The following is a 43737-nucleotide window of genomic DNA, read 5'->3' as shown; positions in this document are numbered from 1 at the left end:
TCAACCGCTTCTCGTTGCGCAGCAAAGCCAAGGTGCAGGGCCAATGGCGTTTATTCTGCATGGTACACAATATCGAAAAGGTGATGCGTTACGGTGAAATGGAAAAAGAAAGAGCCCAAAAGGTGGCCTAAAGGGCAACTAATACGCGCTGACTGCGCATAATATGGCATTATGTCAAATAGATGTGGGTGGTTTCTACACAGTCTAGAATCATCCCATAAAACCAATAGAAGAGAGCTATGGACAGACGATTTTTCCCGAAACGTTTTTCTACAAGCTCGTTAGCAAGGTTGTTTGAATGTATAGCCTGGGCAGACATTATGTTTTGCCCTGCAGACATCGCGAGATAGATTGCTTTATCCATAATTAAAAGCGCCTGTTTATTAACACTACCAATGGAAAATGCAATTAGGATGCCAACAACTTTTTTATGCGGACAAATACCTATACCGCAAGCTATACCACTAAACTGATAGCAAAAATAAAAGGCCAAAATAGAAAAAGCCCGAAACAAAGCGTTCGGGCCAAGGGGATTAGCGGAAATTAAGAAGCCTATAAAAGATGCCGCGCCTGCCTGCATTGATAAAAACCAGCGGAGCCGTGTGCAAGCCGTCATGTTGTACGACATGAATAACTTGCGAAAAATGCGTGTACGAGAGAGAGTTGACAAGCATTTTAAACTGATTTCTAACGCCGCAAGACAAGCGCAACAACTTTTATAGACCTCCTAAAAACCTCTAATAAGATTATACTTACGTAAAATAATTAACGTAGATTAATAATTGCCTGAGTAACTGTATCCGCCGTTTCTATCGTTTTAGCATTCGCTTGGAAGTTACGTTGCGCAATAATCAAATGCACCAGCTCCTCTGATAAATCGACATTGGAATCCTCTAACGCTCCCGACTGTATAGTCCCTAAAGAACCCGTTAATGGTGCGCCAATTATCGGTTGCCCCGACTCAAAAGACTCACCCCAACTAGAGCTGCCTAAAGGTGTTAACCCCTGTAGGTTACCAAAAGTGGCTAACGCTAATTGCCCCAACTGCTTCGCCTCACCATTGGTAAAACGCGCAAAGATAACACCGGTTTTATCGACTTCCACACTGGACAAGCGCCCTGATGAAAAACCATCTTGGCCGACACTGGTAACGGAAAATTCACTACCGAATTGGGTAGAGCTACCCACACTAATGGTAAAGTTTGCAGGTGTAGTCGCCCCGTTATTATTGCCGTTACCATCTACAGGATTCCAAGCGTTAACACTGGCAGGCGTTAACGGCGAAGCCAAGCTACCATCAGCATTGAAATTTAACGAAATAGGCGTATCACTGGCAGTAGGCGTAATGACATTTTGATCGTCAATTTTTACATACATCTGCCATTGATTAACGGCCGGTGCTGGATCTTTAACAAAATAGTTGGTTTGCACATGGGGGTTGCCCAGGCTGTCGTACACTGTCAAAGAAGTAGAAGTATTGTAACTATCGGGGTCGGTATAATCGAAAGGACTTACCGCCGGAGCAGTCGCTCTAGAGTCCAAATTAAACTCTATATCTACTGCACTGGTTGAAGCTGGAGCGATGTTTTGCGTTTGTATTTGCAAGTCGCCGGTCACACCCGTTGAGATAGCGCCTGATGAATTAATTTGATAACCCTGCAAACGTGCGCCGTTATTAGCAACGACATAACCATCTTTATCCAAACCAAAATAACCTGCACGGCTATAGGTGGTTGCGCCAGCATCGCTGAGCACAAACATACCGGTACCATCAATGGCCAAATCCAAACTATTGTCGGTAAATGAAATATTACCTTGGTCAAATTGCTGCGCTATATCGGTTACTAATACACCGCTACCTGCGGAAGAACCACCGCCAATTAAACTGCCGGCGTAAACATCTCCAAATTCTGCACGCGACCCTTTAAAACCTGCTGTACTCGCGTTGGCAATATTATTACCCGTTACCGATAAATCTTGATTAGCAGCCCGCAAGCCACTTAATGCGGTATTAAACGACATAATTCACTCCTCTACCTTATTAGGTAATGCTGTTATCTATTGCCTATAAAATTTCTGAAACGCTGGACAAGGACATAGGCCCTATGCCGGCGATATTTAATGTTAGGGTGCCATTGCCACCTACAGTGACACTATCGACATTAGCGCTTAAATCGGTGGCTAATTGCTGCGGACCCTCAGTAGTGCTGGCTATGGCCTCAAAGCGATACTTACCGGCAGGCAAGGTAGTGCCATCATTATTTTTGCCATCCCACACAAAAGTCACATCACCACCTTCATGCGGGCCTAACAATTCCCTACCTACCAATTGATTGGCCGAGTTGTATATATTCATACTCAAATCAGCGGTGCTATAGGGTAAGTTGATAGTACCGGCTATGTAACTACCGCTTGCCAAATACGCATTTTCAGCTGGCACTTTTACACTGCGCCCCACTAATGAAGATGCTTGTAGCGCCTGGCTAGATTGAAAACCCTGATTCATGTCGGTGACGGTATTATTTAATTTATCTAAACCTTCTACCGAACTAAATTGCGCTAACTGCGCCACAAACTCACTGTTAGTTTGTGGGTCTAGCGGGTTTTGATTATTCATCTGCGTAATCATTAATTTTAAGAAAGCATCCTGACCCAACTCGTTACTTTTGGTACGGCCCTGTGCTTGCTGCTTATCCTGTATAGACAAGTCCGCTAATAAACCGGTTGAAATTACACTGTCAGTCATTGCCTTGCTTCCTAAATCCTACGATTACTCATGTTGCGCTCGCTATCACTAAAGGCTTATTGCCCTAAGCTTAATAATCCACGCATCATGGTTTTTGCTGAGTTCATCATTTCCACATTCATTTGAAATGAACGCGATGAAGAAATCATATCAGCCATTTCTTCCACCACATTAACGTTGGGGTAGTACACATAACCCTCTTTATCCGCCTTGGGATGCTGGGGTTCGTAACGCTTTTGTAATGGAGCATCGCTTTCGACGATGCCATCTACTTTAACGCCTACACTAGCTTCATCTTGGATGGAGCTCATAAAACCATCACCCTGCATCTCCGATTGATGTACCGCCGAAAAAACCGGGTGCCTAGCTCGGTAGACTTCACCAATACTGCTGCTGGCAGCCTGGGCATTGGCCAGGTTACTCGCCGTGGTATTTAACCGTAGGCTTTGTGCCGCCATACCTGAGCCGGCTATGTCAAAAATACTGCTGATTGACATTATATTTCTCCTTTAATGGCCTTACTTAGACCTTTAAATTTGCCGTTTAAAAACTGAAAACTGGCCTGAAAATCCATAGTGTTTTTAGCGAAGCGACTCATTTCTGATTGTTCGTCTACGGTATTTCCATCCAGCGAGGGCTGTAAAGGCACACGGTATTTTAAATCCAGCGCCGTAACACCCTGACCTTGCGCAACACCAAAATGCTTGCTGTTAGTCGCCTTCATGCTGGCAGCGTTACCCGTCATAGCTAGCTGGCTTTTCAATGCGCTCTTAAAATCTATATCGCGAGCTTTATAATTAGGCGTATCAACATTGGTCAAATTACTAGCCAGCACTTCGGCACGTTTAGTGCGTAGCCCTAATGCGGCCTCGTGTACCCCTAATGCATTTGAAAAACTAATCGCCATTACATTTTACCCGTCACAATTACCTGTTATCACCCCGCTGGGCTAACAAGCAAAGTATTAACACTTGTTGCTTATGGATATAGTAATAGCAAAGCCTGTGCCAGCTTTGCTATTGCAGCAAAAACAGCGGGTTGGGGGCAGATATAGAAAAGGTGGCGGCAAACAATTGCTGGCCAGAGCGGCAAGCGGCAAGGCAAAGGCGGCAAGGTTTACAACTACCCCGCCTCGTAGATAACAAAAAAGCCCAGCACCATAGGGCTGAGCTTTTTAATGTTCGGAGCATTATTCAGTCCGTTTTCAGGTGGCTATACAGGGCGCTGTTTAGGCAAATGACCAGCACACCCTTCAAATAGCTTTATAAATAATACCCGGATGGCAATGTACCATTTCATAGAATTCGCTTAAATCCGTCATGCCCTCTGAGGCTCCCAGCACTAAATAGCCACCTGGCTTTAAGCTAGCGTGTATGCGCCGTAAGATGTCTTTTTTTAACTCTTGTGAAAAGTAAATCAACACATTGCGGCAAAACACAGCATCAAACTTACCTAAACTAATAAAGCCATCCATTAAGTTTAAGAGCTGAAACCTAACCCGCTCACGGCACACCGCCTTTAATCGCCAACAGTCATTTTCTGTAGACTCAAAAAACTGCCTCAGACGCCGCTCGGATAAGCCGCGCCCCAGTGACAGACCATCATACTCTGCTGCCCGGCAGGCCTCTAACATAGACTTGGATAGGTCTGTAGCCACAATATTTAACGGGGGTAATTTGGCCCGGTAAGCCGCTCGATACTCATCGTATATCATACTGAGCGAGTAAGGCTCTTGCCCCGAGGAGCAGGCTGCCGACCAAATTCGTAAACTGCTACCGCCATTGGCAATCGCTGCGGGCAAAATCGTGTTTTTAAACACGTCAAAAGGGTGGGTGTCACGAAACCAGAGGGTTTCGTTAGTGGTCATGGCATCTATCACCTCTTCTTTTAAGGGGCGATTATTCACAAGGCTAATCTTTTCTATTAACTCACTAAGGCTGGCAATCTGATTAGACGCCATAATCTTGCTTAATCGGCTGGCCACTAAATATTGCTTATTGTCACCCAATAATATGCCGCAGGCACTTTCTAAAAACGCGCGAAAGTTTTGGTAATCTTTCGACGACACTTGCGCACTGGCATGAGAAGGCAAACCATAGCTCTGTTGGCTCATAGATACTGCTAACCTTTTTATTACGGGAATGCCGTTAAGCATACAGAATTTTCCACCTTGCTCCGATAAAATATATCGTTGCGAACAAAGTTTACTGCCTGCTAAGCCTACTCCCCTGCATTAACGGCCTTAATTCTATCGGTAACCATGGTTGCTAATTGATCAGGGTTAAACTTGGCTAAAAAATTATCAGCCCCTACCTTTTTCACCATAGCCTGATTAAAAACACCACTGAGCGAGGTGTGCAGCACCACATGTAACTTAGCCAAACGGGCATCGGCTCGCACCTCTGAGGTGAGGGTATAGCCATCCATTTCCGGCATCTCTATATCTGAAATCATCACCATATATTTCTTAGAGACATCGATGCCCTCGTCAGCCAATGCCAACAGATGCTCATAGGCCTGGCGGCCATCATTCAGCACCGTTGTTTCTACGCCTATACTCTCTACACAGCGTTTAATTTGCTTACGGGCTATAGCCGAGTCATCGACAATTAATACGTGCTTGCTCGCAGCCTCCACGCCGATATCGTCATCGACTACCCCTGCGGAAATTTCTTCCACCATGGGCGAAACTTCAGACAGAATTTTTTCTACGTCTATGATTTCCACTAAACGACCATCGATATTGGTGACCGCCGTTAAATAATGCTCGCGCCCCGAGGCCTTGGGTGGTGGATGTATATCACCCCAGTTCATATTGATAATGCGCTCTACCCCGCGCACGAGAAAGCCCTGCGTCGCCGTATTATATTCAGTAATAATAACAAAGCAGCTCTCTATGTCGTCTAATTCGCCTTGGCCGGTAGCCAAACTCAAATCCATAATCGGGATAGTGCCTCCACGTATATGGGAGACGCCTCTCACCACCGGATTGCGCTGGGGGATCTTGGTCAGCTTAGGACACTGCAACACCTCTTTAACCTTAAACACATTAATACCGTATACCTGCGCACCATCTAGGCGAAACAACAGTAGCTCTAGGCGGTTTTGCCCGACTAGCTGGGTACGCTGATTGACTGTATCGAGTACACCTGCCATATTTTTCTCCAATAACGATTACGTTAGTCTCATCAAACCAACCGGCTTGGCCCGGTGCTAGTGAGAACATAGCACTCTAGCACCATTACCCCGCTCACGGCCATTAACGGCATACTACTTGCAGTATTTCTTGAACGAGCTATTGAGCGTCATTTTTTCGACTTCAATATGTCATCGGCAGCAAAGCAGCAATATTTAGCGCACTAACAGATAAAGCATAGGCTAAGTTAATGAAAGCACGTAGTATTTTAATAGCGATAAGCACCCTAATCTCGCTCAGCCCCGCGGTAGTGCAGGCCGATACCAGCGCGGCTGACATTAGCAGCAGCATAAAACTCTTTATGGATGACTACCGCAGTGAGCTACAGCAACGCTACCCCAATGCCAGCCGTATCAGCCATCAAATTAACGCCTTAGATTCACGCCTAAGCATGGCCGACTGCGCCCAAGCACTGGCAGTAGAGCGCCATGATAATAACACCGTAGGCCGCGTCAACCTCAAGGTTAGCTGCTCGCAGCCAGGACGCTGGTCATTGTATGTGCCTATTGAGATACAACTCTTTCACCCCGTCGTGGTCGCCGCAGGACCCATCAATAAAGACACCCAGTTCAGCCCTCAGCACCTAGACCTACGCGAAGTCGATTTAGGCGGCATACGGGGCAGTTATTATTTTCGTAAAAGTGATGTGGTGGGGATGGAAGCCAGCCGTGCACTTAAGCCTGGCGTAGTCATCTCCAGCAGCTATTTACAGGCCTCTTTGATGGTAGAAAGAGGCGACGCCGTGGTGCTCAGCGCCGAATCTGGCAGCTTAACCGTTAAGGCCCCCGCCATCGCCCTCAGCGATGGCCGCCAAGGGCAGCAAATACAGGTGCAAAACAGACAATCAAAACGCGTCATCGACGCCCGTGTCACCGGGCCTGGAGCCGTGCAGGCCAGTTTATAAACACCCTGCAGAAACCCGTAATAAAAAAGGTAAATATGTTAAAGTTCGCGGCATTACTGCCGATAAATACCATGAACGTTTTATATTTGCCTTAATTTGCCAATTAGGATTAGAGAAATGGTTAGAGATATCAGTGGCTTAGGAAGCCCAAACCGCAACGAGCTGCGTACTGATCGCAAGGACGAGAACGGCGCCAAAGCCGAGCAAAGCAAAAGCGCTGCGGTCGATAGCAATGCTAAAGCTCCCGTTAGCGGCGACCAAGTTAACTTAAGCAGCCAAGCGCAAACCCTTAAAAGCTTAGAGGGCAAGCTTGCAGACTTGCCTGAAGTGAACGAGGAACGCGTGGCCAGCATCAAAGCCGCCATAGAAAGCGGCGAATACCGTATAGACAACAACAAAATCGCTGAAAAATTACTCAGTTCAGATGCGCTCTTCGGCAAATAGCGCGCACTGAACCGCTCTTTGAGCACCCGCTCGCCTAGCGAGCAAAAGGCAAATATAAAACATTCAAAAGGTTTAATCCTATGGCAACTTCACCGCAGTTGTGGTCAGAGCTTCTAGCCACCTTCCACAAAGACCTACCCCTCACTACCCAGCTACATAAGCTGCTATTACAAGAGCGTAGCGCTCTAGAAAACCGCGACTACGACAATATTAAAACTCTGCTAGCTGACAAAAATAGCTTGGTCAAAAACCTTAAGCAGCATGCCCACACTCGCATGCACGCCCTACAGGCAGCAGGCCTAGCGGATGAAACCGCCACCCTCAATGCTGCCGAACAAGAGTCACCGATAGTAGCCAAGGCGTGGCGACAACTGGCCCAGCAATGGGATGAGTGCCAGCATTTAAATGCCGTTAACGAGCGCATACTGCAACGCACCCGCCTAGTGGTTAATCAAACGCTGGACTTATTACGCGGCGCCAACCAACAAAATCGCTTATATGACCCCAAGGGTATGGCCAATAACAACAGCTCTGGCCGCAGTATCACCAGTGCTTAAAAGCTGGCAGCTCTCGTAATAGTGGCAAATCTTCGGGCCTATCTATATCGGCCAAGGGGGCTAAACAGTGATAACGACTGTCTACCCCCTTTAAAGCACTACAGCTTTGCGCCAGCACCTGATCACTACCCCAGCTAATGCCGCTAAACAGCTGCGGCCACAGGCGTTTAAACCCCAACAGCACATAGCCACCATCCTCGGCAGGGCCAAACACCACATCGACTCCCTGCTGCAATCGCTGCAGAGCCTGCGCTATATAGGCAGCGTCAATAAAAGGGCAATCGGCTCCCAACAACAGCACCGCCTCGGCATCTACCAAGGCATGGACGGCAGCTCCGGCCATACGTTGACCCAAGTCACCCTTACCCTGTTCGACTATCTCCAAGCAATAGCGCTGCCGCAAACCCTGCCAGCATTCATGCTCACCGCTATAGCACAACTGCACCGGTGCCAACCGCGCCTGTTGTAGGGTTGTTAAGCAATGTCCCAGTAATTCTTTATGTAATTGTGCCGATTGCGCAGGGCTAAGCTGCGGCTGCATGCGGGTTTTCACCTGCCCCGCCACCGGTGCTTTCGCAAATACCAGAATTTTACAACGCGGATAGACGAACTCACCCATAGTAAAGCCGGTGTAATAACCGTGGGCTGAACTTTAAAAAATAGCCCAAGCGCAGCAACCACATTAACGCTATGGTTTTGATCACCCCCCGCTGTAACCAGCGACGGCTAGAGGTGAGCACCGGCTGAGGCACAATACTAGGGCGAGCACGGCGACGCAGCTGCTTACACAGCGCCACGTCTTCCATTAACGAAATAGCGGGATACCCACCCAGCTCAATAAATAGCTGACGCTGCACAAAAATAGATTGATCGCCGGTAGCCACCGACGTAAGCCCAGAGCGCAAATTTATTAATGCCTGCACCCAAGGCAGTAGGCTTTTACGGCTATTGAGCTGCACCTTAAAAAACCCCCAACTGGGCTGTGACTGTAATAGGTGCGCGACTGACAACGCAGGCGGTAACTGCGTATCAGCATGCAAAAACAACAGATACTCGCCTCGCGCTGCCGCTGCGCCAGCATTCATCTGCAAGGCGCGCCCCTTAGCACTTTGCAAGCTCACATCAGCCCAAGCTTGCGCAATGGCGGCACTCTCATCTTGGCTGCCGCCATCCACAATAATTAACTCACAGCCCTGCTGGCGCAGAGGCTGTAGCGCACGCAAGCTAGCTGGCAAGTGCGTCGCCTCATTGAATACCGGCATAATAATACTCAGCGCAGGCGCAAGCTCATTCATCCAAGGCGCCACCGCAGCTACTACCCTGCCCGGCCGTGCAGCCAAAACAGTGGTCGGCTATATATATCTCTTGACCGGCAAAATCCTGCCTCATTACCGACGATAAGTGCCTGCGCCCCTGTTCTACCGTTGCGCCCATAGGCAGTTCCAGCATCTGGTTAAAGTCACAATCATAAAGATAACCCTGCCAATCGATACTCAGCAGATTTTTACACATCACCGTCGCCAAATTACTGTCGCTGTAATTGGCCTTCAGCAAGTCCATATAGGTTTCAAACTGACCCTGCGCCAGCAGCACCGCACCAAAGCGACTAATGGGCATATTGGTGATGGTATACAGTTGGTTAAACACAATATTGTGGCGCTGTTTTAACTCTCTTTTGTAATCTGCCTGCAACGCTTGCTGGGGCGGTGGCAATACTGGGCCGGTGGGGTTGTAGACCAAATTTAACGGCAGCTTAGGGTTACTGCCGTAGCCCAGATGATTAAGCAGTTGCAATGCCTTGATGCTGTCGGCATAGACGCCTTTGCCGCGCTGTTTTTCGACATTCTCTGCGCTATAACAAGGTAAGGAGGCGGTGATCACCACTTCCTGCTCCGCTAAAAACTGGGCTAAGTCCTCTTGCCCAGGCTCAAACAATACCGTTAAGTTACTACGGTCTATCACCTCTACCCCTAAGGCGCGCGCCTCAGCGACCAGATAGCGGAAGTGTGGATTCAACTCAGGGGCGCCACCGGTAAGATCCAACACCTTAATGTGCTGCAGCGTAATAAATTGCAGCAACAGCTCTACGGTATCTAAGCTCATCATCTCGGTACGGCTGGGGCCTGCATTGACATGGCAGTGCACGCAGCTGAGGTTACATTTATAACCTAAGTTGACCTGTAATATAGCTAAGGTATCGCGCCGTATGGGGGGAAAGTCGGTGGCAATTAATAGTGGCCGGCTATCTAGCATCATATCTACCCATAACTAAAAAGTGGTTTCAGTGTATCGCTATTACCCGCCTTCGACCACGCCAGCCCATCATTGTTCATAGCTATCCCTTCAGGGCCATTGCCCTTGCTGATTTATTAACCAAAAACAAGAGCGCCTACTTTTTACACTAACTGACACTTAGCCAGTGGCCAGCCTTAGCGTTTCAATCCATAATGCCTAGCTCCTTACACAGGCCTAGCGGTTACGGGTAATTACCACCATGTCATCACTGCAACAAATTAAAGAAAATAAAAACTATCACAGCGCTGCGATTATTTTAGTGTTATTACTGCTGTGGATGGCCAGCGGCCTGTTTGGCGAAGAGGATAAGCCTACCGCTAGCGAACAGCCTGCTGCCAAAGCCAACTACAGCGTAAGAGCCAAGCAAATTTCGGCACAGCCTTATAGCTCACAACTACGTATTGCCGCCCAAACCGAAGCCAACCGCAGCGTCAATATGCGCGCCGAAGTTAGCGGGCAAGTGACAAGCCTGCCAGTAGCCAAAGGCGCAAGAGTGGATAGCGGTGATGTTATTTGCCAACTGGCCACAGAAGACCGGCAACTACAAGTTGATCAAGCACTAGCTCTAGTGAACAAAGCCACGCTGGAATACGATGCCGCGTTACAACTGAATAACAGTGGTTTTCAATCTAAAACCGTTATCGCCACCAAAAAATCCAACTTGGAAACCGCCAAAGCCAATTTGCAGCGCCGCCGTATAGATTTGGGGAAAATTAATATACGCGCGCCCTTTGCTGGCGTTATTGATAGCCGCCCGGTAGAAATTGGCGACTTAATGCAGCGCGGTGATGTTTGCGCCACCGTGTTAGATTTTGACCCCTTGATAGTGGCAGGCCAGGTAGCCGGTACCCATATCAAACGCATTCAAGCTGGCGACAAGATAACGGCTTTATTATTAACCGGCGAACAAGTACAAGGCCAAGTACGCTTTGTGGCTAGCCGCTCGGATAATCTCACCCGTACCTTTCGTATAGAGGCAGAGGTAAACAACCCTGACAACTTATTACACAGCGGCATTAGCGCCGATATTTTATTAGCCGCTCCCGCCGTGATGGCGCACAGCATTTCGTCGTCTTTATTATCGCTAGATGATGCGGGCAATATAGGCGTGCGTATTATCGACGCGCAATCGCGAGTGCAGTTTAAAAACGTCACTTTCATAGGCGATGATAGCCAAGGCGTGTGGGTAGTCGGCCTGCCCGAGCAATGTACACTGATCACGGTGGGCGGGGAATATGTCAGCGCCGACCAACAAGTTAGCGCAGTGATGGAAACCAGCTTGACCGATAAAAAACCTATAGCCCAGCAAAAAAAATCGCCGCCCGACCAACCTGCAGAGCTATAGGCCATTAACCCATGAAGTATTTAAGCACCGCGATTAGTCATCACCGCAGTATGTTTTGTCTATTACTGCTAGTTTTATTGGCCGGTTTATTTACCCGCGCCAGCACCACCATAGAATCTTCGCCGGACGTAACCGTCCCCATTATTTCGGTACAAGTTTACTTGGATGGTGTATCCCCCGAAGACTCGGCACGCTTATTAGTACGGCCCATGGAAAAAGAATTGCGCAACCTCGAAGGGGTGGACGAACTTATCGCCAACGCCTACGAATCTAACGCAGTGATGATTATTCGCTTCGATGCCGAAGAAGACATAGACCTAGCCTTGGTCAATGTACGCGAAGCCATCAACAGAGCCAAGGCCGAGCTGCCCAGAGATGCCGAAGAACCGGTGGTTACTGAAATATCGGCCGATGCCTTTGCCGCCATAGTCGTTACCTTATCGGGTGACAACGTAGGCGAGCGGCAATTATTTCAGGCGGCACAAACACTGAAACGCCAATTTGAAAACCTACCCGGTGTACTCAACGCCAATATGGTAGGCCACCGCGAAGAGGTAGTAGAGGCACTTATACACCCGGCCTTATTAGAGCATTACCAAATCACTAGCAGCGACATGGCCAACGCGGTATTCAATAATAATTTACTAGTACCCGCCGGTGACATTGATAATGGCAAGGGCCGCTTTTCGATTAAAGTGCCGGGGCTGATAGAAAACTATCAGGACGTGTATCAGCTGCCTTTACAATCTACCGCCGACGGTCATGTTATTTTAGGCGACATCGCCGACATACGTCGCACCTTTAAAGACCCTAAACGTTACACCAGTGTTAATGGTAAACCCGCCATCACCATAGAAGTACAAAAACGTCAGGGGGTAGGCTCTATTGATATTTCTGAGGCTGTGCGTGCACAAGTGAACGCCACACGTAATCAATTACCGAAGAATATAGACATAGGCTATGTACTAGATCAGTCTGATTACACCAAAAAAATGGTCAGCGAAATGCAGGGCAATATACTCACTGCCATGGCGCTAGTGATGATTGTGGTGGTGGCGGCGCTAGGTGTGCGCTCGGGCATATTAGTCGGCTTTGGCATACCTTTCTCATTATTGTTTGCCATTATTATTACCTACAGCATAGGTTACAGTTTTAACTTTATGGTGATGTTTGGCATGTTGCTGGCACTGGGTATGCTGATAGACGGCGCCATAGTGATCACTGAATTTGCCGATAGAAAAATGGCCGAAGGCCTAAGCAGCCGCGATGCCTATATACACTCCGTAAAACGTATGTTTTGGCCGGTGATTGCATCTACTGCCACCACCTTAGCGGCGTTTTTACCAGTGATGTTTTGGCCCGGTGTTGCAGGCGAATTTATGCGCTACCTCCCTGTCACCGTTTTTGCGGTGCTGTTTGGCTCACTGTTTTATGCTTTATTGTTTGCCCCGGTGATAGGCGCGCATTTCGGCAAAAATAATATGAGCGCTAGCGTACGCAGCTACTTACAACATTTAGAAAGTGACCCTCCCACCACACTAGCGGGCATTACCGGTAACTATGCCCGCTTACTGGCCAGCTTTGTGCAACGCCCCATCATCGTCATTAGTGCCACGCTGGCAATCTTAGTCGCCATCTTTTTCCTCTACGGTAAATATAATGCCGGGGTAGAGTTTTTTACTGAATCGGAAACCAAGTACGGTTCGGCGACCGTACGAGCGCAAGGTAATTTATCGGCGCAGGAAATACGTGACTTGGTGCGCGAAGTCGAACAACGTATTTTAGAAGTGGACGGTGTTAACACACTCTACACCGCCAGCGGCACTGATGGTGGCGACAGCAGCAAAGCTAAAGATCAAATAGGCAGCATATGGATAGAGTTAAACGACCCCGCCATACTGACGCGCTCCACCCATCAGGTGTACGCCGACATACGCCAACACACCGCCGATATGCCTGGCATTATTGTAAATGCCAAAGGCCTTGAAGATGGGCCGCCGGTAGGCAAGCCCATACAAATTCAACTGCAGGGCTTTAACCGCGACAAGTTATTAAGCACCGCACTGTTTATACGCCAACATTTAAGCAGCATGGAAGGATTACGCGATATTACCGACACCACACCATTGCCAGGCATAGAGTGGGAGATGCAAGTCGACCGCGGCTTAGCCGCACAGTTAGGTGTCAACGTATTAGAGGTAGGCCGCGCTGTACAGCTAGTAACCAATGGCGTAAAAGTAGGTGAATACCGCCCCGATGACTCTGATGAAGAAGTAGACATACGCGTGCGCTACCCCTTCGACAGCCGCGGCATTAGCGTACTGGATCAACTGCGTATCAACACCGCCAAGGGTGTTATCCCTATCAGCGACTTTGTACAAAGAGTAGCCAAACCTAAAGTCGATACCGTTAAACGTATTAATGGCATAGAAGTGGTCACCGTTAAATCCGATATAGAGCCTGGCGTGCTAGCTGACCACAAAGTGAAAGAAATACAGCAATGGCTGGCCCAGCAAGAAATAGACCCCGAGGTTAACGTGGTCTTTCGCGGCGCTAACGAAGAGCAGGACAAATCCAAAGCCTTTTTAAGCGTAGCCTTTTCATTGGCGTTATTTTTAATGTTTATTTTACTGGTCACCCAGTTTAATAGCTTTTATCAAGCGCTATTAATTTTATCGGCCGTGGTGATGTCTACCGCCGGGGTATTACTAGGTTTGTTAATCACCCAAGCAACCTTTAGCGTGATACTCACCGGCATAGGCATAGTGGCCTTAGCGGGCATAGTGGTTAACAACAATATTATTTTAATCGACACCTATAACCACTTACGCAAAGAACAGGGCTTAAACCCAGTAGACGCAGTGATTGCCGCCGGCGCACAGCGCTTAAGGCCAGTCTTCTTAACCACCGCCACCACCATTATGGGTATGCTGCCTATAGCGCTTAACACCAGTGTAGATTTAATTTCACGCACGGTGACAACCGGTGGTGAAATTTCATCCACTTGGATACCCTTAGCCAGCGCCATTGTTTACGGTTTATTATTTTCAACCGTGTTAACGCTAGTAGTCACACCGGTAATGCTGGTATTACCCAGCCATATCAGCAAGCTATTCCAAAAAAATAAAGCAGCAGCGCCAATTAACACTTAAATTATGAGGGGATATTCAGTATGCTTAGCCCCACAACAACCGCCCTTAGCTCAGCTGGATAGAGCGGCCCCCTCCTAAGGGGCAGGTCTCAGGTTCGAATCCTGAAGGGCGGACCATCTATACAAGAAAGGCTCGCCTGAAAGGCGGGCCTTTCTTGTATAGACTGGTTAGCACTTTGGCTTTGAGTTAAAACGTTCGACCAAATGCACAGCATTAGGCTACGAGCAACGCAGTTGCGAAGCCCGAATGGGATTTTCAGATTAATCCTGCAGGGCGAGACTTTTGTGTTTATATCGATCAGTACTCAGGAGTTTATTTACAGTCTCTAGTTCATAGTCCCTAGACGATAGACGATAGAAATCTAGGAACTAAAGACTACAAACTAGCGACTTTTTTAATCTATTAAATAGCCCTGCATACGCTCCCGTATCATTTCTGTAATCGGCGTTGCTTTTCTGGCATCCAAATCAAAAAACACACTTTTCGACGTCATAGTGGCGGCAAGCTTCCCGGTTAATTTATTTTTCATCACGAAATAAACCGTGAGTGAACTATTGCCTATGGTTTTTATGCCACCACTCACGGTAAGTAAATCACCTGACTGTAACTCGCCCACATACTCTATTTCATGGCGCACATCGGCCCAACCGCGCCCCTGCCATTGCGGGTCATTTCTATCCCAGCCCACAGCCTCGGCCATCAACTGATAGCTGGCATCGTCAAACATGGCCATATAATGGCGAGTGGTAAAGTGGCCCATCATGTCACACAACCAGGGATGTACCACGCCGTTTAATAATTGATGCATAACGTTCCTTTTATCAGTCTCTAGTCTCTAGTCTCTAGTCTCTAGTCTCTAGTCTCTAGTCTCTAGTCTCTAGTCTCTAGTGAAAATCTTGCGGCATCTACTGCCACAGTCCAGCGCTTTTTGATTTTTTACTAGCGACGATCAGCTAGAGACTAGGAACTGTTAACTAGCGACTTCTTTTAAAGCATAAATTGAAAACTTAAAATAAACACCGCGCCACCTAACGGCGATTCGGCAATCTCTACTTTACCTTTGTAACTTCCCACTATATCCCTAACTACATCTAGGCCTATACCTTGGCCAGCACCGCTAACATCGGCGCGCAGGCCGCGTTTGAGTATGGCGTTGCGATTTTCTAGCGCCACACCCTTGCCGTCATCGTGCACTTCTATATAGAGATAGCGATTTTCCACATAGGATTTTAACATTACCGTACTATTACAAGCTTTATAGGCATTATCCAACACGTTACCTAACACCTCCATCAAGTCACGCTGATCACCTTTAAATACCGCATCTGAGCTAATATCGCTGCTAAATTGCACGCCCTTATCACGGTAGATTTTTTCGAAAGCGCCTTTTATTTTTTCTACGCTGGCAGCCACTTTTACCGACTCACTCAAGGTATTAGGGCTGGACACTACCGCACGCTGCAACTGATGCTTGATAATGTCATCGATACGGCTAGCCTGTTGCATTAAGGTGCTAGTGCTTTGATTATTTTTATCACCTAATTCCAGCTCAGCCTGTATCACCGCTAGCGGCGTTTTTAAACTGTGAGCCAAATCAGCCAAGGTGGCGTGGTAGCGCTCACGCTGTTTCCGCTCGGTGGTAATTAATTGATTGAGGTTTTTAGTTAAACGCCTTAGCTCTACCGGGTACTCCCCGTCTATATGAGTAGCTACGCCTTTCTCTATAAGTTTTAAACGTCGTGCTAACTCCCGTAATGGCAAGGTACCCCACAGTAGGATTAACACTAGAGCCAATACTAACAATACAGCGGTAAGCGCCAACCATCGGCCTATTTGTTTTCTAAAGTCAGCAATTTTTTTATTGGTATCTGCTCTATCTTCGAATACCGAAAAAATTATCAGCTGTGGCTCGTCGCTAACCACTTCCCACATAACCGCATGCTGATAAATATAATACTGCTCATTTTTTATAAAATGATTTTTACCCACAGCCAGCTTATTACTACCTAACAATTCAGCATTCAAGTGCAAGGAGTGGGCAGAATAAGAGGCCCAAAACATTTGGCCACTAGTATCAGTAATAAACCCATATAAGCCCGACTCATGCTTATTAAAGCGTGGGTCATGTAAGCTTTCGGGTATGCTAATACTGTCATTATCAACCTGCGCTACCGATAGTAATACGTGGTTTTCTAGCACTAAGCTTTTTTTAATCGAATCCTCAATATTATGGGTAAAAACCTCTACCGTCATATAGGCGATAAAGCTAAAGAAAAAAGTTAGCAATAATACGCTGGCAAAAATTAAGCGGCCAAATAATGAATTAGGCATGTTCATCGGTCTCTTGCAAGGTGAAGCGATAGCCCTGGCCACGCACAGTCACTATAGGCTTTAAGCTATTATCGGGATCTATCTTTTTGCGCAGCCTACCTATAAACACTTCAATAACATTACTATCTCTATCGAAATCTTGATCGTATAAATGCTCAGTAAGCTCTGTTTTCGAAACTATATTGCCCGCTTTTAACGCCAGATACTCCAAGGTATTGTATTCATAACTGGTTAGCGTCATGAGTTGCTGGTTGAGGCTAGCGGTTTTGGCAGTAGTGTCTATGTGCAAAGGGCCAAAGTTTAACACGGCCTTGGCTCTACCCATGCTACGTCGTAACAGCGCATTAACCCGGGCATTAACCTCTTCAAAATGAAAGGGTTTGACCACATAGTCATCGGCGCCTGCCTCTAGGCCTTCAACCTTATCCTGCCAATCACTGCGGGCAGTCAGAATTAAAATAGGGTAGCTGCATTCACGCTGGCGCAATTGCCGTATCACATCTAGGCCGGATACCTGTGGCAGGCCCAAATCAATAATCGCCAGGTCGTAGGGGTTTTCTAAACCCAGATGTAGGCCGTCCTTGCCATTATCAGCACTATCTACCGCATAACCCGCACGCCCCAGCGACTCTAACAACGCCGTGCGTAAGTGGGCCTCATCCTCTATCACCAATAAACGCATCTAAGCTGCCTCTTCATTATTACCATCGAACCTTTATATCACCTAAACATTGTAAAAGAGTAGGCAAAAAAAAACGACGAGTGATGCCTCACTCGTCGTTTTTTCTGCTGAAGGGTTTAAACCTTAGCGACAAACCTGCTTGGCAGTTTTGATTTGCTTTTTGCTGCAATCATCTTTTAAGCCTTTACCTACACACCAGGTCTTACGCTTATCCCAGGCTGAGATATCTTTAGTCTCGCCATTAGAGCAGCTCACTTCATAGTGTGAGTATATTTGGTCACCTTCAACGACGATATCTTCGTTATATTTGATGCTCACAGGGCGAGCAGCAAAAGCCTGTGTGGCGGTTATGGCAACAGCAGCTGTGAGTACTAAGGTTCTTAATTTCATAGTCTTGCTCTCTTCAATAATGTCTTTATTAAAAATAAACTGGGATTCTTTAAGCTTGTACAGATTATGCGCTATCGAAACTTAACCTAAGCTGAACAATAGTGGGAATATTCGCTCTTTCACAAAAAGCCGATCAAAAAACAGCCAACCCTCAGTTACACAAACACTTACAGGCTAAAACCTTTCACTTTGGCACTATCACCGCACTATGACACGCACTATGATTGAGATCATAATAATCAGCGTGTTATCCGCTCTATACCCCGTAAGGGTGCCACTAATTACCCGCCAGCCTAACTTGCTTAAGCGGTGAATAACAGTCAATAATGCTATCCATGCCAAGACACCAAGGATTGTAATGCCCCAACCTTTCTTACGCTGCCGCTTACGCATGCTGGGCATGGTTACCTGCTTAATTATTCTGGGCTGTGCCAGCGCCCCGCCTATGGATAAGGCACTTAACCTCACCAGAAACGGCCAGTTTGTAGAAGCTGAGCAGGCACTACATAGCGCTATCAATGAGCAAGGTAAAAACCGTTTATTGTCCCGCCTAGAGCTGGGCACCATTAATCATTTAAAAGGCGATTATCAACACAGCAATCGCTATTTTGACGAAGCTGAGCAATTAATCGACAACAACTACACCATCAGCCTTAGCAACGAAATGGCCAAACTACTCACAGGCCCCAGCTTAAGCCCCTACCAAAGCCAACAGTTTGAAAATACCTTTGTGCATTACTACAAAGTACTGAATTACCTAAAGCTGGCGCAACGCAGCGATCATATTGATAACGACAACTTAGACGCCGCACTGGTAGAAATACGCAAACTCAACCATCGCCTAGAGCAACAGCGTTTCGAAACTGGTGGTTATAAAGCTCGACCACAAGGCGGCAACTCACGTGAAAACACTGCCGCACAACTGTTAGATATTTTTAAACAAGCCTTGGGTGAACCTGCCCATAGCGAACAATTACGCTACCGCGACGATGCCTACGGCCACTACATAGCCGGTGTTTTATTTGAATTAGCCGGCGACACCGACAATGCCCGCATTTCCTATCAGCGCGCGGCCCAAAGCTACCAAAACGGTTTTGCTGCGCAATATAAGCTGGGGGATAAACCCGCCCAGCAGGCTTGGTACGATGTTGCCAGAATTATGAAGTTGGACAACGATAGTGACTGGCAATACATCGCCGAAAAACATTTAAGTAGCCAACAACGTCAACAATTACTCAAGGTTGATAAACACAGCAGCGACCTAATTGTGATTCAACACAGCGGCACCATGCCTCGTAGGGAAGAGCTCAACCTGCGCCTTACCTTGGATACTTACTCCCGCTCACTGGTGCTATGGCCCATACTCACCGGTAACCAGCAACAACAACGGGCACAACTGGCTTGGTTCTTAATGCTGTACTCCGACACCGGCCTAATCGATATTCTACAAAATTATGCGGTAGGCGATGTAGGTACCGTAGTGCAAGGGGTGATCAGTAAACGCATACCTATAGGCATGCTGTGGCGCAATGTAGAAAAGCTCAATCTGGTTAAAGCCTTGGAGTTTGGCGCCCGTGTCGCCGTGCCCTATTACCCACCGATCAAAAACACCATTGCCCATAGCGAGCTTTACATCGATGGCCTAGCCACCGAGCGGTTGCTCACTGCTGAGTCCATTATGCGCATAGCGCTGCAAGAACAAATTCGTCGCTCCAACACCGAGATCCAATTAGCCCTTACCCGCGAATTAACCAAGGCCATAGCCGCGCAGCGTACAGCTGATGAATCGGGCGCACCGGCACTGGGCGGTATCTTGAAGCTGGTCAACCTGCTCACCGCCTCGGCCGACACCCGCAATTGGCTAACCTTGCCCAATAGCATACTGCTAAGCCGCCTCAGCCTAGCGCCGGGGCAGCATGACATAGAGCTAAAAACCACTCTCAGCAATGGCTTTGTGCTCAGCCAGAAGCAGTCATTGAATGTCGTTGCTGGCCGCCCTACACTATGGCATACACACAGTTATCAACCGGTGGGCATAGCCAACAAAGCCTTATAAAAACTCAGTTATAACACTCGTATAATAAAGGAACACTATAATGACTACGTCAACAACTCTGCTGCCTCGCCTAGGCTTACTGGCGCTATTATTAGCAGGCATAAGCGCCTGCAGCACCGTGTCAGTATCGCGGGTAGATAGCAGCGAGGAAATCGCCCTCACTGACAAATGGAACGATAAAGATTCTCAGCTCACCGCCGAAGCCATGATAGAAGACATGCTCACCTTCCCTTGGATAGCCGAGTATCAACGTAAAAATAATCGCCGCCCCACCGTGATTATCCAGCGGGTGCGCAATAAATCCCACGAGCATATCGCCACCGATACCTTTACCAATGATCTAAAACGCAGCCTGTTACGCAGCGGCAGAGTCGACTTTGTTGCCGACAGTGAACTGCGTAAAGACATACGCGCCGAGCGCGCCGACCAAGAGCTAAACGCCCGCGCCGACACCCAAGCACAAATGGGTGAAGAAACCGGTGCCGACTACGCCCTTTCTGGCACTATTAACTCTACCCTAGATGAGTTGGACGGCAAGCGCGTTACCGCCTATCAAATTGATTTACGCCTTATTGATATGAGCACTAACCGCGAAGCATGGAACGGCCAGAAGAAAATCAAAAAACTACAGGAGCGCTCAAAGTTTGGCTTCTAAAACAAGCGCCAGCCGCTACCTGCTAAGCAGCTGCCTAGTCGTGGCAGCCTTAGCGGGCTGTAAATCCGTCAGCTCGCAACTGCAGCCTAGCGATGAGCAACAACAAGCCGAAGCTGAGTTACATAGCCAAGCCGACGATGCCTTTGCCGAGCTAGAGGGCAAACCTCGCCCGGCGGCTACTGATACGATCAAGGCCACGACCACAGCTAAGCCTGCGCAACTGTACCAACAAGACAATACGCCAGCGGTAAAAACCCATCAACGGCAACCGGACTGGGTCATGACCCCGCCCAATAACCCTGAGTACGTCTTTGGCGTAGGCGCTGCGGGGATTAATTCCACCGCTGCCACCGCCAGCCAAATTGCCGACGAGCAGGCCAAGGTCAACCTAGCGGCCAAGCTGCGAGTTTCCGTGAGTGCGGTAAACAATGCGCAGGAAGAGTTACAACAAGGGGTGGTTAGCCAGTCCTTTAGCAGCGAAGTGCGCAACACCGTAGTGCAAACCAGCTATAGCGGGCTCAACATTATCGAGCGCTATATCGATAAGGACAATGCCAGCGTCTATGCACTGGCAGCCTTACATAAGCAAAGCGCGTTGGCCAACCTACAGCAGCAAATCGCACAGCTAGACCAACAGATACTCAGCGCCAGCCTAGCCAGTAGCGAGGGCAGCACCTTAGCTAAATTGCGCACCGCCCTGCCCAGCCTGAAACTGCTGGCCCAGCGCCAGCAATTAAATCAACAGGCGCTAGACATCTCTAACGGCCAGCAAAGCTTCCCAGTAAGCCCAGCGCTAATCGATTTTGAAAAAAACATTTACGCACTACTGGATACATTACGCTTTCGCATGGTCGAAAACGGCGATACGATTTTACGCGACAACCTCATCAAAACCTTAACCGACCAAGGCATGCGGGTGAGCCAACAAGGCAGTGCCGACATAGTGTTGAGCTATACGGTGAGCTGGCGCCACATCAACCGCGATAAGCAGCACTATCAACTGGCCAATGCCACCGTTAGCCTGCAGGACGAACAAGGCAAAACCTTATCGACCTTTATCGCCAAGGCCAAAGGCATCTCCAGCGATGCAGGCTTAGCCAAAGACAAAGCCCTAGAGAAACTAGCCCAACAATTGGGTAGCTCGCTGGGAGCCAATATCGTTAAGGCCATAGATTAATACGGGTGGCAGCTATTACTAGTTTTAGCAGCTAACCCTAATCGTTAGCCTCAGCCACTAACGCAAACACTATCAACAATAGGATTTCATGTGAGCACAACTACCCACAACTACGATTACGATTTATTTGTTATAGGCGCAGGTTCCGGCGGCGTTAGAGCCGGGCGCATGGCCGCAGGTTACGGCGCCAAAGTGGCGGTCGCCGAAGACCGTTACATGGGCGGCACCTGCGTTAACGTAGGCTGTGTGCCGAAAAAACTCTACGTCTACGCCTCACAATTTAGCCACGCCTTTGAAGATGCGCGCGGTTTTGGTTGGGACGCCAGCCTCCCCAACTTTAATTGGGCCACCTTGCGCGATAACAAAAAAACCGAAATCAGCCGCTTAAACGGCATCTACGATGGCATGCTAGATAATGCTGGCGTTACCGTATTGAATGGCCGCGCCCGTTTTGTGGATGCTCACACCGTAGAGGTCAACGGCCAACAACACAGCGCCCAGCGCATTGTTATCGCCACTGGCGGCTGGCCTTTTGTGCCCGACATTCCCGGCCGCGAACTCGCGGTTAGTTCCAATGAAATCTTTGACTTAGCGCATTTCCCCAAGCGCGTTATCGTGGTGGGCGGTGGCTATATCGCGGTAGAGTTCGCCTGTATTTTTAATGGCTTGGGTGCAGACACTATCCAGCTGTATCGCGGCCCGTTATTTTTGCGCGGTTTTGATGAAGACGTGCGCCAGTTTGCCGCCGAAGAAATTGCCAAGTCCGGCGTCAAACTACAGTTCAACAACAATATTAGCGCGATAGAAAAACAAGCCGACGGTTCACTACTGGCACAACTAGAAGACGGCAGCAGCCTAGCCTGTGATGCTATTTTATACGCCACCGGCCGCAAACCGCACTTACAAGACTTAGGCTTAGAGCATGTCGATATTGCGCTAACCGATAGCGGCACTATTAAAGTGAATGAGCAATTTCAAACCAGCACCGATCACATCTATGCCTTAGGCGATGTCACCGGCGGTATGGAGCTCACACCTGTAGCTTTAGCCGAAGGCATGGCGCTAGCCAAAACCCTATACAACAACGAGCCTAGCTCGGTGGATTACGACAATATTGCCACCGCGGTATTTTGCCAACCCACCATAGGCACTTGTGGTTTATCGGAGCAAAAAGCAAAAGAAAAATACGGCGAAATTACTGTTTACGAATCTAACTTTCGCGCCATGAAGCACACCCTGGGCGGTCGCCAAGAGCGCACCTATATGAAGCTCATCGTCGATAAAGCTAGCGACAAAGTAGTAGGCGTACATATGGTGGGCGATGAAGCCGGTGAAATTATTCAGGGCATAGCCATAGCGATGAAAGCCGGTGCCACCAAGGCCCAGTTTGATAGCACTATAGGCATACACCCCACTGCTGCGGAAGAGTTTGTGACTATGCGTAGCCCTCGCGCTTAAATATATAACTGGCCGTGCTAATACAGGAGCAAGGCAACTACTAGCAAGACACGCCGTGAATAAATCCCTGCACCCAAAGCACTCGCTACGCTCATGGGGCAGGCTCTACCCAGAGCACTCACGGGGCAGAGTCTAGGACAGTCGCTGGCATCCATGCCAGCGACTGTCCTGAATAAAGATACCCCGAATCTTAAACAACCCACTTCGACAATAAACCGAAAAACCTCTTTAGCACCCAGCACTCAATGCTAAGAAATGAGTTGGGTACGGAGTTGTATGGCCGTCGCCAGCAGGGATGCTGGCGCCGAGCCTACAGGGATGTATTCACGGCGTGTCGTACAACTCCGTACCCAGCTCAGTTCGCCCCGCAATAGGCAAAATAACGGTAACCCTTTTAAAAACAAAAGTATTAAACAGCCATAGGATAAACCCAGCCTTGTACTATACTCTCTCTCATGAAAACCCTAAACGAGATAGACTTTGATAGCCTGCTACAAGGCATCGATAACGGCGGCAGCCCACTAGTGTTTTGCCGCAGCTGTCACGCGCCCATTACCAGCCAACACGAGCAAGCTGTTATTGGTAATAACAGCCATCACCGTTTTACCAACCCTGTCGGTATCACCTACCATTTACGCTGTTTTACCAATGCCCACGGTTGCAGCATTCGCGGCCGCTACACAGAGGAACATAGTTGGTTTGCTGGCTACCAATGGCAGCTAGCTCTGTGTAGTGAGTGCGGTGAGCACCTAGGTTGGTATTACCAATACTGCCGCAGCAGCCACAGCCAGCGCTTCTTTTTTGGCTTGATAGCCGACCGCTTAATGGATCAAATGAGCTAAGTTTTCGTGCTACACTGCGCACCTTATTAGTAATAACCACTTTCAATCCTCCCAACGAACTTACACACTATCCCTATGACTGGTAGCGATTTCATTGCCCCCCCTTGCACCGAAGACATCCAAATACTATGGCAGGATGAAACCTGCTTACTGGTCAACAAACCCGCAGGTTTATTATCCGTACCGGGTCGCCACCCAGCCAACCAAGACTGCTTGATTAGCCGCCTGCAACAGCAATATCCTAGCGCTAAAATCGTGCACCGTTTAGATATGGATACCTCGGGAATTATGGTGGTGGCGCTAAACGCCGATAGCCACAGGCAGCTAAGCCTACAGTTTGAAAAACGAAAAACAGAGAAAAGCTATATCGCGGTAGTATTCGGGATGGTTGCGCAAGATAAGGGCAGCATAGAGCTACCCTTAATGACTGACTGGCCCAATAGGCCGCTACAAAAAGTAGATCATCAACAGGGCAAAGCCGCACTCACCCACTACCAAGTATTGAATAGAAACCCCGAGCAAAATAGCAGTCGGCTATTACTCACCCCCATCACCGGCCGCTCCCATCAACTGCGTATACACTTAGCCGAAATAGGTCATCCTATTCTAGGCTGTGATTTTTATGCCCATGAGCAAGCTAGAGCCATGTCACCACGGCTATTACTGCACGCCGAAACGCTGCACTTCCACCACCCGCTTACGGGCGAGCTAATTCAGGGCCATAGCCCCTGCCCTTTTTAAAAGATTTATAATTCAAATCGCATTTATAAATACGAGCACCAATCACTCCAACTACCGGCATAGAGTTTGGCATCTTCCCGTCCGGCTTCCGCCAACGATAATAAATTAACGCAGGCGGTAACTCCTGAACCGCAATACACCATTAGCTCTTTGCTCGATAACAACTGCTGCCAACGCGGCTGCACTTGCTCGTTAACAAAACAACCCTGCTCATCAGTCACCGATTGCCAGGGGAAATTAACTGCACCCTCTATGTGGCCAGCAACAGGATCTATAGGCTCTTCCAAACCTTGGTATCTAGCCGCTTCGCGGGAATCAATTAACACCGTGTCGGCAGCACGGTTTAGCACCTGTTCACGGCTCACCACCCACTCGGGTTTAGGGCTGGCCATAAAATCTCCCTGAGTACTGATTGGCAGCATATTATCGCAGGGCAAACCCGCCTGCTGCCAAGCGCTATAGCCACCCTCTAACACTTTCACCTGCTCGTGGCCCAAATACCGCAGCAACCACCACGGCCTGGCAGCAAAGGCCATGCGCTGATCATCGTAGATCACCACTAACTGATTATTGTTAAGCCCCAGCTGCTGTAAACGATGCTGCAGCTGTTGCGTATCCGGCAAAGGATGGCGGCCACCGTGTGCAGCCTTGGTGCCCGATAAATCCTCATCCAAGTGCAAATAATGCGCGCCCGCTATATGGGACTGTTGATAGCTATTGCGGCCAGCTTCAACGTCAATCAAGGAAAAGCGGCAATCTATAATCACCCGCTGTTCGCCGGGCAATGCGGCTAACGCTGTGGGGCTAATCAAATACTTTGTCATGCTAATACCCTCTACTATTATATTAATTACAGGCTCACAGCGCGTTTTTAACAACCCATGCCTATGCTCATTATCCTTAGCCACAATGGTGTCATCGGGCCCAGCAATCGGCAAGCGTTCATCGCTGGGTGGCAGCGGCTATTAATCACCCTGCTTTTAGATTGCCGAGATTCGGCGTATATAGTAAGGTCTGCGTTATTAACCAAACCAAGGATCAAGTCATGCGCTATTTACTCGCTATACTTCTACCTCCGGTAGCCGTCTTTCTTTGTGGTAAACCCATGGTGGGCATTTTAAACATCATACTCACCCTCTGTTTTTGGATACCTGGCGTAGTGCATGCGCTATTTGTGGTGCACAACCACCTCAACAATAAACAAACCCAAAAAATTGTTGATGCCATTAACAACAAAGGTTAATTCCATGCTGCTGCGCCTATTATTTATCAGTTTTTTGTTTACCCTCACCGCCTGCGAAAGCACCTACTTTAATGCTATGGAAGAGCTGGGCGTGCACAAGCGCGATATCTTGGTAGACCGCATAGAAGACGCACAAGATGCGCAGCAAGAGGGGCAAGAGCAGTTCAAAACCGCCCTAGAGCAATTTAAAGCAGTGGTGAATTTTGATGGCGGCGAGCTAGAGGAAATGTACAACCGCCTCAACAGCGCCTATGAAGACAGCGCCGATGCCGCCGATAATATTAGCAAACGCATAGAAAAAGTAGACTCGGTAGCCAATGCCCTGTTTGATGAGTGGCAGGATGAGCTGGAGCAATATACCAATAGCAACCTTAGGCGCAGCAGCGCTGCACAGCTTAAAGCAACCCAGCAGCGTTATAGCCGCCTGCTAAAAGCCATGCGCAAAGCAGAAAGCGCCATCACACCGGTGCTCAATACCCTGCGCGATAACAGCCTCTACCTAAAACATAACCTCAATGCCCGCGCCATTAGCTCACTCAAGGGCGAACTGAGTTCGGTTAACCGTGATGTTAGCGCGCTAATCAATACCATGGAAAAAGCCATACAAGAGTCCAACAAGTTTATTAAAGAACTCAAAGCTGGCAGTTAAGCGCTATGCTAGACTGCCGTTATTACTTACAACGACTTCTCACCTTATTTGCCTACTAAGCTAGCGCCTTAACCACCCAAAACTAAGGGGCTAGCTTAAGCTGCTGTGCTAATAGCGGCTTATCACTACTCGATGTATTCATATGACTAACGCTATTCCATCCAAAGGGCTCGCCAGCTCCATAGGCGCCTCGCTGTTATTTGCGTTAATGCCGCTATATTTACAGTGGCTGCCTTCCAGTTCCGGCTATGTCGCTGCCGGCCAGCGTATTATTTGGACCTGTCTGTTTATTAGCTGCGTGCTGTTATTTAATAAGCAGTTACTCAACAGCCTTAAACCCTTAACCATTCTAAGCAATTGGCCGGGGCTAATCTGCGGCTCACTCTTAGTAGGCATGCAATGGTTTATTTTTTCATGGGCACCACTCAATAATGAAACCTTGGGTGTATCCTTAGGCTATTTTTTATTGCCACTCACTTTGGTGTTGGTGGGGCGTGTGCTCTATGGCGAAAGGCTAAACCTTGCGCAAAGTTTGGCCACGGTATTTGCCAGCCTAGCGATAGCCTACAACCTTTGGTATACCGGCAGTTTTTCTTGGGTGGCGTTAGTCATTGCCTTGGGTTATCCGCTGTATTTTATTTTACGCCGCAAGCAATCGCTGCCGGTAATGAGTGCTTTTTTTATCGAAAACCTATTGCTGCTACCCATAGCTTGGTGGGCCAGCCAATACTATGGTCAGGTGGCCCACCCCTTTGCTTATAGCTGGCAAGAGCTGGCTGTATTTTTAGGGCTGGGGATTTTAGGCTCGTTGGGTATGTTGTGCATGCTATATGCTAGCCGCCTGCTACCCGTAGCGCTGTTTGGCCTACTGGGTTATTTAGAGCCGCCGCTGATTATGCTGGTAGGTATAGGCTTTTTAAACGAGAGCATACATCCCGGCGAATACCTCACTTATATACTCATACTGCTGGCGCTAATCACACTCAGCCTTAGCGGCGTTAAACATCTAGTGCGTGAACGCCGTCGCTACAAGCAGTATAAATAAAGCATCTATAAACACTGCCAATCTACAATTCAGAAACCGCTAAATACTTATCGATCTGGGTAGTCGAATTGACGCCGGGGGTTAACACATTCGCCACCCCTAGTGCTAATAACAACTGACTAAAGGATTGCTGATCTCTTTGCGGTAGTGCTGCGGCGACTTCATCCATGTGGCTTTGCAACTGCTCTACCACTTGCGGAATGTCTATGTTGCGGCTGTTGGCGGTGGGTAAATTAAAATTGTCTAACACACTTTGTGCTTGTCGCAGGGTGTCAATAATGCCGTGTTCCGGGTCCAGCTGTTCGACACTGGCTACATAGCTATCGATAAAGCTTGAAAGCTCTGCCACCGCGGAATTATTTTCCCCACTATCGGTTGCCAGCCCCGTCCCTAGCTTGTTAGCCTCTTGCTGCGTAATCAAGCCATACTCGGCAAGGCGGTCGATTAATGCTGGGGTTATTTTGATCGCACGGGGGCCGTCAGAAAAAAACTCTTCATTCAGTTTTTGTATCTTCTGCGCTCGGCTAGAGATTTGCACCGTTTCGGCATTACCCTCGCCCTCTGCAGCTACATCGGTAAGCACTGCACTAGCGGCTTTGGCTGCACTATCAACGGCCGTACTTAAGGCGGTTTGCGAGTTACTGTTGGTAGCGCTGGTATTGCTGCTGATCGCGGCGATGTTAAGCAAATCTATACTGCTCATGATTGACCCTATGCCATTATTTTGTCTATAAGCGATATACAGCAATTATCATGCCTGTGTATTGAATACAGTAGGGCCGCTTAACCTATTAGTACCAATAATCCAGCCTCAATCAACGGCTGGCATTAGCATTGCCAGCGTTAAACAGCAGTGTTTATTGTAGCTGCAGGCAATCCCAGCTAAGCTTGTTCTTATAATTAATAAACTTGCAGCTGCTATATCAATAATCAGCCTCGCGAACAACGCCGTTAAGGCAGTGCCAAAAAGCACTAAACACCATAATATTTGAGAGCTGGTTGTGACTAACTCGATTAAGCCCCACCCAGAAACGAAACCGAAAAACAGCGTGAGCACCTCACTCAGCAGTAAAGTGGTCTCACTACTGCTAATACTTTTTTGTACATTCGCCAGTGTTAATTACATTAGCCAGCGCTATGTGGTGTACCCCAGTTTCGAAGAATTAGAGCAAGAGGTTGCCCAAAAAAATGTTGAGCGCGCCATACTCGCCATACGACGTGAGCTAGACGCCTTACGGCCGCAAGCAGCTGACTGGGCCAATTGGGATAATAGCTATCAATTTATGGCTGACCATAACCAGGCCTATATAGACGCCAATTTATATGCCAGTGCGGTATTGTCTATCGGTGTAAACCTAGAAGCGTTTTACAGCCTCGATGGCGATCTGGTGTGGGGGATGGGGCTGAATCTAAGCAACAAAGAGGTATTGGACTACACGTTGTTTTTACCTAAAAAACTCAGCACCAACCACCCGCTGTTAAGCCCTGCCTCTGCTACCGCCCCCATACAAGGGATTATTAACACCCCCAGCGGCGCTATGCTCTTTGTCTCCCATCCTATATTGACGGATAACGGCGAGGGCCCCGCTAGAGGCAATGTAATTTTTGGACGACTATTAAACAGCAAAACCATAGCCCGCATTGCCAACCAATCACGTATCACCCTCTATGCCGAACCCGCCGATAACAGCGAGCCACTAACGGCGGCAAATTCCTCTAACAATGAGCTGTCGCATAGCGCTATACAGTTGCAAGGGGGCGATACACTGCTAATCGGCTCAACCACGCTATTGGATATACAAGGCCAGCCCGCACTCAAGCTTATGGTCTCTACCCCACGCACCATTACTGCCCGCGGCCATAAGGCCATGATGATAGCCAATATCTCTATGGCCGTGGCCGCCTTAAGTATTTTGTTTTTTATTTTGGTGCTGCTGCGCATCACTGTATTTACCCCCGTTACCCGGCTCACTAACCACGCCATAAACATGGGGCGCAACAATACGCTCAACCTATCCCTCAATATGAACCGCAGTGATGAGATTGGGTTATTGGCCGATGAGTTAGACCTAATGGTTAAACGGCTTAATGACGCTCAGCAGCGAGTGGCAGACTTATCCTTCCAAGCCGGCATTGCTGAAATGGCCAGTGGCGTATTACATAATATAGGCAACGCTGTCACCCCTCTAGGGATTAAGCTAACCATGCTCAAGCAAAGCGTGCAGGATGCACCACTGGCCGAAATGGATATAGCCGCCAGTGAACTCGCCGACTCGACAACGCCTGAGGCCAGACGCGCAGACCTGCTAGCCTTTAAAGAGCTAGCCAGCCTAGAGTTAATAGCATTGATTAGACGTATCGGCGGAGAGCTGGATAGTATGCGCACCCAAGTTGATCACGTGCAATCCGTGCTGGCCGACCAACAACGCTTTAGCCGAGCCGAGCGCCTGCTGGAACCACTGGCCATAGACCAACTATTGCGCGACAGCGTGCAGCTTATGCCCGACAATTTGCTACGCTACACACAAATAGCATTAGACCCAGCCCTAGCACAACAAGAGCCGGTGTTTGCCGGCCGTATCGCACTGCAACAAGTGGTCAATAACCTACTCATTAATGCTGCAGAGTCCATTAAAGCCAGCGGCAAAACCGCAGATAACGGCCTGATACGTATAATGGCGGACGAGCAGGAAAGCAGCGACAGTGAGTTTCTACACCTCTGCTTTATAGACAATGGCCTAGGTATTGCCCCAGAACACATTAAACAGCTGTTTGATAATAGCTTTTCAACTAAACTGAGAGGCTCAGGTGTAGGGCTACACTGGTGCGCCAATACGATTTTGGGCATGGGCGGGCGCATCTACGCCACCAGCGATGGCCTGGGGCTAGGCGCCTGTATGCACCTGCTGCTGCCGCTAGCAACACACAATAATTAGAGAACACTACATGAGTAACAAGGCCGACAGCGAAACCAACATACGGATTTTAATCGCCGACGATGAAGCCAGCATCCGTGAAAGCTATAAAAACATTCTACAGCCCGATGATCCTGAGCCCAGTAACGACCTACAAGAAATGCGTGCACGGTTGTTCAATAACAACAAGGCCGCCAAAACAAAATCCCGCTTTGATTTGACGCTATGCAGTGGCGCTGAAGAAGCGGTGCAAGCCGTACGCACATCCATACAAACTGGCCAGCCCTTTTCGTTGGTGTTTCTTGATATGCGTATGCCTCCGGGCCCCGACGGTGCTTGGGCCGCCACCCGTATACGCGAGCTGGACCCCAGTTTAGACATAGTCATAGTCACCGCCTATTCCGATATAGACCCTGAAGAAACCTCTGCGCAAGTGCCGCCAGCCGACAGCCTGTTCTATGTACAAAAGCCCTTTCATGTACATGAAATACGCCAGCTCGCCAACGCCCTAAGCCGTCGCCGCCAAGCCGAAGATCGCATGCGGCAACTGGCCTACTTCGATGACATTACCGGCCTGCACAATCGCATCTCATTCAAAAACCGGCTAGAAATCGCCCTTAAAAATGCTGAGCGCAATCAACGCTGCCTAGCCATTTTATATTTAGACTTAGACAATTTTAAACGTGTTAACGACACCCTAGGCCATGCCGTGGGTGACATTATGTTGAATGAAGTCTCCAAGCGCTTATTACTGGCGATACGCGATACCGATGCCATCACTTCAGGCCATGTCCACGAAACCATAGCCGAAAACATAAACAAGCCCACAACCAGTAAGCACAGCAACAGCCTAGACAATAAACATTTAGCCCGTATGGGCGGCGATGAGTTTTCCCTATTACTCAGCGAAATCGCCGATGGCACCCATGCCGCCATCGTTGCTAAACGCGTACTGGAAGCACTAGAACAACCCATCAGCCTCGATGGCCATGAGCTTATCGTCACCTCCAGCATAGGTATTGCGGTTTACCCTACTGATGGCAAGGATGCCGACAGCTTACTCAAGTGTGCCGACTTGGCCATGTACGCCTCTAAGCAAGAAAGCCGCAATACTTTTAACTTTTACACGGCCAGCATGAAATCCACTGCCTTACGGCATATGGCATTAGAAGAAGGCCTGCGCAGCGCCATAGAGCGCAACGAACTCTCTATACACTATCAACCGCAGTTAGATGTTAGCAGCGCCAAAGTGTCAGGCGCCGAAGCGCTATTGCGCTGGCATAGCAGCGAACTAGGCGAAGTGTCACCCGTAGAATTTATTAGCGTCGCCGAAGATACCGGCCTGATCTACAGCATAGGGGAATGGGTATTGCGCAACGCCTGCACGCAAGTAAAAAGCTGGCGCGATGCCGGTATGCGCTTGCCGCAAGTGGCGGTGAATGTGTCGGTTAAGCAATTTTCTCACGCGGGCTTTGTGGTACTGGTACAACAAGTCTTACAAGAAACTGGGCTGGAGCCTGCAGCACTGGAGTTAGAAATTACCGAAAGTGTATTAATGAAAGACGGCGACCAAGCCTTCACCACCTTAAACGCCTTGAAGGCTTTAGGGGTTAAGCTGGCCATAGATGACTTTGGCACCGGCTACTCCAACTTGGCCTATCTCAAACGTTTCCCTATAGACAAGCTAAAAATCGACCGCGCCTTTATTTCTGCAGCGCATGTAGACACAGAAGACCAAGCTATAGTCACCGCTATTATCGCCATGGCGGAAAGCCTAAACATGTCCGTCACCGCCGAAGGGGTAGAAACCGAAGGCCAGCTGAATATGCTTAAAACACAGCGTTGTGATGATGTGCAGGGTTTTTTATTAAGCCGGCCACTGCCCGCACAATGCGTTAGTGATTTTCTGCTGCTCAATAGCTCGGCGGCTAATGATAGCAACGACCAGCCCTAATAACATTATTGACAAACAGCACTGTGAGTTATGAGCCGCTATAAGCTAGCACTCGCAGTGCCTATACCCCACAAGCTTAACTAATACGTTTAAAAAAATATTCCGGTTTTTTATCTCCGGCTTTAAAAATATTCAACTAAACCCTGCCTTCCCCGCGCGGCAAGGAAAACGTTAACTGCACAAATACCTGTCCAGAACTTTTGTTAGCGATCTACACAAGTTTGAAAACAAAGCTTATTAACGCACTGGGCTTACTGTTAAAATAAAACCATGACTAAATCACCCATTAATACAGAAAATATTTCTGACGTAGAGCTGCGACAAATCACCGTTTTTAAAACCGTGGTTGAATGTGGTGGTATTACTGCAGCAGAATTAAGGCTAAACAAAGGCAAGTCCGCTATAAGCATGGACTTATCGTCCTTAGAGCAACGGCTAGGTATGACCTTATGCCACCGCGGGCCTAGTGGTTTTTCACTGACCGAGCAGGGTAAGTCTATCTATGCGGCAGCCAAGCAGCTGATCGCTAATATAGAGCTGTTTCGACAGCAGACCCACGAGGCGCAATCACAACTCACCGGTAAGCTTAATCTTCACCTTGCCGATAATGCGGTATGGGATCACCAATTAGATATCTCTGAAGTGATTGCCAACTTTCACCAAGCTGAACCCAATATTTATATTAATATAGTCGGCAGCGGCCCGAATGAAGTTGCCCAAGCGGTGCTGAGCGGCCAAGCAGACCTAGGCATTGATGTGTTACCGCGCCAGTCCGCAGCGTTGAACTGCCTGCCACTTTATAAAGAAGATTTATTTTTATATTGCGGGGATAAACATCCGTTATTTTCTGCCGATTGCGAAGAGTTATCGCTAGCAACATTAAAGCATTACGAATTTATTCGTATAGTGACCTTACGTGATGCAACGCTAGAAGCGCTATTAGACGATTGCCGCATGACCGCCTCAGCCAGTAACCTCGATATGCGAGCCGCCATGATTCTTAGTGGCCAATACCTAGGATTTTTACCCAGCCATATGGCCAAGCATTGGACGCAAACGCAAAAAATGCGCGCGCTAATGCCAGAGACTATGAGCACCTGCAACGACGTCTATATCATCACTAATAAAAGCCAAACCTGTAACCCTGCACGGGATAGGTTTATTACAGCGGTCAATAAAGTGCTTAATAAACATTCTTAACCAGAAAAAAGTTTGCCAGTACGCAGTAAGCGTCATCTTCACTCACTCTGTTAATAAAGATGACAACTTGTAACCAAGTTTATTACGCAGCGCCAAGCTGGCTCAAACAGCTATCCAAGGCCTGTATAAAAATATCCACCTGCGGTTTGCTAAACACCAAAGACGGCCGCAACTTTAAGCTATTACGCAAAGGTCCAGAGCTGCCAATCAACACACCCTGCTCTCGCATCAACTCTAGTAGCGCAAAGGTTTGCTCACGGGCTGGCGCCTTAGTCACACGATCAGTCACAAACTCCACCGATGCCAGCATGCCCTGGCCACGCACATCGCCTATCAACGGTTGGCTGGTGGCCAACTGCCGCAATTGCTCCCGCAAATAGTCACCGGTTTGATTGGCGTTATTAATAAGATCTTCATCTTCAATAACATCCAACACCGCCATGCCCGCCGCACAAGACACGGGGTTACCACCAAAGGTACTAAACATCGCAGTTGCTTCAATAAAACGATTTAAAATCGCCTTGCTGGTTACCAACACGCCTAAGGGATGGCCATTGCCAACCGGCTTGCCCATGGTCACGATATCCGCTTTTAAGCCGCGCGCCTCGTGCCCCCACATTTGCCCTAAACGGCCGAAGCCTGCCTGCACCTCATCGGCGACTATCAAACCGCCTGCGGCGCGTACCTTTTGTTCTACCAGTGCCAAGTAACCTTCAGGAACATCTATCACCCCGCTAGAGCAATACGCAGTATCCACCATAAAGCAGGCGGGCTTGATGCCTTTACTCTGCAATTGAGCGATGGCAGCATCGGCATCTTGTGCATACAACTCGGCGCTATTTTCTTTACCAGCATGGGGGCCACGATAACTGCATGGCACACCTAAAGTGGCGATATGGTTTGCGGTTTGCGGTCGGCTTTTAGGCGATAAATCTCTAATGGTTTCGCTAATACCGTGATAGGCATCTTCAACCACAATCGCGCCATCATTGCCGCTAATCAAACGTGACATTTGCAAGGCTATGTCATTGGCTTCGCTGCCAGAGTTAAAAAAGATACAGGCATTCAAGTGATCAGGCATTAAGCTGGTTAAGCGTTCGGCATAATCCAGCACACTGCGATACAAATAACGGGTATTAGTATTAAGCACTTTTGCCTGCCGACTAATCGCCCTAACCACATGCGGGTGGCAATGGCCCACCTGTGGCACGTTATTATATAAATCTAAATAGGCTTTACCGTCTACGCCATATAGCCATGGCCCCAGCGCCCGCTCAACGTGTAAAGGCCGCTGGTAAAAATGCCAGGTTTGTTCACCTAGTAACCGATGACGCTGCTGCAACAACTCCTGCTCAGCGCTTTCATTGACGCTCTCTTGTTCACCTATAGCAGGGCTGTAGGCTGGAAATCGACAGGCCGTTCTGAAACGTGAGCTAACCGTATGCCGCCCTTGGTTTAATAATTTATCTAATAGAGCCCAGTATAATTCTATATTTTTAACATAGGGCTCTTGCTCAGGATGCTCCGCAGAGCGCCAGGCACACAGAGTAATATAAATACACACGCGCACTAAAATAAGATCGTAAAGTAAGTCTATTTCTTCTTCTTCTAACGCCAGCTCTCTATCGTAGCCCACTACAATGTCACACATATTGCTAACGGGGTCTTCGACCTGCTCCATCATCATGCTGCAAGCTACAACCAATTCCATGATTAATGGCGAATACAACATATCGCCAAAATCAATTAATCCTGCGACGCAATTAGGGTTTTCAGGATTTAACAACACATTGCCACCATGGGCATCTTGGTGCACAACTTGGTGGCGCAATTGTGTTAATTTTGGCGTCACCGTTTTATTAACATAATCAAATACAGTTTCGACTTTTGCTCTAATATCGGCGTTGCTAATACTATCGGTATGCGGACGATGAACCATAAAGTTCATCACATCCCAGGGGTGAACGTTTTTAGCATGGGGATGAAAAAAACCACGCAAGGCCTTATCAAGTTTGGCTACAGTAGCACCCACATCACGCCGCAGCGCCTTGCTATTAAGCTCAGGGCGGTCTCTTACCATGACTCCCGGTAAAAAAGTTAGCAAGCGCACCACGTGTTTTTCGCCATTCTTACCTTTTATTATTTCTTCGCAAGCTCCGCTCTGGCTAAGTATGACACGAGGAATGGGTAAGTTAGGGGCCTGCTGCTCTACATGCCTTAACACTTGCGTTTGAAAGTCTATAACACCAAAGTCATCCTGTGAATTTGAAATCTTTAATATGAATTTTTCATCACTTTCTGTGGCGACTATAAAACCTTGATCGCGCTCGCTGGCAACTTCTTTAAAAACGCCACTCAGTGCAAAATGTTTTTGGGCGATAGCAAGCACTTCATCCATAGAAAAGCTTGGCGTACTACGCTTTAAGATACGGTTATCGCTATTTAATTCATTCATTACTGTTACCTCTATTTACAACAAGACCAATTGTTGGGCAGTAGTATTGGATCATTTATTGAAAGTAATATTTATTTTAACAAGCATTTATAGGCTTAACGACACGGGTTTCGGCGCTACGTATAACAATTTCGCCTATGATAAGCACCGCAATAGCGCCAATAAATACCGCCCACTGCATGCCCTCGTTGGGGGTATAAATAAACAACACTATGGATAGGCACAACACGAAGATACAAGAACAGGCGCAAAGGCCGGCTATTGCCATGCCGCCTGCAACTTTAAACGGCCTAGGGCGGTCACCGTCACTCACCCGCATTTTTATAAAAGCGAGCATCATGCCTATATAAGGTAATAGCGCGATTACGGCACTAAAAGAAAACAGCGACCAGAATAAATCTTCACTGCTACCCGCCATCAAGCCGTAAAGCACTAGCACGCAGGTACTGACACAACCCATGGTAATAGCCGCACCTACTGGCGTGCCCAATACCTTATGCTCATAACCCAAGAAAGCCGGAAACTCACCTTCATTAGCCGCCTCCGCTATTGCACGATTGCAACCCAGCGACCAAGTCACGCCGTTAGAAAAGAAGGTAAATAGCGCAGCAACACCCAAGCACAAAGCGAAAGCATCGCCCCAGACAGAGCCACCAAAAAATAAATACAGGGTATTCATCAAACCTTCAACAAGGTTGATTTCCTGCGCTGGTATAGCCACCAAAATGGCAGCCGTGCCCAAGGTGTAGAGGCTGATAATAATTAAGCCTGAAAATAAAACCGCCTTTGGCACATTTTTGGCAGGCTCGTGTATCTCGTCACTGCCAGCACACATCAACTCAAAACCTAACATGCCATATATAATCACGGGGATATATTGCATACCCTCTCCCCAGTTAGGCTTTAGGGTTTCAAACGTTATTTGATTAGCCATGCCGTGATCTTGGCTATAGGCAAGCCCACCCACTATCACCGCAATAAAAATAACCACTTTTAAAATGGCACCTATATTAGGAATCCACTTACCCACTTCTAGGGTAATAATATTAATGGCTACCGCAATCCAAGACAGGGCTATGCCCAGGACAATTTGCCATTTAAGTGCTAGGTCGGGGATAAATAATTGACTAAACACCGCCGCAAACAAAATAAAAATGGCGGGATTCCATAATGCCGTATTCACCCAATAGCCCCAGGTTGCCCTAGAGGCCCAGCGGCCACCAAAGCTATCACGCACCCAGGCGTAAATGCCGCCCTGCTCGGGATAGGTGGTCCCCATCTCGGCACTGATCAAACCAAAGGGTATAAAAAAAATAATCCCTAGAAATAGCCACCAAAAAATACTGGACGCGCCCACCGCGGCAGCAGCGGCTAGAGTATCTAGCAGTAAAATCGCGGAGACGGTGAAAAGGGTAAGGTCTCTCAACCTCAATGATTTTATATGGTGAATAACACTGTCCATTTATTAGCCCTATAGCTAGCTGGCGAAGATACGGCTAAAGCTAGCAATATCGAAGGCGGCCATTATAGGGCGCGGGGGAAATATCTAGGTTTCGGTGTATAGAACCTAGGTTCAGCTAGGGGCAAGGCTTATTGAGCTAGCGTGTATAGCCTTAGCACCCGTATGTCCCTAGCCCCGGTAGGCATAACTACTCAATAGCCTACACCGCCCTAATTCTGTACAATGCGCCTCCTTTAGCTAGCCCCGCACAATCGGTAATCGGTACTGCCCATGTCATCTACCCCTGAAACATCATCACCCAAACAAAAAGTCGGCTTTGTTAGCCTAGGTTGCCCCAAGGCCCTCGTTGACTCCGAACGCATACTGACCCAGCTCAAGCTAGAGGGCTATGACATTAGCCCCAGCTATGACGGTGCCGATGTGGTGGTGGTGAACACCTGTGGCTTTATAGACAGTGCCAAGCAAGAGTCTATGGATGCCATTAGCGAGGCCATGAAGGAGAACGGCAAGGTGATTGTTACCGGCTGTATGGGTAAGGGCAGCGATGCCGAGGCGATTAAAGCGGCGAACCCCAATGTGCTCAGCATTAGTGGCCCCGCCGATTACGAGACGGTTTTGGGCGCGGTGCATGACTATATCCCGCCCACCATAGAGCAAAAATCAGCTGCCGAGCACAACCCGCTAATAGACTTAGTGCCACCACAGGGGATTAAACTCACCCCCAAGCACTATGCCTACTTAAAAATATCGGAAGGCTGTAACCACCGCTGCACCTTTTGTATTATCCCCGCCATGCGTGGCGACTTAGTTAGCCGCCCTATTTCTGAAGTGGTAGACGAAGCCAAAAAACTGGTAGCCGCTGGCGTGCGTGAAATACTGGTAATTTCACAAGACACCAGCGCCTACGGCGTAGATGTAAAATACAAATTAGATTTTGTTAATGGCCGCGCCCATGAAACCCGCATGCAAGACTTAGCGGTAGCCTTGGGTGAGCTAGGCGTATGGGTGCGCTTGCATTATGTGTACCCCTACCCGCATGTGGATAAAGTGATTCCGCTAATGGCAGAAGGCAAAATTCTGCCCTATTTGGATATCCCCTTCCAACACGCCAGCCCGCGCATACTCAAATTAATGAAGCGCCCCGGCAACCAAGTTAAAGTATTAGAGCGCATTAAAGCTTGGCGCGAAATCTGCCCGGAGTTAGTTATACGTTCAACGTTTATCGTTGGTTTCCCCGGTGAAACGGAACAAGAATTTCAAATGTTGCTGGATTGGTTAGAAGAGGCACAGCTCGACAGAGTGGGTTGCTTTAAATACTCACCGGTAGAAGGTGCTACCGCTAACGAACTCCCTGACCACATACCAGAAGATATCCAGCAACAGCGCTGGGAACGCTTTATGGAAACTCAGCAAAAGATTTCCAGCGCTCGCTTACAAGCGCGCATAGGCCAAGAAGTTGAAGTGTTGATTGATGAGGTTGACGAGCAAGGTGCTATAGGCCGCTGCTATGCCGACGCCCCAGAAATTGATGGTAAGGTTTATCTCGATGGTTTTACCGACACCTTCCCCGGCGATGCACTACTGGTCACCATTACCGGCGCTGATGAGTACGACTTGTGGGCCGAGCCTGTTTATGAGGACGAGCCTGGTTATGAAGACGAGGCGGATTATGAAGCTGAACAGGCCTAAGTTAGACCTGTTCAGGATATAACTTTTCATGCTGTAAACAGCTGATAAGCACCCGGTACAAATGCTCAAAATTTATAGGCTTGGCGACAAAATCGTTCATGCCAGCCGCTAATACCTTCTGTTTGTCTTCTTGCATGGCATTAGCCGTCATGGCAATAATCGGCAAATCATAAAACCGCCTATCAGCACGTAACTGTTCGGTGGTGGCTAAGCCATCCATTTTCGGCATCTGTATATCCATTAAAATGCCATGCACAGGTATCTGCTCTAATAGCGATAAAACCTGCAAACCATTTTCGGCAACCTTAACCGTGACCCCAACTTTATTTAATAAGGCTACCGCCAAGGTTTGATTAAAGCGGTTATCTTCCGCCAATATTACCGTCATCCCTTGCAACAGGGGCTGGCTAGCGGCCACCGCTTTTTGCAAGCGCTGCGCAGAAGACAAATCACTTTCTGCAGGCCTATTGGCTAATGGGCGCACAGGTATTTCAAAGTAAAACTGACTACCTTGTTGCAACTGACTAGTCACCCCTATACGGCCATTCATTAACTGCACAAAACGCTGGCAAATACTTAGGCCCAAACCCGAACCCTGATATTGTCTGGCTACGCTACTATCTATTTGCCTAAAAGGCTTAAATATTATTTGCTGATCCTGCTCGCTAATCCCTACACCAGAATCACTCACCACAAAACGCAGCCAACAATTATCATCACCTTCATCATCACTGGCTATGCGTCTTACCGAAAGCGAAACAGCCCCACGTTCGGTAAACTTCATCGCATTGCCACATAAATTTGTCAGCACCTGTAATAATTTACCTTTATCACACTCAACAAAACTGGGCACATCAGAGGCCACCTCTACACTGAACAACAAGGCTTTTTCCGTAGCCTGAATTTCAAAAACATCATTCAGTTTCTGCAGAATATCGGCAACAACAAACGCTTGCGGCTCAAGGCCAGCATTACCGGACTCCACCTTGGTATAACTCAAAATATTATTAATTAAACTAAGCAATAAGTTTGCCGAGGAAACAACTTTAGCAATATAGCTACGCTGCAAATCACCCAGCTCCATAGCTTCAGTCAGTTGCGCCAAGCCTAAAATTGAATTAAGTGGCGTGCGTAACTCATGCGTCATCACTGCCAAAAAGTCACTCTTAGCCTCATTGGCTTTTTCCGCCTCGGTCTTCGCTATACTTAACTGTTGCGTGCGCTCGGCAACACGCAACTCCAAGGCTTTGGAAAAATATTCAGCGGCCCCTATACGTAGCTGCATACCGCGCACCGCAAAATAGCACAGCACCGCAATCAGCAGGGACACTAAGTAGCCCAATATACTGAGGCGTATAGAATAAGGCGATTCATGCGACCACCCAGTCTTAGGCTTGGCCGCTAACAACCATTCGCCGCCGAGAAAGCTGACTTTTTGGCTAATATTAGCCACGGCAAATAAATCGTCTTCCCCATAAAAAATATCACCACTTGCGCCTAGGCCATCTTTACCGCGCATAGCTATGCTTAAGGTTTTTTCAGCCTCCGCTAGGCCGGCACTCTGCAACAAGGCCTGATAATCAACCACCATACTCACTATGCCTACAAACTGACCATGGTTTTTGCCCTGCGCATGACTAAATAGAGGAATGCGACAAATAATACCGGTGCCGCCCTGTATTAATTGCAAAGGGCCTGCCACTACCGGCATACGCGACTGTACCGCGCGTTGCACAGTAGGCCATTGCGTGGGTATATCCCGATAATTGTGACCAAGAGCGGCGGAGTTACCCTCCATGGGATAGGTAAAACGTATGATATAGGCTTCTGACACAGCCACATTATTAATATAAGGCAGCCTTGTAGTCGCCTCTCTTGCCCAAGCCTCTATCTTATCCTGCTGGCTTAATAGCGAGGTGCCCTCAACTATCAGCGTGGAGATTAAGATCTCTATGCCCTGGGTAATATAAAAAGTGGAGTTTAACCGTTGCTCTAAATCTAGACGGAAACGCCCCAGCTGATTCACCACATCCATACGCTGGCGGGAATAGTGGGCCTCATCAATTAGCCGCACCATAAAACTAAACAGCTGCTGGCTAGCCACCGCCAAAAGCAGGCAGATAAGCAATAATTGTAAGCGCGAGAGTTGTTTCATAAGATGATTGTTAAAAGCCTCAAATACGTAAACACCGCGATGACTCAATAGCTATTAAATGCACAACTAGTGCACATAACCAAAAACAGTAGCCAGATCAGCTATGGCTTAAAAACCACCATCGTTATGATCACAACTAATATACGGTACAATTACCCTTTATATTCACACACGATGTTGTTCAACACCATGAATTTAATCTTATTTTCTGCCCATGAGCTCAATCAGCAGCAACAGCTGCGCTTAAGTGATGAGCGCTACCAGCAAATACGTCATATCCACCGTTCACAAGCAGGCGATAGTGTACGTGTGGGCATGATTAACGGCCTAATGGGCACAGGGCAAATTTTAGCTATCGACGAGCAGCAAGTCAGCCTAGCGGTAGACCTCAGAATTACAGCACCAGAGAAGCTGCCTTTAACCATCATCCTAGCCCTGCCCAGGCCTAAAATGATACGCCGTATATTCCGCACTATTACCGAACTGGGCGTCAGCGAATTGATCATTATCAACAGCTACAAAGTTGAAAAAAGTTTTTGGCAAAGCCCAGCGATCAATGAAGCCAAGATACGCAGCTATTTAATCGATGGTTTACAACAGGCCAAAGATACCGTGTTACCCAAGGTTAGCTTTTATAAGCGCTTTAAGCCTTTTGTAGAGGACGACTTACCCACGCTCAGTGCCGGTAGTAAAAAACTCATCGCCCATCCCGATACCGGTACGGTTTGCCCATTGGCCATTAACTGCCCCACCACCTTAGCCATAGGCCCAGAAGGTGGCTTCACAGCTTATGAGGTAGATAAGTTTTTAGCAGCGGGCTTTAGCGGTATACACCTAGGGCCGCGCATTTTAAAAGTGGAAAATGCATTAACCGTATTGACCGCCAAGCTGTTTAACTAAGCCTACGTTTAGGATTTATGCAGCGCATCCAGCTCGCCACCTGCAAGCACAAACGCTGCAAAATCTTCAGCAGGCAAAGGCTTACTAAAGTAAAAACCCTGGATAACATCACAGTGCAAAGATTTTAAGAACTCTAATTGGCTCAGTTCTTCAACACCTTCAGCCACCACGCTTAACTCCAAACTCTGCGCCATGGCGATAATCGCTTTTACTATTGCGGCATCGTCTCTTACCCCTGGCACATCAATAATAAAAGACCGATCAATTTTTAATTCATCAATAGGAAAACGCTTCAGATAACTCAATGACGAATAACCGGTACCAAAGTCATCTATAGAAAAACTGGGGCCTAAGGCTTTAATGTCGTTCAGTTTTTTTATGAGGCTATCTTCGCCGCCCATCATCATGCCTTCAGTAATTTCCAGCCTTAAATACCGCGGATCAATACCCGAATCATTAATGGCAGACTCAATAACGTGCTGTAGGTTGGCCATTTTAAATTGAGGACCCGCCACATTTACCGCCACCATTAAATCGCCAATCCCCTGCTGCCGCCAATCTACCTGCTGTCGACAAGCTTCTTCAATAACCCAAGTGCCTATAGGCACTATCAAGCCACTTTCTTCCGCTATAGAAATAAATTCAAACGGCGGCACCATACCCATTTCGGGACTATTCCAACGTATGAGAGCTTCACAACCTGTTACCTTACCCGCATGCAAATCAATTTTCGGTTGGTAATGCAAAACAAACTCGTTATTTTCCACGGCGCGGCGCAAAGCGGCTTCAATGCTGAGCCGTTTTTTAGATAGTTCATTAATCTCTTTGGAATAAAACGCATAGCTATTAACACCTTGCTGTTTAGCATAGGCGGTAGCAGCACCGGCATTTTGCATTAGCACATCACTCTCGGTGCCATCATTGGGATATAGCGCTATTCCTATGCTGGCACTGATATAAATTTCTTCACCATCTACCACAAAAGGCTGAGCTAAGGCATGCTGTATGCGCTCGGCGACAAAGGCGGCACTATCATCCTGCGCCACCTGCGGTAGCAAGATAGAAAACTCATCACCGCCCAAACGGGCCAACTGACGCC

General features: G+C 48.1%; 39 protein-coding genes and 1 tRNA gene (1 of these 40 cut by a window edge). 20 read left to right on the top strand and 20 right to left on the bottom strand.

Features of this window, described 5'->3' with window-relative positions; genetic code table 11:
• Positions 1-169 precede the first annotated feature (169 nt).
• The 7 genes from B067_RS22070 to B067_RS0119150 all read right to left on the bottom strand — a co-directional run bounded on the left by B067_RS22070 (position 170) and on the right by B067_RS0119150 (position 5902).
• On the bottom strand, positions 170-616 hold the full coding sequence (locus B067_RS22070) for a hypothetical protein (protein ID WP_205620009.1): 447 nt from the start codon (positions 614-616) through the stop codon (positions 170-172).
• A 149-nt stretch (positions 617-765) separates the two neighbouring features.
• Positions 766-2022, bottom strand: coding sequence for a flagellar hook protein FlgE (flgE, locus tag B067_RS0119180; RefSeq protein WP_019531723.1), 1257 nt, complete (start codon positions 2020-2022; stop codon positions 766-768).
• A gap of 43 nt (positions 2023-2065) precedes the next feature.
• Positions 2066-2746, bottom strand: coding sequence for a flagellar hook assembly protein FlgD (locus B067_RS0119175; RefSeq protein WP_019531722.1), 681 nt, complete (start codon positions 2744-2746; stop codon positions 2066-2068).
• Positions 2747-2802: 56 nt separating this feature from the next.
• Positions 2803-3243 (bottom strand): flagellar basal body rod protein FlgC, encoded by a 441-nt coding sequence (gene flgC, locus B067_RS0119170; RefSeq protein WP_019531721.1) that lies wholly within the window; start codon positions 3241-3243, stop codon positions 2803-2805.
• Positions 3243-3653, bottom strand: coding sequence for a flagellar basal body rod protein FlgB (gene flgB, locus B067_RS0119165; RefSeq protein ID WP_019531720.1), 411 nt, complete (start codon positions 3651-3653; stop codon positions 3243-3245). Before flgB ends, flgC begins: the two co-directional genes overlap by 1 nt.
• 345 nt (positions 3654-3998) lie before the next feature.
• A complete protein-coding gene (locus B067_RS0119155; RefSeq protein WP_019531718.1) occupies positions 3999-4859 on the bottom strand; it encodes a CheR family methyltransferase in 861 nt (286 codons plus the stop codon).
• A 107-nt stretch (positions 4860-4966) separates the two neighbouring features.
• Entirely contained in the window at positions 4967-5902 is a 936-nt protein-coding gene (locus B067_RS0119150; protein ID WP_019531717.1) for a chemotaxis protein CheV, read from the bottom strand.
• A gap of 230 nt (positions 5903-6132) precedes the next feature.
• Here B067_RS0119150 and flgA point away from each other — a divergent pair, with 230 nt between their 5' ends.
• The 3 genes from flgA (at position 6133) to B067_RS0119135 (ending at position 7847) form a co-directional block, all read left to right on the top strand.
• A complete protein-coding gene (gene flgA / locus B067_RS0119145) occupies positions 6133-6846 on the top strand; it encodes a flagellar basal body P-ring formation chaperone FlgA (protein WP_019531716.1) in 714 nt (237 codons plus the stop codon).
• 117 nt (positions 6847-6963) lie between these two features.
• Positions 6964-7290: a flagellar biosynthesis anti-sigma factor FlgM gene (flgM, locus tag B067_RS21050; protein WP_019531715.1), complete on the top strand. Its 327-nt coding sequence runs from the start codon at positions 6964-6966 to the stop codon at positions 7288-7290.
• 80 nt (positions 7291-7370) lie between these two features.
• Complete coding sequence (locus tag B067_RS0119135; protein ID WP_019531714.1) at positions 7371-7847, top strand: flagella synthesis protein FlgN; 477 nt, start codon at positions 7371-7373, stop codon at positions 7845-7847.
• Here B067_RS0119135 and B067_RS21045 read toward each other — a convergent pair.
• The 3 genes from B067_RS21045 to arsS are packed head-to-tail and all read right to left on the bottom strand — an operon-like array spanning position 7834 to position 10100.
• Entirely contained in the window at positions 7834-8466 is a 633-nt protein-coding gene (locus B067_RS21045) for a TIGR04282 family arsenosugar biosynthesis glycosyltransferase (protein ID WP_019531713.1), read from the bottom strand. The two genes, B067_RS0119135 and B067_RS21045, sit on opposite strands and share 14 nt — an antisense overlap.
• Positions 8459-9142, bottom strand: coding sequence for a TIGR04283 family arsenosugar biosynthesis glycosyltransferase (locus B067_RS0119125; protein WP_019531712.1), 684 nt, complete (start codon positions 9140-9142; stop codon positions 8459-8461). Before B067_RS0119125 ends, B067_RS21045 begins: the two co-directional genes overlap by 8 nt.
• Positions 9135-10100, bottom strand: a complete 966-nt coding sequence (gene arsS, locus B067_RS0119120; protein WP_026244797.1) for an arsenosugar biosynthesis radical SAM (seleno)protein ArsS — start codon at positions 10098-10100, stop codon at positions 9135-9137. The genes B067_RS0119125 and arsS overlap by 8 nt, the downstream gene beginning before the upstream one ends.
• 241 nt (positions 10101-10341) lie before the next feature.
• Here arsS and B067_RS21040 point away from each other — a divergent pair, with 241 nt between their 5' ends.
• From B067_RS21040 to B067_RS0119105, 3 genes are all read left to right on the top strand, one after another.
• Positions 10342-11487: an efflux RND transporter periplasmic adaptor subunit gene (locus B067_RS21040; RefSeq protein ID WP_019531710.1), complete on the top strand. Its 1146-nt coding sequence runs from the start codon at positions 10342-10344 to the stop codon at positions 11485-11487.
• Between the two features lie 11 nt (positions 11488-11498).
• Positions 11499-14639, top strand: coding sequence for an efflux RND transporter permease subunit (locus tag B067_RS0119110; RefSeq protein ID WP_019531709.1), 3141 nt, complete (start codon positions 11499-11501; stop codon positions 14637-14639).
• A gap of 39 nt (positions 14640-14678) precedes the next feature.
• Positions 14679-14755 (top strand) — tRNA-Arg (locus tag B067_RS0119105).
• 278 nt (positions 14756-15033) lie between these two features.
• Here the strand turns inward: B067_RS0119105 and B067_RS0119100 are convergent.
• From B067_RS0119100 to B067_RS0119085, 4 genes are all read right to left on the bottom strand, one after another.
• A complete protein-coding gene (locus B067_RS0119100; RefSeq protein WP_019531708.1) occupies positions 15034-15447 on the bottom strand; it encodes an acyl-CoA thioesterase in 414 nt (137 codons plus the stop codon).
• A 179-nt stretch (positions 15448-15626) separates the two neighbouring features.
• Positions 15627-16970: an ATP-binding protein gene (locus B067_RS0119095; RefSeq protein WP_169335600.1), complete on the bottom strand. Its 1344-nt coding sequence runs from the start codon at positions 16968-16970 to the stop codon at positions 15627-15629.
• A complete protein-coding gene (locus B067_RS0119090) occupies positions 16963-17652 on the bottom strand; it encodes a response regulator transcription factor (protein WP_019531706.1) in 690 nt (229 codons plus the stop codon). Before B067_RS0119090 ends, B067_RS0119095 begins: the two co-directional genes overlap by 8 nt.
• A 123-nt stretch (positions 17653-17775) precedes the next feature.
• Positions 17776-18042 carry a hypothetical protein gene (locus tag B067_RS0119085; RefSeq protein ID WP_019531705.1) on the bottom strand — a complete coding sequence of 89 codons (267 nt, stop codon included), beginning with the start codon at positions 18040-18042 and terminating at the stop codon, positions 17776-17778.
• 358 nt (positions 18043-18400) lie between these two features.
• Between B067_RS0119085 and B067_RS0119075 the strand changes: the two genes are divergently transcribed.
• The 6 genes from B067_RS0119075 (at position 18401) to B067_RS0119050 (ending at position 24971) form a co-directional block, all read left to right on the top strand.
• The gene (locus B067_RS0119075) at positions 18401-20098 is read left to right on the top strand and encodes a COG3014 family protein (protein ID WP_156820913.1); all 1698 of its coding nucleotides are present in this window, start codon (positions 18401-18403) and stop codon (positions 20096-20098) included.
• Between the two features lie 40 nt (positions 20099-20138).
• Positions 20139-20753, top strand: a complete 615-nt coding sequence (locus tag B067_RS0119070) for a penicillin-binding protein activator LpoB (RefSeq protein ID WP_019531702.1) — start codon at positions 20139-20141, stop codon at positions 20751-20753.
• Positions 20743-21930, top strand: a complete 1188-nt coding sequence (locus B067_RS0119065; RefSeq protein WP_019531701.1) for an LPP20 family lipoprotein — start codon at positions 20743-20745, stop codon at positions 21928-21930. The genes B067_RS0119070 and B067_RS0119065 overlap by 11 nt, the downstream gene beginning before the upstream one ends.
• A gap of 90 nt (positions 21931-22020) precedes the next feature.
• Positions 22021-23388: a glutathione-disulfide reductase gene (gorA, locus tag B067_RS0119060; RefSeq protein ID WP_019531700.1), complete on the top strand. Its 1368-nt coding sequence runs from the start codon at positions 22021-22023 to the stop codon at positions 23386-23388.
• A gap of 455 nt (positions 23389-23843) precedes the next feature.
• Positions 23844-24230: a cereblon family protein gene (locus tag B067_RS21545; RefSeq protein WP_019531699.1), complete on the top strand. Its 387-nt coding sequence runs from the start codon at positions 23844-23846 to the stop codon at positions 24228-24230.
• Positions 24231-24305: 75 nt separating this feature from the next.
• Positions 24306-24971 (top strand): pseudouridine synthase, encoded by a 666-nt coding sequence (locus tag B067_RS0119050; protein ID WP_019531698.1) that lies wholly within the window; start codon positions 24306-24308, stop codon positions 24969-24971.
• Between the two features lie 23 nt (positions 24972-24994).
• Here the strand turns inward: B067_RS0119050 and B067_RS0119045 are convergent, their stop codons facing one another.
• A complete protein-coding gene (locus B067_RS0119045) occupies positions 24995-25795 on the bottom strand; it encodes a sulfurtransferase (RefSeq protein WP_035802801.1) in 801 nt (266 codons plus the stop codon).
• A gap of 221 nt (positions 25796-26016) precedes the next feature.
• On the opposite strand from B067_RS0119045, the gene B067_RS0119040 reads away from it, so the two are divergent.
• The 3 genes from B067_RS0119040 to rarD all read left to right on the top strand — a co-directional run bounded on the left by B067_RS0119040 (position 26017) and on the right by rarD (position 27908).
• Positions 26017-26214: a YqaE/Pmp3 family membrane protein gene (locus B067_RS0119040; RefSeq protein ID WP_026244793.1), complete on the top strand. Its 198-nt coding sequence runs from the start codon at positions 26017-26019 to the stop codon at positions 26212-26214.
• Positions 26215-26218: 4 nt separating this feature from the next.
• Positions 26219-26863 (top strand): DUF2959 domain-containing protein, encoded by a 645-nt coding sequence (locus tag B067_RS0119035; RefSeq protein WP_019531695.1) that lies wholly within the window; start codon positions 26219-26221, stop codon positions 26861-26863.
• A 142-nt stretch (positions 26864-27005) separates the two neighbouring features.
• Entirely contained in the window at positions 27006-27908 is a 903-nt protein-coding gene (gene rarD, locus B067_RS0119030; RefSeq protein ID WP_019531694.1) for an EamA family transporter RarD, read from the top strand.
• A gap of 22 nt (positions 27909-27930) precedes the next feature.
• Here rarD and B067_RS0119025 read toward each other — a convergent pair whose 3' ends face one another.
• Positions 27931-28611, bottom strand: coding sequence for a hypothetical protein (locus tag B067_RS0119025; RefSeq protein WP_019531693.1), 681 nt, complete (start codon positions 28609-28611; stop codon positions 27931-27933).
• A gap of 298 nt (positions 28612-28909) precedes the next feature.
• Between B067_RS0119025 and B067_RS0119015 the strand changes: the two genes are divergently transcribed.
• The 3 genes from B067_RS0119015 (at position 28910) to B067_RS0119005 (ending at position 33977) form a co-directional block, all read left to right on the top strand.
• Positions 28910-30844: a CHASE4 domain-containing protein gene (locus B067_RS0119015; protein WP_083921473.1), complete on the top strand. Its 1935-nt coding sequence runs from the start codon at positions 28910-28912 to the stop codon at positions 30842-30844.
• A 10-nt stretch (positions 30845-30854) separates the two neighbouring features.
• Complete coding sequence (locus B067_RS0119010; protein WP_019531690.1) at positions 30855-32777, top strand: putative bifunctional diguanylate cyclase/phosphodiesterase; 1923 nt, start codon at positions 30855-30857, stop codon at positions 32775-32777.
• A gap of 270 nt (positions 32778-33047) precedes the next feature.
• Positions 33048-33977, top strand: coding sequence for a LysR family transcriptional regulator (locus B067_RS0119005; protein ID WP_019531689.1), 930 nt, complete (start codon positions 33048-33050; stop codon positions 33975-33977).
• Positions 33978-34059: 82 nt separating this feature from the next.
• Here the strand turns inward: B067_RS0119005 and B067_RS21540 are convergent, their stop codons facing one another.
• Both B067_RS21540 and B067_RS0118995 read right to left on the bottom strand, forming a co-directional pair.
• Positions 34060-36432, bottom strand: a complete 2373-nt coding sequence (locus B067_RS21540; RefSeq protein ID WP_019531688.1) for an aminotransferase class III-fold pyridoxal phosphate-dependent enzyme — start codon at positions 36430-36432, stop codon at positions 34060-34062.
• Positions 36433-36508: 76 nt separating this feature from the next.
• Positions 36509-37894 (bottom strand): APC family permease, encoded by a 1386-nt coding sequence (locus B067_RS0118995; RefSeq protein WP_019531687.1) that lies wholly within the window; start codon positions 37892-37894, stop codon positions 36509-36511.
• A 270-nt stretch (positions 37895-38164) separates the two neighbouring features.
• Here B067_RS0118995 and rimO point away from each other — a divergent pair, with 270 nt between their 5' ends.
• Positions 38165-39583 carry a 30S ribosomal protein S12 methylthiotransferase RimO gene (gene rimO, locus B067_RS0118990; protein ID WP_019531686.1) on the top strand — a complete coding sequence of 473 codons (1419 nt, stop codon included), beginning with the start codon at positions 38165-38167 and terminating at the stop codon, positions 39581-39583.
• A gap of 1 nt (position 39584) precedes the next feature.
• Here the strand turns inward: rimO and B067_RS21535 are convergent, their stop codons facing one another.
• Positions 39585-41738, bottom strand: a complete 2154-nt coding sequence (locus tag B067_RS21535; RefSeq protein ID WP_019531685.1) for an ATP-binding protein — start codon at positions 41736-41738, stop codon at positions 39585-39587.
• 189 nt (positions 41739-41927) lie between these two features.
• Between B067_RS21535 and B067_RS0118980 the strand changes: the two genes are divergently transcribed.
• Complete coding sequence (locus B067_RS0118980; RefSeq protein ID WP_026244789.1) at positions 41928-42638, top strand: 16S rRNA (uracil(1498)-N(3))-methyltransferase; 711 nt, start codon at positions 41928-41930, stop codon at positions 42636-42638.
• 8 nt (positions 42639-42646) lie between these two features.
• Here the strand turns inward: B067_RS0118980 and B067_RS0118975 are convergent, their stop codons facing one another.
• Positions 42647-43737, bottom strand: the 3' portion of a protein-coding gene (locus B067_RS0118975) for a GGDEF/EAL domain-containing response regulator (protein ID WP_019531683.1). It continues 694 nt past the right edge of the window; only the last 1091 of its 1785 coding nucleotides appear in the window; the start codon falls outside the window, past its right edge; the stop codon is at positions 42647-42649.

The sequence above is a fragment of the Dasania marina DSM 21967 genome, assembly GCF_000373485.1.
In the GTDB taxonomy this organism is placed as follows: Bacteria; Pseudomonadota; Gammaproteobacteria; order Pseudomonadales; family Dasaniaceae; genus Dasania; species Dasania marina.
This window is presented reverse-complemented; position numbering and strand designations above follow the sequence as displayed.

Excerpts from the sequence above, each read along its gene's own strand:
- B067_RS0119095 (WP_169335600.1), bottom strand. The coding sequence starts at position 16,970 with ATGCCTAATTCATTATTTGGCCGCTTAATTTTTGCCAGCGTATTATTG.
- B067_RS0119040 (WP_026244793.1), top strand. The coding sequence starts at position 26,017 with ATGCGCTATTTACTCGCTATACTTCTACCTCCGGTAGCCGTCTTTCTT.
- B067_RS0119125 (WP_019531712.1), bottom strand. The coding sequence starts at position 9,142 with ATGAATGAGCTTGCGCCTGCGCTGAGTATTATTATGCCGGTATTCAAT.
- B067_RS0119100 (WP_019531708.1), bottom strand. The coding sequence starts at position 15,447 with ATGCATCAATTATTAAACGGCGTGGTACATCCCTGGTTGTGTGACATG.
- arsS (WP_026244797.1), bottom strand. The coding sequence starts at position 10,100 with ATGCTAGATAGCCGGCCACTATTAATTGCCACCGACTTTCCCCCCATA.
- B067_RS0119025 (WP_019531693.1), bottom strand. The coding sequence starts at position 28,611 with ATGAGCAGTATAGATTTGCTTAACATCGCCGCGATCAGCAGCAATACC.
- B067_RS0119175 (WP_019531722.1), bottom strand. The coding sequence starts at position 2,746 with ATGACTGACAGTGTAATTTCAACCGGTTTATTAGCGGACTTGTCTATA.
- B067_RS0119150 (WP_019531717.1), bottom strand. The coding sequence starts at position 5,902 with ATGGCAGGTGTACTCGATACAGTCAATCAGCGTACCCAGCTAGTCGGG.
- B067_RS21040 (WP_019531710.1), top strand. The coding sequence starts at position 10,342 with ATGTCATCACTGCAACAAATTAAAGAAAATAAAAACTATCACAGCGCT.
- B067_RS0119135 (WP_019531714.1), top strand. The coding sequence starts at position 7,371 with ATGGCAACTTCACCGCAGTTGTGGTCAGAGCTTCTAGCCACCTTCCAC.
- B067_RS0119005 (WP_019531689.1), top strand. The coding sequence starts at position 33,048 with ATGACTAAATCACCCATTAATACAGAAAATATTTCTGACGTAGAGCTG.
- B067_RS22070 (WP_205620009.1), bottom strand. The coding sequence starts at position 616 with ATGACGGCTTGCACACGGCTCCGCTGGTTTTTATCAATGCAGGCAGGC.
- flgM (WP_019531715.1), top strand. The coding sequence starts at position 6,964 with ATGGTTAGAGATATCAGTGGCTTAGGAAGCCCAAACCGCAACGAGCTG.
- B067_RS0118980 (WP_026244789.1), top strand. The coding sequence starts at position 41,928 with ATGAATTTAATCTTATTTTCTGCCCATGAGCTCAATCAGCAGCAACAG.
- B067_RS0118995 (WP_019531687.1), bottom strand. The coding sequence starts at position 37,894 with ATGGACAGTGTTATTCACCATATAAAATCATTGAGGTTGAGAGACCTT.
- B067_RS21540 (WP_019531688.1), bottom strand. The coding sequence starts at position 36,432 with ATGAATGAATTAAATAGCGATAACCGTATCTTAAAGCGTAGTACGCCA.
- B067_RS0119045 (WP_035802801.1), bottom strand. The coding sequence starts at position 25,795 with ATGACAAAGTATTTGATTAGCCCCACAGCGTTAGCCGCATTGCCCGGC.
- rarD (WP_019531694.1), top strand. The coding sequence starts at position 27,006 with ATGACTAACGCTATTCCATCCAAAGGGCTCGCCAGCTCCATAGGCGCC.
- B067_RS21545 (WP_019531699.1), top strand. The coding sequence starts at position 23,844 with ATGAAAACCCTAAACGAGATAGACTTTGATAGCCTGCTACAAGGCATC.
- B067_RS21535 (WP_019531685.1), bottom strand. The coding sequence starts at position 41,738 with ATGAAACAACTCTCGCGCTTACAATTATTGCTTATCTGCCTGCTTTTG.
- flgB (WP_019531720.1), bottom strand. The coding sequence starts at position 3,653 with ATGGCGATTAGTTTTTCAAATGCATTAGGGGTACACGAGGCCGCATTA.
- B067_RS21045 (WP_019531713.1), bottom strand. The coding sequence starts at position 8,466 with ATGGGTGAGTTCGTCTATCCGCGTTGTAAAATTCTGGTATTTGCGAAA.
- B067_RS0119110 (WP_019531709.1), top strand. The coding sequence starts at position 11,499 with ATGAAGTATTTAAGCACCGCGATTAGTCATCACCGCAGTATGTTTTGT.
- flgA (WP_019531716.1), top strand. The coding sequence starts at position 6,133 with ATGAAAGCACGTAGTATTTTAATAGCGATAAGCACCCTAATCTCGCTC.
- B067_RS0119050 (WP_019531698.1), top strand. The coding sequence starts at position 24,306 with ATGACTGGTAGCGATTTCATTGCCCCCCCTTGCACCGAAGACATCCAA.
- flgC (WP_019531721.1), bottom strand. The coding sequence starts at position 3,243 with ATGTCAATCAGCAGTATTTTTGACATAGCCGGCTCAGGTATGGCGGCA.
- B067_RS0119155 (WP_019531718.1), bottom strand. The coding sequence starts at position 4,859 with ATGAGCCAACAGAGCTATGGTTTGCCTTCTCATGCCAGTGCGCAAGTG.
- B067_RS0119075 (WP_156820913.1), top strand. The coding sequence starts at position 18,401 with ATGCCCCAACCTTTCTTACGCTGCCGCTTACGCATGCTGGGCATGGTT.
- flgE (WP_019531723.1), bottom strand. The coding sequence starts at position 2,022 with ATGTCGTTTAATACCGCATTAAGTGGCTTGCGGGCTGCTAATCAAGAT.
- rimO (WP_019531686.1), top strand. The coding sequence starts at position 38,165 with ATGTCATCTACCCCTGAAACATCATCACCCAAACAAAAAGTCGGCTTT.
- B067_RS0119090 (WP_019531706.1), bottom strand. The coding sequence starts at position 17,652 with ATGCGTTTATTGGTGATAGAGGATGAGGCCCACTTACGCACGGCGTTG.
- B067_RS0119035 (WP_019531695.1), top strand. The coding sequence starts at position 26,219 with ATGCTGCTGCGCCTATTATTTATCAGTTTTTTGTTTACCCTCACCGCC.
- B067_RS0119085 (WP_019531705.1), bottom strand. The coding sequence starts at position 18,042 with ATGAAATTAAGAACCTTAGTACTCACAGCTGCTGTTGCCATAACCGCC.
- B067_RS0119010 (WP_019531690.1), top strand. The coding sequence starts at position 30,855 with ATGAGTAACAAGGCCGACAGCGAAACCAACATACGGATTTTAATCGCC.
- B067_RS0119070 (WP_019531702.1), top strand. The coding sequence starts at position 20,139 with ATGACTACGTCAACAACTCTGCTGCCTCGCCTAGGCTTACTGGCGCTA.